The 57,671-nt window shown below is 41.0% G+C and carries 39 protein-coding genes (2 of these 39 only partly in view); 23 read left to right on the forward strand and 16 right to left on the reverse strand.

Features of this window, described 5'->3' with window-relative positions; genetic code table 11:
- A protein-coding gene (locus tag V7K44_RS06950; protein ID WP_334929906.1) for an alpha/beta fold hydrolase crosses the window boundary here: on the forward strand, positions 1 to 426 show its final stretch. 435 nt of this gene lie to the left of the window's left edge; the window shows 426 of its 861 coding nt (coding positions 436-861); its start codon lies off the left edge, out of view; the stop codon is at positions 424 to 426.
- 500 nt (positions 427 to 926) lie between these two features.
- Here the strand turns inward: V7K44_RS06950 and V7K44_RS06955 are convergent, their stop codons facing one another.
- The 5 genes from V7K44_RS06955 to V7K44_RS06975 form a co-directional block, all read right to left on the reverse strand.
- Complete coding sequence (locus V7K44_RS06955; protein ID WP_334929908.1) at positions 927 to 2,255, reverse strand: ATP-grasp enzyme; 1,329 nt, start codon at positions 2,253 to 2,255, stop codon at positions 927 to 929.
- Between the two features lie 155 nt (positions 2,256 to 2,410).
- Positions 2,411 to 3,790, reverse strand: a complete 1,380-nt coding sequence (locus tag V7K44_RS06960) for an ATP-grasp enzyme (RefSeq protein ID WP_334929910.1) — start codon at positions 3,788 to 3,790, stop codon at positions 2,411 to 2,413.
- Positions 3,791 to 3,921: 131 nt separating this feature from the next.
- Positions 3,922 to 4,950, reverse strand: coding sequence for a D-alanine--D-alanine ligase family protein (locus V7K44_RS06965; RefSeq protein WP_334929912.1), 1,029 nt, complete (start codon positions 4,948 to 4,950; stop codon positions 3,922 to 3,924).
- 325 nt (positions 4,951 to 5,275) lie between these two features.
- Entirely contained in the window at positions 5,276 to 6,109 is an 834-nt protein-coding gene (locus V7K44_RS06970; protein ID WP_334929914.1) for an O-methyltransferase, read from the reverse strand.
- Between the two features lie 4 nt (positions 6,110 to 6,113).
- On the reverse strand, positions 6,114 to 7,343 hold the full coding sequence (locus V7K44_RS06975) for a sedoheptulose 7-phosphate cyclase (RefSeq protein WP_334929916.1): 1,230 nt from the start codon (positions 7,341 to 7,343) through the stop codon (positions 6,114 to 6,116).
- Between the two features lie 1,383 nt (positions 7,344 to 8,726).
- Here V7K44_RS06975 and V7K44_RS06980 point away from each other — a divergent pair.
- From V7K44_RS06980 to V7K44_RS06990, 3 genes are all read left to right on the forward strand, one after another.
- Positions 8,727 to 8,855, forward strand: coding sequence for a hypothetical protein (locus tag V7K44_RS06980; RefSeq protein ID WP_334929918.1), 129 nt, complete (start codon positions 8,727 to 8,729; stop codon positions 8,853 to 8,855).
- 894 nt (positions 8,856 to 9,749) lie between these two features.
- The gene (locus V7K44_RS06985) at positions 9,750 to 10,241 is read left to right on the forward strand and encodes a hypothetical protein (RefSeq protein WP_334929920.1); all 492 of its coding nucleotides are present in this window, start codon (positions 9,750 to 9,752) and stop codon (positions 10,239 to 10,241) included.
- A 1,405-nt stretch (positions 10,242 to 11,646) separates the two neighbouring features.
- Positions 11,647 to 12,753, forward strand: a complete 1,107-nt coding sequence (locus V7K44_RS06990; protein WP_334929922.1) for a response regulator — start codon at positions 11,647 to 11,649, stop codon at positions 12,751 to 12,753.
- Between the two features lie 453 nt (positions 12,754 to 13,206).
- Here V7K44_RS06990 and V7K44_RS06995 read toward each other — a convergent pair whose 3' ends face one another.
- Positions 13,207 to 15,792, reverse strand: coding sequence for a GAF domain-containing protein (locus V7K44_RS06995; RefSeq protein ID WP_334929924.1), 2,586 nt, complete (start codon positions 15,790 to 15,792; stop codon positions 13,207 to 13,209).
- Between the two features lie 1,132 nt (positions 15,793 to 16,924).
- Here V7K44_RS06995 and V7K44_RS07000 point away from each other — a divergent pair.
- Together V7K44_RS07000 and V7K44_RS07005 are read left to right on the forward strand one after the other, a co-directional pair.
- The gene (locus tag V7K44_RS07000; RefSeq protein ID WP_334929927.1) at positions 16,925 to 17,818 is read left to right on the forward strand and encodes a hypothetical protein; all 894 of its coding nucleotides are present in this window, start codon (positions 16,925 to 16,927) and stop codon (positions 17,816 to 17,818) included.
- Between the two features lie 12 nt (positions 17,819 to 17,830).
- Positions 17,831 to 18,808: an SDR family NAD(P)-dependent oxidoreductase gene (locus tag V7K44_RS07005; protein WP_334929929.1), complete on the forward strand. Its 978-nt coding sequence runs from the start codon at positions 17,831 to 17,833 to the stop codon at positions 18,806 to 18,808.
- A 24-nt stretch (positions 18,809 to 18,832) separates the two neighbouring features.
- On the opposite strand, the gene V7K44_RS07010 is transcribed toward V7K44_RS07005, so the two are convergent.
- Entirely contained in the window at positions 18,833 to 19,141 is a 309-nt protein-coding gene (locus V7K44_RS07010; RefSeq protein ID WP_334929930.1) for a hypothetical protein, read from the reverse strand.
- Positions 19,142 to 19,327: 186 nt separating this feature from the next.
- Here V7K44_RS07010 and V7K44_RS07015 point away from each other — a divergent pair, with 186 nt between their 5' ends.
- Positions 19,328 to 21,667: a cation:proton antiporter domain-containing protein gene (locus V7K44_RS07015; RefSeq protein ID WP_334929932.1), complete on the forward strand. Its 2,340-nt coding sequence runs from the start codon at positions 19,328 to 19,330 to the stop codon at positions 21,665 to 21,667.
- Positions 21,668 to 22,173: 506 nt separating this feature from the next.
- On the forward strand, positions 22,174 to 23,955 hold the full coding sequence (locus V7K44_RS07020; protein WP_334929934.1) for a diguanylate cyclase domain-containing protein: 1,782 nt from the start codon (positions 22,174 to 22,176) through the stop codon (positions 23,953 to 23,955).
- A gap of 183 nt (positions 23,956 to 24,138) precedes the next feature.
- Here V7K44_RS07020 and V7K44_RS07025 read toward each other — a convergent pair whose 3' ends face one another.
- Entirely contained in the window at positions 24,139 to 24,357 is a 219-nt protein-coding gene (locus tag V7K44_RS07025; protein WP_334929936.1) for an Hfq-related RNA-binding protein, read from the reverse strand.
- Positions 24,358 to 24,426: 69 nt separating this feature from the next.
- On the opposite strand from V7K44_RS07025, the gene dapF reads away from it, so the two are divergent.
- The 7 genes from dapF to glk all read left to right on the forward strand — a co-directional run bounded on the left by dapF (position 24,427) and on the right by glk (position 36,559).
- Positions 24,427 to 25,266 (forward strand): diaminopimelate epimerase, encoded by an 840-nt coding sequence (dapF, locus tag V7K44_RS07030; RefSeq protein WP_334929939.1) that lies wholly within the window; start codon positions 24,427 to 24,429, stop codon positions 25,264 to 25,266.
- 801 nt (positions 25,267 to 26,067) lie between these two features.
- Entirely contained in the window at positions 26,068 to 27,747 is a 1,680-nt protein-coding gene (locus V7K44_RS07035) for a carbamoyltransferase family protein (protein WP_334929941.1), read from the forward strand.
- Between the two features lie 2 nt (positions 27,748 to 27,749).
- Positions 27,750 to 30,227, forward strand: coding sequence for a 3-dehydroquinate synthase family protein (locus V7K44_RS07040; RefSeq protein WP_334929943.1), 2,478 nt, complete (start codon positions 27,750 to 27,752; stop codon positions 30,225 to 30,227).
- Positions 30,224 to 32,545, forward strand: coding sequence for an ROK family protein (locus V7K44_RS07045; RefSeq protein ID WP_334929945.1), 2,322 nt, complete (start codon positions 30,224 to 30,226; stop codon positions 32,543 to 32,545). Before V7K44_RS07040 ends, V7K44_RS07045 begins: the two co-directional genes overlap by 4 nt.
- 57 nt (positions 32,546 to 32,602) lie before the next feature.
- Positions 32,603 to 33,493, forward strand: coding sequence for a phytanoyl-CoA dioxygenase family protein (locus V7K44_RS07050; protein WP_334929947.1), 891 nt, complete (start codon positions 32,603 to 32,605; stop codon positions 33,491 to 33,493).
- A 501-nt stretch (positions 33,494 to 33,994) separates the two neighbouring features.
- Complete coding sequence (locus V7K44_RS07055) at positions 33,995 to 35,470, forward strand: hypothetical protein (protein ID WP_334929950.1); 1,476 nt, start codon at positions 33,995 to 33,997, stop codon at positions 35,468 to 35,470.
- A gap of 15 nt (positions 35,471 to 35,485) precedes the next feature.
- Positions 35,486 to 36,559 carry a glucokinase gene (glk, locus tag V7K44_RS07060; RefSeq protein ID WP_334929952.1) on the forward strand — a complete coding sequence of 358 codons (1,074 nt, stop codon included), beginning with the start codon at positions 35,486 to 35,488 and terminating at the stop codon, positions 36,557 to 36,559.
- 196 nt (positions 36,560 to 36,755) lie between these two features.
- On the opposite strand, the gene V7K44_RS07065 is transcribed toward glk, so the two are convergent.
- The 4 genes from V7K44_RS07065 to V7K44_RS07080 all read right to left on the reverse strand — a co-directional run bounded on the left by V7K44_RS07065 (position 36,756) and on the right by V7K44_RS07080 (position 40,853).
- A complete protein-coding gene (locus tag V7K44_RS07065; RefSeq protein ID WP_334929954.1) occupies positions 36,756 to 37,754 on the reverse strand; it encodes a DMT family transporter in 999 nt (332 codons plus the stop codon).
- A gap of 119 nt (positions 37,755 to 37,873) precedes the next feature.
- Entirely contained in the window at positions 37,874 to 38,530 is a 657-nt protein-coding gene (locus tag V7K44_RS07070) for a DNA-3-methyladenine glycosylase family protein (RefSeq protein ID WP_334929956.1), read from the reverse strand.
- The gene (gene ada / locus V7K44_RS07075) at positions 38,514 to 39,593 is read right to left on the reverse strand and encodes a bifunctional DNA-binding transcriptional regulator/O6-methylguanine-DNA methyltransferase Ada (RefSeq protein WP_334929958.1); all 1,080 of its coding nucleotides are present in this window, start codon (positions 39,591 to 39,593) and stop codon (positions 38,514 to 38,516) included. The genes V7K44_RS07070 and ada overlap by 17 nt, the downstream gene beginning before the upstream one ends.
- Positions 39,594 to 40,265: 672 nt before the next feature.
- Positions 40,266 to 40,853, reverse strand: coding sequence for a Uma2 family endonuclease (locus V7K44_RS07080; RefSeq protein ID WP_334929960.1), 588 nt, complete (start codon positions 40,851 to 40,853; stop codon positions 40,266 to 40,268).
- A 477-nt stretch (positions 40,854 to 41,330) separates the two neighbouring features.
- Between V7K44_RS07080 and V7K44_RS07085 the strand changes: the two genes are divergently transcribed.
- The 3 genes from V7K44_RS07085 to V7K44_RS07095 all read left to right on the forward strand — a co-directional run bounded on the left by V7K44_RS07085 (position 41,331) and on the right by V7K44_RS07095 (position 46,187).
- Positions 41,331 to 43,922, forward strand: coding sequence for a sensor histidine kinase (locus V7K44_RS07085; RefSeq protein WP_334929962.1), 2,592 nt, complete (start codon positions 41,331 to 41,333; stop codon positions 43,920 to 43,922).
- Between the two features lie 63 nt (positions 43,923 to 43,985).
- Positions 43,986 to 45,749 carry a PAS domain-containing sensor histidine kinase gene (locus tag V7K44_RS07090; protein ID WP_334929964.1) on the forward strand — a complete coding sequence of 588 codons (1,764 nt, stop codon included), beginning with the start codon at positions 43,986 to 43,988 and terminating at the stop codon, positions 45,747 to 45,749.
- A gap of 126 nt (positions 45,750 to 45,875) precedes the next feature.
- Positions 45,876 to 46,187 carry a hypothetical protein gene (locus V7K44_RS07095; RefSeq protein WP_334929966.1) on the forward strand — a complete coding sequence of 104 codons (312 nt, stop codon included), beginning with the start codon at positions 45,876 to 45,878 and terminating at the stop codon, positions 46,185 to 46,187.
- 153 nt (positions 46,188 to 46,340) lie between these two features.
- On the opposite strand, the gene V7K44_RS07100 is transcribed toward V7K44_RS07095, so the two are convergent.
- Entirely contained in the window at positions 46,341 to 46,481 is a 141-nt protein-coding gene (locus V7K44_RS07100; protein ID WP_334929968.1) for a hypothetical protein, read from the reverse strand.
- A gap of 119 nt (positions 46,482 to 46,600) precedes the next feature.
- Between V7K44_RS07100 and ureE the strand changes: the two genes are divergently transcribed.
- Genes ureE through ureG form a run of 3 tightly spaced genes read left to right on the forward strand, consistent with a single transcriptional unit; the run spans position 46,601 to position 48,330 of the window.
- Positions 46,601 to 47,047: an urease accessory protein UreE gene (ureE, locus tag V7K44_RS07105; protein ID WP_334929970.1), complete on the forward strand. Its 447-nt coding sequence runs from the start codon at positions 46,601 to 46,603 to the stop codon at positions 47,045 to 47,047.
- Positions 47,022 to 47,714 (forward strand): urease accessory protein UreF, encoded by a 693-nt coding sequence (locus V7K44_RS07110; RefSeq protein ID WP_334929972.1) that lies wholly within the window; start codon positions 47,022 to 47,024, stop codon positions 47,712 to 47,714. Before ureE ends, V7K44_RS07110 begins: the two co-directional genes overlap by 26 nt.
- A gap of 19 nt (positions 47,715 to 47,733) precedes the next feature.
- Positions 47,734 to 48,330, forward strand: a complete 597-nt coding sequence (ureG, locus tag V7K44_RS07115) for an urease accessory protein UreG (protein ID WP_334929974.1) — start codon at positions 47,734 to 47,736, stop codon at positions 48,328 to 48,330.
- Positions 48,331 to 48,617: 287 nt separating this feature from the next.
- On the opposite strand, the gene V7K44_RS07120 is transcribed toward ureG, so the two are convergent.
- Positions 48,618 to 50,483, reverse strand: coding sequence for an ABC transporter ATP-binding protein (locus V7K44_RS07120; RefSeq protein WP_334929976.1), 1,866 nt, complete (start codon positions 50,481 to 50,483; stop codon positions 48,618 to 48,620).
- Between the two features lie 293 nt (positions 50,484 to 50,776).
- Between V7K44_RS07120 and V7K44_RS07125 the strand changes: the two genes are divergently transcribed.
- Complete coding sequence (locus V7K44_RS07125; RefSeq protein WP_334929978.1) at positions 50,777 to 54,958, forward strand: DUF3883 domain-containing protein; 4,182 nt, start codon at positions 50,777 to 50,779, stop codon at positions 54,956 to 54,958.
- A 164-nt stretch (positions 54,959 to 55,122) separates the two neighbouring features.
- Here V7K44_RS07125 and V7K44_RS07130 read toward each other — a convergent pair whose 3' ends face one another.
- Entirely contained in the window at positions 55,123 to 55,671 is a 549-nt protein-coding gene (locus tag V7K44_RS07130; RefSeq protein WP_292843506.1) for a single-stranded DNA-binding protein, read from the reverse strand.
- Between the two features lie 271 nt (positions 55,672 to 55,942).
- Positions 55,943 to 57,199 carry an FAD-dependent oxidoreductase gene (locus V7K44_RS07135; protein WP_334929979.1) on the reverse strand — a complete coding sequence of 419 codons (1,257 nt, stop codon included), beginning with the start codon at positions 57,197 to 57,199 and terminating at the stop codon, positions 55,943 to 55,945.
- Positions 57,200 to 57,368: 169 nt separating this feature from the next.
- Between V7K44_RS07135 and V7K44_RS07140 the strand changes: the two genes are divergently transcribed.
- A protein-coding gene (locus V7K44_RS07140) for an ABC transporter ATP-binding protein (RefSeq protein WP_334929981.1) crosses the window boundary here: on the forward strand, positions 57,369 to 57,671 show its 5' end (the start). The gene runs 1,011 nt beyond the window's last position; only the first 303 of its 1,314 coding nucleotides appear in the window; its start codon is at positions 57,369 to 57,371; the stop codon falls past the right edge of the window.

The raw sequence follows: 57,671 nt of genomic DNA on the forward strand, positions 1-57,671 counted from the left end.
TCAAAGGGAACTGAAGAACAAAAAACAAGCGCTCAAAGGCTTTGGGATGGAAACTTTGAAAATGAAGAACAGCTAAGACAGTATTTTCAAGTGTTGGGATCAATGTATTCGCTAAGATATAATCCCACCACAGCAGGCATTGCTTGGCAGCGAAATATTCTCTCAGTTGATGCGATTAATGTTGCTTTTGGCGGTTTCCTCCGCAACTACAATATTCTTGACCAGTTACACAAAATTACCGCACCTACTTTAGTGATTGCAGGTCGGCATGACTGGATTTGCGCCCCAGAATTTTCTGAAGAAATTGCTCAGGCAATTCCTAATGCAGATTTGAGAATTTTTGAGAATAGCAGTCATTTGATCCGCGCAGATGAGCCAGAAGCACTTTTGGATGCGATCGCGGGTTTCTTGGTTTACAAACGTTAGATTAAATAGTTAAGCGTAGGCGTAGCCCGTCGTAGACATCGCTTGGAGTCTTGGAAACTAAACCACTGTTTTTTAATCTCTACTTGTTAGATACTCTAAACTTGGATGTGAGTTGGGTAACTTTCTATAACAATTACGATTAGCATCACTTGTCCCACTCATTCTTAAAAAAGATTTGGGTAGTTAGGTTGAAGGAGGCAGAAGGTTTTACCTCCGTTGGGGATTCAAACCCCTCCTGAAAAAGAGCCACCAAATTGAAAATTTGGAGTTCTTGTCTTAAACCCAAGACCCTCTGGTCGCGGCAGTTCAAGAGTGAGGGCAGTTTTCCTCCAGCAAGAACTGCCTTCTCCCTTGGCGCTAGCCTCTCCCTTTGGGAGAAGGGAAGACGCTAAAAGCGATCTGCCTCCTGCCTGCCTTGGTAAAATTTTTAGAAATCTGTTATTACATATCCAATATGCAATTTGAATGTCAAATATTACGTTTTAGAATGTGGATTGGTATCACTCTATAAGCTCGCCCATATTAAAATCTATTCTTATCCAACCTTTGAGTTTTCTTAAGTTGTCGAGAATGAGTAAGGGAATCTGCCAGTGATGTACTATCAGGAAGGGTAAGGGATCGCTCACCTCAAAAATTGCTTCTTTCCCCCGTCTGATGTTTCTTACCCAGGTTTGCAGTTGCTTAAACGATCTAATCTCATTTAGCCGCCAAACTTCGTGGTACAGCCAATAGGTTGGCTTACTATCAGGAAGAGGTTGCAAAGATTCAGCCAGAGGTTCTTTACCAAGATAGGCATCCGCTACTCCTGGATGATTGTAAAACATAGTAATGGCGGAGTGAGTCCGGGGGTTACACTCAATCGCGTAAACAGTTCCGTCTTCTGCCTCGATGAAGTCAAAGGAAAGTTGCCCGGTTTTTCCCAGTTTTTTGGTAAAATGACTCGCCCATTGCATAATTTCTAGCCGATCAACGTTTTCGTAGTTGACTTGAAAGGCGGATGACTCGCAGCAGCAGTACATTCTTGACTCTCCATCTCGCGCGGTAGTGTGAGTGCAGTATTCTTTTCCAGGGATAAATTCCTGCATAATCCAGGGGTTTTTCTCACTAATGGGCAGACTGTTGACAAATGCCGCTGTTTCTGATGGGGTATCGCAAGGTAGCTTGGTGAGATTCAAGCGACGTATTTGATCGTAGGGGATGCTTTTAAGAATGTATTTGCGCTTCTCCTGAGAAAAGTCAAAGTTGAGGACTTGTGCGGGATCGGTAATTTTGAAAGATTTGGGGACAGATAAACCAAACGATCGCGCTGTTTCGGAAAAGGCAAACTTATCATCCAGGAGCTTTGTGACATCAGCATCGAAGTGGAAAAATTCACAAAAGTCTGGTAATGGTGGCTGGCCTCGATCGTAGTGAATGACGGAAAAAATGGCTACCGGGATAAAAAAGTCGATCTTTTCTGTTTTAGCGATCGCGTGCAGGCTTTCAACGTAGCCTTCTAAGTCTTTGCTTGGATCGGGAACGGTATAAAAGCCTGCAACAGAGTTGGAATATTTATTACCACTTGACCAGAATTTCTCAATGTCAATTATAATAACCCGATGCCCAGCAGCATGAAATGAACGCGCTAGCTGAAGGGTTTTAGTCATTCTTGCGCCAGCAATCAAGATATTTTTGGAATTGGGGTTGACAACAATTGACTTACCGAATGGTTGCTTAACAAAGTTCCATAGTAGCGATGTTAAGACAACAATGCAGTTTAAGGGAAATGCCAGTGCCAGTAATACAAGAGTGCCCAAATTTTGGAACACTACAAAAATATGCTTTCTCATAGTTAGAATTTTGACATGATAGTGGAATCAATGGCTGGTGCATAGGAAGAATTTAAAGAGACAAGGAGATGCAATCCTGCCCTTGCTTCCTTTTTAAGGATTTAATTCATTAATATCTCCAAAGTTCGTGAGCAAGCCAATAAATAGGCTTATTATCACTCAGGGGTTGCAGAGATAGAGGTTTTATATTTTACGTCTTCTCCAAACTGTATGAGTTTGCCGATGCAAAAATCAATCCTCACCCAAGTTTTTAAGGAGCGCAAACTATCGAGTAATAGTAAAGGAATGTACCAGTGATGTACCATTAAGAACGGTAGCGGGTCGTTTACTTCAAAGATTGCATCCTTTCCTTGCCAAATATTTTTAAACCATTTTTGCAACTGCTTTAACGATCTAATTTCATTAAGTCGCCAAAGTTCGTGATAAAGCCAATAAATAGGCTTACTATCACTCAGAGGTTGCAGAGGTTCAGCTAGAGGCTCTTTACTAAGATAGGCAGCCGCTAAACCTGGATGGTTGTAATACATTGTAATTGCAGAGTGAGTACGGGCGTTGCACTCGATCGCATAAACCGTTCCATCTTCCGCCTGAATGAAGTCAAAAGAAATTTGTCCAGTCAGTTGTAGTTCTTTGACAAAATGACTCACCCACTCTTTAATTTCTGGGCGATCGACGTTTTCGTAATTGACTTGAAAAGCAGATGATTTGCAGCAGCAGTGTACCGTTAATTCACCATTTCTCACTGTGCTGTGAGTACAGTATTCTGTTCCAGGAATAAATTCTTGCAATACCCAAGGCTTATCTTTACTAATTGGCTTGCTTTTGACATGAAGCGCCATTTTCCCTTGAGAATCCATTGGTAGCTTAGTTAGATCCAAGCGTAAAACAGAGTCATAGACAATACTTTTGAGAATGTACTTGCGCTTTTCGTTGGTAAAGTCGAATTTAAGAACTTGTTCGGGATCTGTAATTAAGAAAGTTTTCGCAACAGATAGCGACAGTGAGCGGGCAATTTCTGCAAAGCTAAACTTGTTATCGAGCATACTCATTGTATCAGCATCGAAGTGGAAATTCTCACAATAGCCTGATAACACTGGCTTGCGCTCCGAGTCAAAGTAGCTGGCAGCAAAAATGCCTACCGGCACAAAAAAGTCTATGTTTTCCTTTTTAGCAATCGCACGCACGGCTTGAGTATAGCCGTCTTTGTCTTCGTGTGAGTCAGGAACCGTGTAAAAGCCAGCCACAGAGTTAGAAAATCGATAACCACTGAACCAGTATTTTTCGAGATCGAATAAAATAACTCGATGCCCAGCCGCGTGAAACGATCGCGCCAGCTGAAGGGTTTTGGTCATTTTACCGCCACCGATCAAGATATTTTTAGGATTCTCGTTTAAAACCACAAGATTAGCATTCGATCGGCTGAAAAAATTCCACAGTAGCAATGCTAGTACGACGGTGCAGTTAAAGGGAAATGCGATCGCCAGTAATGCAAGAGTACCCAAGTTTTGGAATATTGCAAAAATCTTCTCCCTCATAGTTGTAATTGTGACATGATATATGCTTGGTTGACTCAAATAATCTACATTCGAGTTCTATTACTTGTCGCTAGTGAAAACCTTGTGCTATTCCAAGTCAGAAAAAAGCTAAAAAGGTGATTTGCCGGACATTAGATCGCGCTCAACGCTTCATTCACTGCCGTCATAAATAACTCATTTAAAGGAATTCCCGCTGCGTTCGCCGTACAGGCAATCACCGCGTTGTGGTCAAAAATACAAAATAATCCAGCTTCTAAGAACCAAGGTTGTCCCTGTGGGTCGATCCTGAAGTCAAATAAACTATAATGGCGACAGCCCAAAGCCAAATGACACTTCTTTACTTCTTGCTGAACCTTTTGGGTAATTGGGTCATTAATATCTACAATCCAACCTGGAACATAATCTTTAGCAGTTGAAGCCAAGTCGCCCTCGATTGGTATTTTGAATTTGTCAGTATAGCTGCGGATGGGTCTAGTTTGCGGGTCTATTTGATACTCTTCAAGAGGTAAACCAATTAGCTCCCCATCTTTGACAATGGCGCCACATCTGACTTCTCGACCGGCTTCAATGAATGTTTCTACAATTACCTCCGAAGCAAATTCAAATGCTTTCTTCAAGGCAGCGTCATACTCACTCTTTTCTTTGACTAAGGACACTCCTAAAGAGTTGTCGGCATTTGCGGGTTTGATGACTACTGGAGGTGTAATTGTCGGAACGTCTCCTTGACGGAGCAATTCTCCAGAAGGCACTTTCACCCCTGCTGCTGCGACAATTGCTTTAGTTTTGGCTTTGTGGGCCGTGATTGCCATCACATCTGGAGTATTGCCTATATAAGGGATCTTTAGCAAGTCGAATAGTGCCCGATAGTCAGTCATTCCAGGGAGACAAAACATTTGTGGCAACATCAGGTCAATGTTTTGCGCTGTTATAAACTGTATGGCATCTGATAGAGGCATCGGTTTAGCGGCAGCAATATCTTCTGGACTGAGAGAAGAAGGAAATCGCCATTGGCCATCAAGTGTGATGTATGCAATCAGAAAGTCATAGAGCGATGGATTTGCCGTAGCTATCAGACAGCTTTGGGCGTAATTGCGTGACAACTCACAATAAAAATGATTGTATGCAGATCCAACTAAATGAAGGATGCGAAGTACTGGCATGATTCATCTTCCTAAGTACCGTTGTATTTTATATAACAACTACGATTGCAAAAAATTGCTTGAGAAGAGATGAGGAAGCAAGCGGAAATTATTCCTTCTTATCTTGTTCATCCCTTTGAAGTCTAAGCCAAGGCTTAAAGGATGTTTGAAAAGTATTTGACTGTGATTTTAGGCACTTGTTGATCCCCCCTAACCCCCCTTATAAAGGGGGGAACCGGAATTAAAGTCCCCCTTTTGAAGGGGGATTTAGGAGGATCTAGAACGTTTTGATACCTACAATAGGACTTTTCAAACAACTTCTCAGACTTCTCTGCTCATCTGTCGATTACACAACGCGTCTAATCAGGGTTATACCATCTCGGATGGGTAACAGAACTTGCTCTACACGAGGATCGGCAGCGACAATACGATTGAACTGAGCGATCGCTTCACCATTGGCGGTGCGTCGTTCTGATGGTAGGTAAACTTGTCCCTGCAACAAAGTGTTATCCACACAAATGAACCCGTCGGGAGTCAGTAAGTTACTATCCAAAATGGTCTGGAAGTAATCTACATACTCTTTTTTATCCGCATCAATGAAAATCAGATCGAATACTTCATTTCTGGCAGCTAGCTTGTGGAGTGTCTCTAAGGCAGGTGCTACTTCCACAACGATTTTATCGCCGTGGGGAGACTCACTAAAGCAAGCTTGAGCAAATTCAGCCACGTAGGGATCTACTTCGCAACCGATAAGTTGCCCATCACTTGGTAATGCTTCTGCCATTGCTAAAGCTGAATACCCTGTGAACATTCCTACTTCTAGAATGCGCTTTGCTTTGGTGATATGAACAAACATTTTCAATGTCTGTCCTTCCAGATGTCCTGAGAGCATTTCCTGCTCTAGTTGACGCACTGTTTCACCATCACTGAAGCGTTTGCTCCAGTCTTCAATGCTAGTTTTTTGCGCCAATGCTGTCAATGCGCTCGATTCTGGCGTGGTGTAATCATCCAAGTAGGGATCTAAACCCGCCGCTAATTGAACACCCTGCCGTAAAGAATCTAATATCTCTACGGGAATGTTATTCTCTTCTGCTAATTTGAGGGTTTGCTGTAGCTGGGCTACTAAGATGCTATGTGGCGTTATCGGTCTAGCTGTTTCTCGTCCTAAAACACTCGTCATATCTTCACACCCCTACTAGCTTGCCTTTTTGACTTTCAATGTATGCGTCAACACCTTCTCCGCCACGAGGGTATTTAGCACAAAGACGTTTGTGTTCAGCTAGGGCCGCATCAAGTTCTTCACGAGTCAGATCGTTGGCAAAGAAGCACTCACCAATCGGAGAAGGCATAGCTGCACGTTGTTTGCCATCTCGTGTCAAGCTTATAGACTGGGTAGCATCCCAGAGCAAATCTCCATCTAGTAGAGGATGATCGAGTGATAAACCGATACGACTCATCAAGTCTAAAATGCGATCGCGCTCTCCTGTTGGGATATAGCCGCGTTGTGCTGCAATGGTTGCAGACAAAGCCATATCTATATTGACCGCATGACCATGATATAGGGGTATCTGAGGTGCTAATTCTAAGGTAGGACTCCAAGTGTGACCGTAGGCAATAACGCGATCGAGGTCTATTTCATGCAAGTTAGGAGTCTCTAACTCCAACATGGTTTTGATTGCCTCGTAGTTGACTTTATGGGCAATCTCTTTAATTTCCGGCGTTGCATTCACGTGTCCAAAATGAGTGGAAAGCAGTTCTTCGCCATATTCGTATAGGAGTTCAAAAACTTCAGAGTTAGAAACTACCGCAATTTTCACCAACTCTGCCATCCCATTACGAACTTGAGCCGTTGGCAAGGTTTTCAAGAATGAGAAATCCAGGATCACTTTCAACGGTGCATGATATGCTCCCAAGCGATTTTTTTCCTTACGATGATTAACTGCAACCTTAATTGCTACACCTGCATCGATTAAACCAATCAACGTGGTAGGAATGCGAATGTAGTTACTCTTGCGACGGTAAGAAGCGCAAGCATACCCAGCCACATCAGTAATTAGACCACCACCGACAACTAAGACTGGTTCTTTACGAACTAAGCCGAAGTCCGAAAAAGCGTCAATGATTTTTTCAAAGCTTGCCAGGGTTTTAGCTGTCTCTGTAATGATGATCGGAAATACTGTCAGTTCAATGTCATAGTGTCTAAAATATGACTTGATCTGATCCCCATAAAGTTCATGAACATTGGCATCAATTACAGTCAGACAGCGCCCAAATTTTGCGTAACTATCTGCAATTTCTCTGTTTTCAATATCAAATGCACCGTTCACATAGACAAGACTAAAATCGATTTTTTCGTAACCTTGCACGTGAAACGCAGTTTCGGTAGCTTCAAATGATGCTTGAACCTTATTCATTTTGTTGCCCTTATTCCAATTAAAAAGTTGTGAGATTTCGGTAATAATTGCGATTCACCCTAATGTATGCCAGCAAGCAACCATGCTTTTTATCCTTTCAGATAAAAGACAGGACAAAATTAGCTTTTAATAAAAAGCTAATGTTTATTACTGACTGGCAATGTTTTTAAACAACACCATTCATTTGAGTAAATTCTGTAGATGGGTTAGCCTTTAATTCGGCATAACCTCAAACAAGTCAACTAGACCCACTAGCAATATATTGGAATAATATTTGCCTGCTTCTTCTGTGGATTACTGACTTTAATTTTGGGAAACTCATCTGAATTCAGATTGATTCCACTATATCTAAGTATAGTGGCTTTCCAACTGTACGATTCCGCAAAAATTCTAACCGAGATAACTTATTGTATCGTTTATCTCCCAGCTTCAATTTTAGATTAGAACCCTGATTAATCGTTAGTTCGCTGTTTATGAGCATTAATCTCAAACCTTATATTACTAAACTCGCTACACTATCTTTGCTTCAGAATAACGGTGGACTTTTAAGAAGTTTATCTTAATTCTTATTAACTCCACTATATTTACCTCTAGCAACTTTCCGATCGTTAGACCTTGCAAAACTCATATCTAAGTAAACTACTGATATTGTTTATCATTGTCTATCTCCAGGCTGACATTTGATATTTACAGGCATGATTAGTCCTCATCTTGCTGTTTTTTGAATTAGTCTCAAACCATAAAATGGCTTAAAACAAAGATGACTAACTGCATTCTCTTCATAGGGTCAGTACATACCTCCTTTTTCAGTCAATTTACTGCTCGGTATTTAATATAGATACTTCAGCAACCCCTGAAAATTCAGAATTTAAATATCTGATCTACTGGTAACAAAAAATTAACTTTTTTAAGGAACAGTTGTCTGTGTTAGAGGTTTTTAAGTTTGCTTAAATTGCTTTGTTAGTCCTAAATTAAGGCTTTTCAGGTTAAACCAGCAAATACTTTACTAGTAGGTTACTGAAAAGTCCAACACAAATCATAACATTACAATAATATAAATCATAACATTTGTAAATATATTTAAGTCAATCCACCATGCGAGGTGTACTGAATAACCAAGTATTTGCAAAAAAGTATGTCTAAAGATAGATACTTTATACAACAAGATGTTTTATGCAGTAGCTATATCTAAGAGATATCTGGTGAGTTTAATTATGCGTTGCGTTGCCCGAAATCCGTCGCTTTGTCGGTTATAGAGGCACGTACATACAATAAACATCTTGCAAAAGTTACTTTTACAAGGTGTTGGGGAAAGGGTAAGGGAAAATTCCATACCTTTACCCTTTACTCCTTATCCTTTTCCCCACTTCTGCAAAAAGTCTAATGTTTCACTTTTGCGTGCATGGTTCACGGGTAAAAGATCGCGATTTACCGGATGAACTCAACAGTACACTAATTCACATAAATAGCAAAATATTACCACTAGATGCGATCGCAAGTAGCGTAGTCTAAGAGGTTGTTTGAAAAGTCTTTGGCTGTGATTTTAGGCACTTATTGATCCCCCCTAACCCCCCTTAAAAAGCAGGGCTGTTTCATTCCCTAAAAGGCGCTGATTTACAAGCGTTTCAAGCAAAAAAATCAAGTGATTAAAAAATTTGATTGGGCAAGAAAATGGCGTTAACACTTAAATTTACTGGTTGAGGTGGTAGTTTTTATTTCTCCCACTCAAGCAAATTTCTGACTCATACTCTTGACAAAATCCTTAAGAGATCGAATGAAACGGCCCTGCCTTAAAAAGGGGGAACCGGAATCAAAGTCCCCCTTTTTAGGGGGGATTTAGGGGGATCTAAAACTTTTGATACCGATAAGACGACTTTTCAAACATCCTCTAAGACATCATGGAAGACACGCTGTTTTTATATTATATCTGCGTTAAAAAATTACAACGTTACTGTAAAGGGTCTTACCTTAGTGATTTCGGTTACATTAACAATGCCTTGTTCCAAAATACTATTGTTGGTGATGGTAGGATTATCGTCGGGCTAGAGATAATTCATGGATGAATATTCTGGGTTACTCTATCAGCCAATATGAAGCTAATCAAATAAGAATTTTCATACAGCAGTTTTCAAGTATATGAGGTACAAAATAATTGAAGTGTCTGCTTCAACATCGGATATTGCTTGACAAGTCAATTTCGATAGAAAAAAATTGAGTATTTCTAAGCAGACAAAATCTATTGAAATTACTTTTTATAAAAACTTAAGATTTCTTAACTTAGTTTAAAAAATCTTGGTATTGACTTCAGAATATAAGAGCGATCGCTTTGTAAAGGTTAGTTGATATTAGTTGTCAAACTGCTGGTGAAGTTAGAAACTAAAGAAATACAACACACGCAATTATTTTATGACTGCTATTTCTAACCTAGAATTCAAACGACCAATTTGGCAAACCGCGATCGTATTGACCTTGGGCTTTTGGCTCAGTGCTAGTCTAGTTTTAGACTGGGTAATTATGCCTAGCCTTTATCTTTCTGGGATGATGAGTCAAGCTGGTTTTACGACAGCAGGCTATACGATTTTTTGGAACTTCAATCGGATGGAATTATTATCAGCTGCTGTAGTCTTGACTGGGGCACTAGCTTTAAGCAAAACCCGATATCACTGGAGTATTGGCAGTATTGTTTTATCTGTGCTGCTGCTAACTATAGCTGTCCTTGATACCTATTTCTTAACTCCGCAGATGTGCGCTATAGGAGTTCAACTCAACTTATTTGAAGCTGCTGCTGCTATTCCATCGACAATGAATTTACTACACGCTAGTTATTGGCTACTGGAAGTAGTGAAGCTAGTAGCTGGTGGTACACTTTTAAGCTGGTGCTGGCGGGAGCAATTTTAAGTAGATGGAGAAGTATAACGGTGAGAATTTCCACTTATAAATCTCACGCCAAAGACGCAAAGAATTTATTTGCGTCTTTTCGCTACATATATCTTATGGGTTAATGAATGCGATATTTACAACAGGCTATGCCTACGCGTACAATTTTGTATTTATATTGGTGACTTTTCAAACTTAGGATTTTTTGGGTGAATTGCTACCATAAAATGATTCAGTTTTTTATAAGTGTGATTCAATCAGCAGACATATAATTATCTTTTACTATACATTTTCAGCTTTCCCGGACATCTAAACAAATAAATATTTATAACAATTTTCTGGAAGATGATATTAATTAGTTTTCATGTTTACTTTACTTATTTATCATGAAGTTTATATATTCCTGCTAATTTTTTTTGAAAATTATAGTAACCTAAGTTTTAGTGAGTATGTTACTTGTTATCTACCATCTAGCTGAAAACAGCTATATTGCAAGGTATTTACTACTAATCAAGAATTTCCCTGTAAGTTCTTGAATTTGTCACTCCAATTTGTGCAGGATGACTATTTAGCCCCACACAACATTAGAACCCGTTTTCAGTACTTATGAAGAGATTCCCTTCTGCTGATTTGGTCGCCTGTGCATCTCACCACACACCATCATGGCGGCAATTATCAGCAAACTCATTCTTGGTCGGAGGTTTGCCATTCTCTTGTGCAAGTGATAATTTTGCCGAATCCCGACACTAAGAGTTGCTCTACAATCACAAACTTAAGTAAGATATTGAACTTTTGGAATGCTTAGTTTTTAATAATACTTTTTCTTTGGTGAAGTTACCCTTAAGAATAAACCTCTTGAAAAAGTACCCGATGACTTTCGTCACGGATATAAAAACATACTTCCTCAGCGCGGACTTAATGCCTATAATCCTTGATGGAGAAACATTTACATTTACATTAAAGTAGATTTTGGTCGCTCCCGACTTCAAGATTAGGGACAAAAAACTTTTGCAAGAGGACTAAAGTATCTATAATTTTAGGCTGCAAAATACGGATAACAATGATACTTTTGTGACTGATGGGCGAGAGCCAATGGTCTTTGTGTGGCACTTGAGTTACTGTTAGATTGGCTAGATTAGCTAAAGATACAGAAAACCAATCTAATTTTTGAAATACTATATCCTGACAACTAGTCGGGCAATTTTGCTATTGGTCAGTAGCATTAATTGGTTTAGCTGTAAGTTGTGGATTATAGCTTAACAGAGATTGGTGAATTAAGAGTTGGGGGGTGTGGAATCTCTGTACTAACTCAAATATGACCGCTATATTTATCTGAAAAGTCCTTCCAACAAAGTCACGGTGAATTCCGAAAAGGTAATTCACTAATTTTGCCTGCAAATGTTAATTTTATTCTAAAGCGATCGCAATGAAGACACTTCCGATTAGTAGATACAGATTTTTCCAAAAGCTCCAGCCCCTACCTTTGTTGAAAAAAATCACTGGTAAGTCGGTTACTGGTTGTTTACAAGTGTTTAGCACATCAGGCTCTTGGTCAATATATGTAGATGAGGGGAAACTAATTTATGCCAGCTACTCAGAGAAAATGTTTGAGCCGCTTTACAGAAATTTGCAACGCTTGAGCGAGCAAATTTCTACTGTCCCTGACGGAATCAAAGATCAGTTGCGGGCGATATTTGAAACTGGTATTGAAAATCAGGCAATACCGAACCCAGATTATCTGGCTATTTGTTGGTTAGTCAATCAGAAATATATCAGTTCTTCTCAAGCAGCAATGCTAATAGAGCAATTGGCGCTAGAAGTTCTAGAGTCATTTCTGAATTTAGAGGAGGGAAGTTATGAATTTATTCCTGAGAGTTTTCTGGATGATATGCCAAAGTTTTGTCATCTAAATGTTCGTTTATTAGTTGAACAATGTTTAACGCCCCAAAATGTTCGCGTTAGCGTCTCTGAAAGAGAAGCGGCTTATCGTCAAACATCATCAAGTTATCAATCGCATACCTCACAATTTTTCCAAATAAATGAGCTACAATCTAAAGCCAAAACTACGCCAAAGTTGCCTAAAATACACGGCTCTAAACCAGCAGCCTACTCGATTAATACTAATGAACATAGAGGTCAGCAAATCATCCAACCACCTGCTGACAGAAAAATCTACACAATCTTGTGTATTGATGACAGTCCTACGGTATCGAATGCTATTAAAAGTTATTTAGATGAGCAAACCTTTTCCGTTATCGGAGTCACTGATTCTTTAAAAGCTTTAATGGAGATTATCCGTATAAAACCCAACATAATTTTGTTGGATATATCAATGCCTAATCTCGATGGATATGAACTCTGCTCTTTGCTGCGTAAACACTCATATTTTAAAAATACACCTGTTATTATGGTGTCAGAAAAAGTAGGATTCCTAGATAGAGCTAAAGCTAAGATGGTGAGAGCATCAGGCTATTTAACTAAGCCTTTTAAACAAGGAGATTTACTAAAAGTCATTTTTCAACATATTGTTTAATTTCCTAATATAGCAAGCTAATCTATTTAAACAGCCTATTATTTTAGATATTTAAGGTTAAATATTATCTGCTTCACCATCATTATAGTTATAGAATATTGTCTGAGGGAGTGAAAATTAATGAGTCATTCTCTTATAGAGACAGATTAATACAGCAGAATTCAGAATTCAGAATTCAGAATGGGCTACGCCCCGCTGCGCTAACAGGAGTAAAACACACTTTATACCTCAATACAGTTCAGTTAAGCATTTCCTCCTTCTCTCTGCGCCTCTGCGGTACCCCTGCGGGAAGCCGTTCGCGTAGCGTCTCGTAGAGAAGCGTCTACGTTAAAAAAAAATTAACCTTCCCAAAAAGTTTTAGCCTTAACTGAACCGTATTGCTTTATACCTGGGTAACAGACTGTAGCGTGCGCCTTAGCGCAGGGGCGATCTGCCAAAACGGGATGCTCCCGATTATTTTTCCTGAAATGTCCAGACTCCTTCATCCCAATCTGATTCTGTTGGGGGTGATTGTAACCAATGCTGACAACGCAACAGATGCAACATGGCAGCTTTGTCCTGGCTGTCTGCTGCCAAAACATTAGCAAATTCAGCCCTGGCACGAGAAAACTGCCGCTGGAGGTAATACTCACGCCCTTTATGATAGTGCTCAATCACTTGCAATTTTTCGCTTTCAATCGGATTTGAACGCAAACCCAGTAATTCGTATATGGCTACTGGTTCGTTTCTACCCTTGACACGAATGTAATCTAGTTCCCTAGCCCAAATGTTTTCTTGGCAAGGTTTAAAAGTGTTATGGCTAATAATAATATCGCAACCATACTGTTTACTGACACTTTCTAATCGGGAGCCAAGATTAACGCCATCGCCAATGGCAGTAAATTCCATCCGCTTACTAGAGCCAATATTCCCACTAATCACGGTATCTGAGTTGATGCCAATGCCGATTTTAATTCTGGGCTTATCATCTGCATAGCGACGTTGATTAAATTCGTGCAGGCGAACGCGCATTTCTAAGGATGTTTGTACTGCCATCCAAGCGTGTTCTTCTAATGGTAGAGGAGAACCAAACACAGCCATAATAGCGTCGCCGATGTATTTGTCAAGAGTGCCTTTATGTTTAAATACTGCCTCCACCATTGATTCAAAATATTCATTGAGCATACTCACCACTTCTTCTGCTTCTAAGTTTTCTGTTAATGTGGTGTAGCCGCGAATATCGGAAAATAAAATCGAAACTTCTTTGCGATCGCCTCCTAGTTTAGCATCATCTAATTTCAGCAATTCTTCGGCTAATTCCTGGGTCATGTAGCGGTACATTGTACTCTTGAGCCGCTTTTCATCACTGATGTCTTCCATCACCACCAGCGCCCCACGGACTTGCTCTTGGTCGCTAGCATCGGCAATTGTGTTAATCGATAAATTAATACTATGCTGTTGTGTACCAGTGCTTAAAAGTGTGCGATCGGGGTAATATTGCTGGCGGCCTTTTAAGTCAACTGCATGTAAAGCATCCTGATACCACTTGCTAAAGTCGCCTTCTTTGATACCAATGACATCAGTAACTAATTTACCTTCTAAACGGTGATCAACTCCCAGTCCTAGTAAACGTTGGGCGCTTTCATTGGCGGCGATAATTAACCCAGTTTTATCAGTGGAAACCACTCCATTGGAAAGGCTACGCAAAATATCCCGTTGCATTTGTTCTTGTTGCTTGACTGTGGCAAACAACTGGGCATTTTGCAGCGCTACTCCCGCTTGAATATTAAAAGCTTCCATGAACTCTTCATCGTTGCGGTCAAAGCTAGCTTGGAAGCAGTCGGGAGCTTTGGGCCAATCAGCTGGATTATAAGGTGGAAAATCACCAGATTTCTTTTTATTTAATAGTTGGGTAACGCCAATTAGTTGTTCATCGCCGTTAAATACTGGCATACAAAGTAAGCTACAGGTGCGATAGCCATTTTCCTCGTCGAATTCTTTGGATGTCTTCGAGTCAGGATGGTCGTGCAAGTCAAAGCCAATATTCAGTTTCTTGCCAGAAGCCGCTACTATCCCAACAAAACCTTTACCTACGGGGACTCGTAACTCTTTGGTTGAACCATCATCCTGAGTAATTTTCGTCCACAATTCATGACGATCGCGGTCTATTAACCATAGTGTACTGCGATCGGCATTCATCAGTTCTTTGGCTTCATCCATCACCCGTTTAAGGGTGTCTTCTAAGTCGAGACTGCTTTGAGAAAGTGACTTGATTGCCTTCATCAGCGCCGCCACTGCTCTTTGTTTTTGGGTAGCTACATAAAAAGAGCGCGAGGACTCTAAAATCAGGCGAATCGAAGGGGCAAATTCTTGAAATAATTGTTCGTCAGCACTGGTGAAACCTTTAGTATCAATGCGCTCTGCAAGTGGAGCATTGTGATTATTCTTAGATTTTAATTTATTCAGTAATTGCACTACTGCAACTAATTGCCCGTGTTCATTTAAGAGTGGCAAAGCTAACATAGTGTAGGTGCGATAGCCAGTTCTCTTTTCTTGTTCTTGGGCAAAATGCGATCGCGGATCGTTATAAAAATCAAAGGGAATATTAATAACTTCTTTAAAAGTGGCGACTTCACCACCAATGCCTTTATTAGCGGGGATGCGAATTTCTAAAGAGCGACCGCCCTCACCCTCAGCTAAAATTGACCAAAGTTCTTGTTTTTCTTCATCCAATAAAAATATCGTCGTCCGGTCTGCCCCCAGTAATTCCCCGGTTTTCAAGGTAATCGAATGCAACATTTCTTGCAGAATTGTTTCAAACCCATGAGAATCAAGCATTGATAGGGTTTGATGAACAATCTGTAATTTTTGCTCGACATCCTGAACCACCTGTTTAAAAGTATCCTGAGTCAAGGGAGCAAGAAACTTAGAAAAAGTTCCTTGTCTTGTGGCAAGAGCACCCACAGGAGCAGAATTTGCTGTTAATTCGAGGTTTTCTTGGTTGTGAACACTAATAATCACATCAGTGGTCTCCCCACAACTTCCTTGATACGCTGACATAACTGGTATTTTATATAACAGGATGAGGTTTTAGATTTAACAATGAGATTAAATTTATGTAAGTGGTGTTAAAAGCAACAATTGCTCGACATTATCCATAGTTTAATCGCTTGTTTAGCCAGCGTCATCCTGTGAATAAACGCTCAAGCTGATTACCAACAAGCATGGCTTGACCAAAACCCCTTCCCACTGTGATAAGTGGAGGGTTAGACCCCTCATATAAACGAGAAAACAATGTTTTCCGCAGGCGAAAGATTGTTAGTGTTGCCTCGTAATATTTTCCAGGGACAGACTAATGAGCATTGCTGTATCCGTAAGATATAGTCGATTTATCTGAAAATGGCTGTAATTTTTAAGTAATTATACTTAATTTTTTCCTGTTAACTGCGATCGCTTCCTGTCGCAGATATGTCAGCCGGAAAAAGAAAATGCTGAGTAAACAATAGACTCGTTGCATGAATCCCTTGCCCTCACCCTAAATCCCTCTCCCAAGCTTGGGAGAAGGACTTTTAAATTCGCTCCCCTTCTCCCAAAATTGGGAGAAGGGGTTGGGGGATGAGGGCGAATTTTGTCTAAGGGAACTCCAAGAAATAAATTATCCAATCTTGTGGGGTGGGCATCTTGCCCGCCATATAAACTGGGCGGGCAAGATGCCCACCCCACAATCAATAATTGAATATTTTTTTATTTGGAAGTCCCTAATATTAGCCCCTGCTGATTATGAGTTCTATTAATCTGTTGTGATGCCTGTGACAGACTACTAGTACAGTACGGCGTAAATAAACCACCCATTCAAAACCAATGAAATGCTTACGCTGTATTAATTTTGAATTTTGTTAGCGCAGCGTAAAGCCTGCGGCATGGCTTCTCTACGAGAGGCTGCGCCAACGCTTAGAGCGAGTCCGCGTTCGCTTTTAGCGTCTCGTAGAGAGCGTCATTTTGAATTTTGAATTCCGCCTTGCGGTACTAGCTCTATTCATTTTTCTACAGATAGAGTTAATTAAAAATATTAAGCATAATATTCTCTCAGCCAAACATAAATATAAAATCAGATTTAATCTTTGAGTTGAACCCATATATTACATGGGCTAGAACATTCACCCGCTTGTTGTAAATCAACAGGATTATTTTAATGAGAAAATTAAAGACTCAAGTATTTTTAGGCTTGACAAGTGCATTTTTGGCAGTTGGATATTCCAGTTTACTGGCTACAGAAATTCCCATACAGAGGACATCAAACCTCAGAAAGGATTTATTAGCGCAATTAGAAACTAATCCAAATGTCAATGAGTATTTGGAGAAAAATAAACCAGAAAGTTATAAAGCTTTGAAAAAGCAGTTAGATGCAGCGATTGAGGATGCAAAAAGACCGAGTGAAGAGAAAGTAGTAAAAAATCTTTGGTTATTATCAAAAACTAATCCTCAAACAAAGTGGAGAGAAAATAATGGCAAAATTGAATATCTAATGGCGAGTTGGAAATATGTCAAAAACCCAACTGAGGATTGGAAAGTAGGTACAAAACAAAGTATAAAAGCACGGACTTGGTTAACAGCTGTTCCTCAAGTTAAAGAATTTTGTCAAAATTGTAAGGGGATCGGTATAAATATTCCCGGTAATATTATGCTTTCTCTGAGGTTACAGCAGTATTTAGGCTTAATTTTAAATAGGTACTCAAATAAAACGCATTTTGTCGAAATGTGGGTGAAAGCTGAAGATTTAAGTAGACCATGTGTCGATCCAGAAATTAATGATTCTAGTTGTAATGTTTTTAATATACCGATTCCTGCTAGTTATCCGATTTTGCAAGAGATATACACAACTTCTTATGCAGTTGGTAGTCAAGAAAATTATCCTTGGACAGGTTTAGGTTACACCTATGATTGGGGAAATCCAAAAAAACCTCGTGAAGGAGCTAGTGAGTTTCTGCTCGATGGAACTAAAGAAAAACCGATCGAAGTAGAAGTTGTTTCAGTCACTGCTACGAAAGAATATTGTAATAATCAATATTTAACGGTAAAAGATTAGAAATGAGCGCTCATGAAACATCTTGAAGGTAAAGTGGCTTTAGTAACAGGTGCTACGCGGGGAATTGGTAGAGGAATTGCCATTGGTCTTTGTGAGGCAGGTGCAACTGTATACATCACGGGTCGCAGCCTCAACAATTCTTCTAGTGACGGGGTTTCAGGAAGTCTTAGTGAAACGAAATCAGCCGTTGAGGAAGTCGGTGGTGTATGTATTCCCGTCCAAGTAGACCATAGTGACGATGAGCAGGTGCGTTTGCTTTTCGATCGCATTCAAGATGAGCAGAATGGCCAACTCGACCTACTGGTAAATAATGCTTACTCAGGAGTTCAGGCAATAAAAGACGCTCATGGGCAGCCTTTTTGGGATTCTGAACCAAGTCTTTGGGATGCTAGCAATAACGTTGGTCTCCGCAGCCACTATGTTGCGAGTGTTTTTGCGGCTCGGATGATGACTAAGCGTAACTCTGGACTAATTTGCACCATTTCCTCATGGGGCGGGATGTCTTATATCTTTGATACAGCTTATGGTGTTGGTAAAGCAGCTTGCGATCGCCTAGCTGCTAATATGGCTGTTGAGTTAAAGCCTCATAATGTCACTTCTGTTTCAATTTGGCCAGGTATTGTTGGTACTGAGCTTTTTTCCAGTTTTGCTTCTGAAATGAATCAAACCAATGCTACTGAAAATAATTTCTCATTTTTAAGCGATCGCTACAACTGGGAAACTCCCTTATTCACTGGACGAGCGATCGCTGCACTGGCTTGCGATCCAAATGTTATACAGCATACAGGACGCGTGCAGATTGTTGCCGAACTGGCTAAGAAATATAATCTTGTAGATGAAAATGGCGATCGCCCCGCGTCGTTACGCTCTCTGCGTTTTGTACTACCTGCTGCATTACCCGTACTGAGAAAGTATTCATGGCTTATACCTGATATTAAACTGCCGTGGTCGCTACTATTATTGAATGCCCTCGGTTCGCCGAAAATTTAATGGGCATTGGGCATTGGGCTGAAGTTAAAAAACTCGGTTCATCCACCCTTGATACTCCATTAATGAGCCTTTGAACTCCATTAATGAGCCTTTGAACTCCATTAATGAGCCTTTGAACTCCATTAATGAGCCTTTGAACTCCATTAATGAGTCTTTGAACTCCATTAATGAGCCTTTGAACTCCATTAATGAGCCTTTGAACTCCATTAATGAGCCTCTGAACTCCATTAATGAGCCTTTGAACTCCATTAATGAGTCTTTGATACTCGTGAACAACCTAAAAACTCCCCATGCCCAATTCCCAATTCCCAATTCCCAATCCCTATTAGACATCTGGTGAAATTAAATATGCGTTATCCAAAACCCTTGTAGAGACGTAGCAGTGCTACGTCTCTACATTCTTTTTCGGACGAGTCTAATATAGAAATTTTGTCGTCCCTTCACCAAACAAGCAGTTTGAGATCGTAAAACTTTGTATGCTGAATTAATAGGTCTTAATTAATAGTTCTTTTAAAACTGGTGCAAGAAGATTTTAGGCTAATTGTTGATTTAGTTTTAGTTCTAGGCGTTGCAGCCTGCGGTGGACTATTGGCGGCACTTTTGCGACAACCCGTGTTGCTGGGGTATCTCATTGGCGGGATAGTCATTGGGCCAACAGGACTGGGATTGATTAAAGAACTTATTCAAGTGGAGACTCTGGCACAGTTTGGAGTCGCCTTTTTGTTATTCGCCTTGGGTGTGGAATTTTCCTTTGCGGAACTCAAGAAAGTAAAAGCGATCGCTCTTGGTGGAGGTGGACTCCAGATTGCTTTGACGATTTTGATAACAGTTTTAGTATGCGGGTTAAGCGGAGCCTGGGGAGCCTTACCTGCTAAGGGGATGTTTTTAGGGTGTATTCTCTCTTTATCTTCCACAGCAGTTGTCCTCAAGTGCTTGATGGAGCGCAATGAAACAGAAACGCCTCACGGGCAAGTAATGCTAGGGATTTTGGTAGTTCAGGACTTGGCACTGGGACTGATGTTAGCAGTCTTACCAGCCCTCAACCAACCAGCAGAAACTATTGGCATCGCCGTCCTAACAGCGTTAGCTTCGATTGCTTTATTTGCTGCTGGGGCAGTAGCTGCGGGGATTTGGGTGATACCGCCTTTGTTGCAACTGCTAGCCCGTACCGAAAGCAAAGAACTATTTTTATTAGGAGTCGTAGCCCTATGTTTGGGCATTGCTCTATTGACAGAGCATTTAGGACTGTCCATTGAGATGGGCGCATTTGTCGCGGGTTTGATGATTTCTGAGGTGGAGTACGCCGATCAAACCCTGACTTATGTCGAACCACTGCGAGATATCTTTGCCAGTTTATTTTTTGCCGCCATTGGGATGTTAATTGACCCAGTGTTTTTGTGGAACAACCTAGAATTAATTTTGGGGTTGGTAGCAATAGTTTTTGTCGGGAAATTTTTGATTATCACGCCCCTAGTAAAACTATTCCGCTATCCTTTGAAAACAGCCATCATCGCTGGTTTGGGACTGGCGCAAATTGGGGAATTTTCCTTTGTTCTCGCTAGTGAAGGGCAGTCTTTGGGGCTGGTATCTCGACAAATATACTTGTTAATTTTGGGAACTACCGCAGTCACTCTCATGCTGACTCCTTTTGTACTGCGGTTAGTGCCATTTTTATTTAACTTTGCCGAATCAATGCCTTGGTTGAAACCGTACTTAGAAGAAGATGAAGCGCGGGATGTATCGGAAGATTTGCCCTTCAAAGACCATGTGGTAGTTTGTGGTTATGGGCGAGTCGGCAAGAATTTGGTGAAGTTGTTGTTGCAACACGACCTACCTGTGGTGGTAATCGACCAATCAGAGAGTAGAATTCAGCAGTTACGTGAGGCTGGGGTGTCTTATGTCTATGGTAATTGCGTAAGTTTACACGTTTTGGAAACTGCCGGAGTGAATCATGCCAAAGGAATGGCGATCGCACTCCCCGATCCCATAAGTACTCGTCTTTGCTTGAAACGCGCTTTGGAATTGCGCCCAGAATTAGATTTGGTTGTCCGTGCTACCCAGGATAAAAATATTGAGGTGCTGTATCAATTGGGAGCTAGGGAAGTTGTACAACCAGAGTTTGAAGCCAGCTTAGAAATGGCAACCTATTTATTAACTGGCTTAGGCTTGTTCTCGCCACCTGTGGTACAACGAGAAATGCAGCAAATCCGCAACGATCATTACTTAGATTTGCGGCCAGAGCGTTCTGCAACAGAAGTAGCTCATGATTTACGCCAAGCAACCCGCGATTTAAATCAGCGCTGGTATCCTTTACCAGCTAATTCGCCCTTAATTGGCATGAGCATAGAAGAGGCGGATATGCGCTATTTAACAGGAGCAAGTTTGATGGCAATTCGCCGCGCTAACGGCGAAGAAATCGATTATCCCAATAATCAAACCATATTGGAACAAGGCGATCGCTTGCTAGTGGTGGGAGCAGATGAAGAACTAGCGGCTTTAGCAGAATTAGCTAAAGGACAAGCTGTTGTTCCTGGAGAAAATAGTGCTTGTCAGTGGGTTACAGTCAATGCAGATGCGCCAACACTGGGTAAAACCCTGAAAGATTTAGAGATCGGTAAGCAGTATGGAGTACAGGTACAAGCGATCCGGCGCGATGGGAAATTTATTCGCTATCCTGATGGCGGTATGGACTTGCGAATCGGCGACCAAGTATTGCTATGTGGTGGCTTGACAGGTCTGAGTCAACTAGAACAGTTATTTGCGATCGCCAGTTCATTACCCCTTTCTCTTCCAGTGGTGAAAGCTGGTGAGACAGAAACGCTCAAAGAGTTTCTACCTACGGATAGTATGATTGATTAAGCTTTAAGACTCTCCTTGTTGATAATGCTCAATAAGGCGCGATCGCACCTTTGGGATGGTAGTGATATCAAGTCCGGCTAATTAATTTTAATTCCCGAATCTATGCAGAAAGCCCAAAAGCCCCGCTTCTCTGCATCCCTACTGCCTATCTAAAGTGCTTTTTCATATTCTTCTAGCATAATGCCCTTTTAAAATACCAAGCTCCAAGATGTTGTCTCTGATTCCGTGAGAGCTGAAGGGAATTACATTATTTCTTGTCAACTGGATGCGGGAAAAGGTAACAAATAGATATCTTGGCTTTGACAACTCTAAATCTTGATTGTCTTTAACAGCAAAGTAATTAATAGGGTCATCTGCTTGACCTTTCTTAATCGTAGAATTTTTAGGTCTACTAACGTTGTTTGATAATTGAGGCGATAATGGTTATAAACTACGAAACATTACATTGTTAAAGCATTGTAGTTGTCAATTTTAATCTTTAAAATATTACTGAAATTATACTTATAATGTTGAACACAACTTTGCGTATAATTACGAAGGTATCTGCTAATCTACTCTGTAAGCTTTTAGGACAACCTAGTGTTAGTAATTTAGAAACTCAACTGTATGATAAACAAGTTCAAATTCAGCAGCTAGAAGAGCAAGAAAGGGCGCTTTACCGAGTTATTAGCAAAATTCGAGCTTCTCTTGAGTTAGAAACAATTTTTCGTACAACCACTAAAGAAACTTGCAAGTTACTTCGCGTCGAGCGAATTGCCGTTTATCGTTTCTATGAAAACTGGGGTGGAGAATTTGTCAGCGACTTTGAGTTTGCAGAGACTGGATGGGACGATCTAGAAACATTAGGAAAAAATACAGTTTGGAATGATTCTTATCTACAAGAAAATCAAGGTGGACGGTATTGTAATAATGAAACTTTAGTTGTTTCAGATGTCTACGCAGCAAGCTTGTCTCAATGTCATTTAGAAATTTTAGAACAATTTCATATTCGAGCTTATGCAACTGCACCAATTTTTGTTGGAAAAAAACTCTGGGGAGTGCTTGCTGCTTATCAGCACTCACAGCCACATGAATGGAAAAAATTAGAAATTCAGTTTCTGTCTCAAATTGCAACGCAGTTAGGATTTGCAGTTAAACAAGCAGAATTTTTAGCTCAAGCAGAACAAAAAGCAGCAGAACTGTATAAAGCAAATCAGCAGCAAGATATTCTGTTTAATTTAGTTGCTGAAATTCGTGAATCTCTAAATCTAGACATCTTGTTTAAGACTACTGTACGAGAAATTCGTAAAGCTCTCCGTAGCGATCGCGTCAGTATCTTTCGATTTGACCCGGAATCTAACTATACCTCTGGGGAATTTGTCTCTGAGAATGTATTGCCTGACTACGATTCTACGATCGGCATCAAGGTAAAAGATGATTGTTTTGGTAAAAAATATGCACTTGCTTGTCACCAAGGGCGTATACAGATATTATCAGATATTTATCAAGATGGGCTAAAGGATTGCCACATTCAAATGTTAGAGCAATTTCAAATCAAGGCGCAAATTGTTGCACCTCTAATGAAAGGAAAAAATTTATGGGGATTATTATGTGTTCATCAGTGCCATTGTTCGCGCCAGTGGAAAACGTCGGAAATTCAATTTATCCACCAGTTAGCTGCTCAGTTTAATGTCGCTTTAGAACATTCTGAATTATTAGAGCAATTTCGCTCTCAAGCTAATCAACTTGTTCAAGCAAACAATGCTTTAGAACTAGCAAATTCTCAGCTAGAAAAACTTAGTAAGCTAGATGCTCTAACCCAAATCGCCAACCGTCATTGTTTCGATCAGTTTTTAGAGCAGGAATGGAATCGACTAAAACTAAGCCAAAATTATTTATCTTTAATTATATTTGATATTGACTATTTCAAGAATTATAACGATTCTTATGGACACCTAGCTGGGGATAAATGCTTAATAAAAGTTGCTCATGCAGCACAATCTGTATTAAAGCGTCCTACCGATCTACTAGCTCGTTATGGTGGTGAAGAATTTATTGTCATTTTGCCAAATACGAACGAATCAGGTGCGATAAAAATAACTAAGTTGATTCAAAAGTCTATTGAGGAATTAAAGATTCCCCATAAGAAGAATAACTTTCAACATTTTGTGACCGTCAGTTTAGGTGTTGCGATTCAAAAACCGACAGATAAAAGTTCAGCTCAAGACTTGATTAATGCAGCCGACAAAGCTTTGTATAAAGCTAAAGACCAAGGACGCAATCGGTGGGTTTGTGCTGCAAAATTCTAAGTCGCATGAGAAGGAATAAAGGTTCATATCACGTCCGCTTAATCACTTATGATATGCGATCGCGATTGAAACACAGTGAAGTAATCGCAATCACAGAATCATTGCGATTACTTCACTCCGCTATCGCTGCGTACCCTGCGGGTTCTCCGAAGGAGTACGTAATGACAAGTATCTACCTCGCTCCTAACTCACTTTTGGCTTGATGTAAGCGATCGCTTGTTTCCAAACGGTGGTTTGCTGACTGTTTTCATCTGCAATAGAGATACACTGTGGGTCTTGCCATAAAACCCTTCCTGTGAGTACATCACCAGTCAGCAGCTTTAACTCTACTGGCGTTGTTTGTTTAATCAGGTTTTGGACTTGTCTAATACTGGGTAAAGTGGTGTCAAATTCGGTAAGCATTTTTAGTAAAGATGAACCTACAAGGCAAAATAAAGAGTAACTAATCCTTGATAATTCATCCTTGAAGAAATGGCAATCGAATTTACTAAGTATCATGGTCTAGGCAACGACTTTATTCTCATTGACAATCGCTCGTCATCTGTGCCTGTAGTGACTCCAGAGCAAGCGATCGAGTTGTGCGATCGCCATTTTGGTATCGGTGCTGATGGTGTCATTTTTGCCCTCCCCGGAGAAAACGGCACGGACTACACCATGCGGATTTTTAATTCTGATGGTTCAGAACCAGAAATGTGTGGCAATGGCATTCGCTGTTTAGCTGGTTTTTTGGCAGATTTAGAAGGGGAATCCCGGAATAAAGATTCATATCGCATTCATACTTTGGGTGGTGTAATAACTCCCCAACTCTTATCTGATGGTCAAGTTAAAGTAGATATGGGTTTACCCAGCTTACTCGCTAGCGAAATTCCGACTAATCTTGTACCCGCCCAAGAAAAAGTAATTTCTGTGCCGTTAGAGGTGGCGGAGCAAACCTGGGAAGTCACCTGTGTAAATATGGGAAATCCCCACTGCATTACTTTTGTGGAAGATGTCGCAGCAATTGAGTTAGAAACCATCGGCCCTAAATTTGAGCATCACCCAGTTTTCCCCCAACGCATAAATACTGAATTTATTCAAGTGGTACGCCGTGATTATTTGAAAATGCGGGTGTGGGAACGGGGTGCTGGGATTACCTTAGCTTGTGGTACTGGTGCTTGTGCTTCGTTGGTAGCTGGTGTGTTAACTGGAAAATGCGATCGCACCGCCACTGTAGAATTACCAGGTGGCCCCTTACAAATTGAATGGTCAGAAGTAGACCAACGGATTTACATGACAGGCCCAGCTGAGAGGGTGTTCACTGGGAAACTGTAACCGACTTACCATTGACATTAAGTAAGTAGAGGGGCAGAGGGAAAAGAACTTGGTATTTGAACTCTCCCCTGCTCCCCTGCACAAGGCTTTGAGAGATGTGGTGAGAAATCCGGGCTAGAGAGGGCTGTGCTTCAAATAAATGAACAAGGCTGTAAATATATTAAATGTCTTTAAGTTAAGTGCAAATCGATATAGCTATTTTTTTTAACGATAAGTAAAAATATCTGAAACCCTTACCAAGCATAAATTACAAAGGAAAACTAATGTCTTTAGCTAGTTATCTTTATTTGTCTCAACTCACTTATAATCGCCCAATTATTTCTTAAATGTCTTATCTGTCCTTGCATTTTTGTTAAAAAATTGAGAATATACATAAATGAGAAAAAAAGCACAATGAAAAGCTAAAAAAGCTACATTGTATATTTAATGGACAAAATCTTAATCAAGTTCAGTCACAAAGAGCATAAGAGTTCTCTAAATAGCAAGCAGCAAGAAGCTAAAATATGTAGCCTTCAAAGCAAAGACGGCTCGAAATTGGAATATTTGGCTGCAAGCTAAAACTTGGGTTAGGCTCTTTAGTTTCTTCCCTTGGCTCAAATGAATTTTTGAGTGGTTTAGTAACATTCCACCTAGATTTTTTTGACTTCAGATATAGGCGGCTTTTTTAAGCTTAGTAAGGGCTTTAAACCTGTTTACGTTTGGTAATATACTTGGGTTTTTTCGTGCCAACTTACTTAACTTCTGAATCATTAATTGCGCGATCGCAATACCAATTTAAAAATAAAACCACTTGATTCAATAATGATGACTAACGATAAATACATATTGGGTGTCGGTATTGGCGGACACGACACAGCCGCAGCGCTGTTAAAAAATGGTGCGCTAGTAGCGATGGGTGAGCAAGAACGCTTTAGTCGCAACAAACGCGCACCGCAAGAACCACCAGTTGATGCCATCCGCTATTGCTTGGATCGAGCGGGAATTACCTTGGATGAAGTTGAAGCGATCGCTTTTGGTACAGACTACCAAATCAAGAATATTTGGAAAGGTGTAACAGAAGAAGAACTAAAGCGTTTTCCGGCTCATGACGATCCCGATCATCTGTTTCCTCAAGAAGTATTCAAGTATGAAAAGTTACCCCCAATTACAGCAATTCGCCATCACCTCTCCCATGCAGCTAGCACCTTCCGAGTGAGCGGGTTTGAACGAGCCGCGATTTTGATTGTTGATAACCAAGGAGAAGATAATTCCACCAGTTTGGCAATGGGTAAGGATGGGGAAATCCACATTCTAGAGAACTTTGGCGTACCGGTTTCTTTAGGCCTGTATTACCGAACCGCAGCACAATTTACAGGAGTAGTCGGAAAACTCAAAGAAGTCGGGAAATTTATGGGACTCGCTTCTTATGGGCAACCTATCCAGAAAGTTCCACTGGCTTTTCAAGACAATGCACCCGTACTTGCAGGATTGTCAGATGTGCCGCCGATGCGGAACGCAGATATGCCTCGCTTCCGCGCCAAGCAGATGTTAGATTACTTTTCGGAGAATTGTTTTCCTTACACCAGCGGTCTGAAAGCTGAACCGATGGCTTATGCTAACTTTGCAGCATCAGTACAAAAATCTCTCGAAGATACCCTAATCGGAATGTGTCTTCGGTTGAAAGAATTAACAGGGTGTGAATATCTTTGTTTGGCTGGAGGTGTGGCACTGAACTGCTCGGCAAATGGAATTATTGCTAACTCTGGATTGTTCAAAGATATTTTCGTGCAACCAGCCGCCCATGATTCTGGAGTCGCATTGGGAGCCGCTCTCGAACTCGATTGGATGCTGCACGGACGCAAGCCAGAGTTTAAAATGGAACACGCTTACTGGGGGCCTAGTTGGTCACAGGAAGACATTAATGCCGCTCTCGATCGCCACGGCTTGAAATACCAACTATTAGATGAAGATACTTTAGCAGCAGAGGTAGCCACCCTGTTGGAGGCACACAAACTAGTTGGTTGGTTTCAGGGAAGATCGGAAATAGGCCCCCGCGCTTTAGGCGCACGTTCCTTGTTAGGCAATCCCACCTCCAGAGAAACTTTAGTTCGGCTAAATACAATTAAATCCCGCGAGATGTGGCGACCCCTTGCGCCCAGTGTTCTCGAAGAACGGTTTGATGAATATTTCGATAGTAGCCATGCTTCACCTTTCATGATTGTCGCTGCGACTGTCAAAGAAGAAAAACGTCGCTCTGTGCCTGCGATCGTTCATATTGATGGCAGCGCCCGTCCCCAAGCAGTTAGCCGCAAAACCAACCCGCGCTACTGGAAGCTAATTCATGCTTTTGAGCAACGAACAGGTATCCCGATTGTCGTGAACACATCATTTAACGTCGAAGCTGAACCGATTGTTAACACTCCAGACAATGCCATTCGCGATTTCTTAGCTACTGATTTGGAGGTTCTAGCAATTGGTAATGCCTTGGTGGTGAAGCAATGAATATGTCATGTTCGTTAGAGGCACAGATCCCGAATCGTTCTCGGTTTTGCTTTGAGTCTGACGTTCTCAATCCATCTCAACCAACTTTGGCAGAAGCATTTGCCTCTAATTCTGCTGTGTTGATAGTGACAGATAATCAAGCAGACCTCCACCAATACTTCGCTAGCCAGCAAAAGCGGGGATGGATTCGTGATTTCCGCATTCTGCATTTTTCCCAGGATGACCTGCAAGATCCTTGGCAAACCTGTTTAAGGATTATTCAGGCTGGTATCGATTTACAACTGCGTCGTTCTGATGCTTATGTTGCTTATGCTGGCACTGAACTGACGACTTTAACTGCTTTAGCAGCCGCAATGTATCGCCGAACAATCCGCTTCGTGCAGATTCAGGATGATATTGACGGTGTATTATATTGCTTGCGGAATCAGGGATTATCACAGGTGCGTTGGCATGGATACCACTCGCAGTTGAAAGCGATGTGTACTATTGGGCTAACTCATCTCAATACCTTAAACTTGGTTGATGAAGTCTCTTTGAGCCGCTCATTACAGTTAGCATCAGCCGTTAACAATATCGAACTGCTCAAGTTGGCGCTGGTAAGTGATGCCAATCTGTTTCGAGAGCTTCAGTTATCTAATTCGACAGTTGCAAATTCTGATTTGTCTGAGGCGATTATCCAAAGTTTAAAGGCTTTTAGTCAGAAGGTTTTTCCGGGAAATACTTCGCCACTAGAATTTGGGGAACCCTTTGGAGATTTGCTGGCATCTGGTTTAACTCCAGCCGAAGCTCAAGCTTGTGGAATCATGTTGGCAACATTGTTTTCTCAAGCGATCGCTCTACTCTCGTCGGAAGTAGTTCAACAAGTATGGGTGTTACTAAATCATGCTGGGTTTGAGGATTGCCTGACTCAATTAATAAGTCATGAAAATGAACTAGCAGTAAAATTTAAGGTTTTGTCAACGCGATCCGAGGATACCTCATTTGTATTAATCGATCGGATTGGCAGCATTCAATTGGTGCAAAGTCAAGAGGTTTTTTCTGATATTAATATCCAGCGAGTGATTGATTCTCTGAAAGCTTGCCAAGGTTGGCAATGGGAGGTTGTTGACTTGGTGGAAGTTCCACAAAATAATCATCAGACGAACCGCAATCGCGCAGCGTCTCGCAGAGAAGGGCGCAAAGGACGCATAGACGCGGCAGCGGCTTCCCGCAGGGTAGGAAGAAGAGTTTTAGAGAGTTGTTGGATAAGTAATATTTCGAGTTCCGAATTGGTGCAGTATTCGGTGACACTTGTACCATCAGTTCTCGATCCGGCTAACTCGTCTTTGAGTGCCTGTTTTCGTAAAGGACAAAGAATCCTGGCTGTGGTTGATGCTTACGATGGTCATCAAGCAAAAGCTTTACAAGCTTACCTCGATCGCCAATTGGAACTGGGAGAAATTGCAGGCTATAAATTACACATCGCTCATTTCACATCATCTCAGAAAAATATGGACGCTGTACTCGAAATTATTGAGCAAGCGTCACTGTTGCAATTAGCATCTGATGATTTGATGGTGGTTATGGGGGGCGGGACATTAACAGATATTGTGGGTTTTGCCGCAGCCCTCTATGAAGGAGGGATTACTTATATTCGGATTCCTACTACTTTTGTCGGCCTCATTGATGCGGGTGTTGGCTTGAAGGTAGGTGTTAACTTCAAGGGTAAGAAAAATTTCCTGGGAACATACTACCCTTCTACTCAATGTTTGTGTGACAAATCGTTTTTGCAAACCCTTCCCATTGAAGAAATTCGTTGCGGTTTATCGGAAGCAATTAAAATTGCTTTAGTTAAAGATGCTTCGCTCTTTGCATTGATTGAAGAACATTACCCTCTTGTGCTGGCGCGTTCTCAAGAACCAGTGATTGACAAGATTTTGATGCGAGCGATCGCACTAATGTTGGAGGAGTTAGAATCTAATCCTTACGAACTCAGCGCCCGCCGATTACCCGACTTCGGGCATGAATTCGGGCATAGTCTAGAGTCACTTACTCATCATCAACTCCGACATGGTGAAGCAGTAGCGATTGGTATGGCACTTTCTTGTCATATCGCCTGGAGTGCTGGACTTTTGAAACGCTCAGTTTTAGAGCGAATTCTGAAGCTTTTGCTAGAAGTTGGACTTCCTATTTATCATCTTGCTTGTCAATCAGAAGTACTTTGGCAACGGCTGTTTGAGGATGTCATAACGCACAAAATGGGACGGTTGCATCTAGTTGTGCCTACAGATATTGGCAAAGGAGCTTTCATCGATGACATTACAGATATTAATCTGACAATGCTCCAGCAAGCTTGTACTGAGCTTAAATCCTTCAGTCTCCAGTCAAAAAATCATTTGTTGGCTCTAGAGGTGACTCCATCACAAGGGATTAAGACGCTGAACAAATCTAAACAACCCTTGATTATGCAGTCCTTAAAGTGCCAGGAAGAGCGACGATGAACGATAGAATACCTTATATTATTGTCGTTGATGTTGGCGGAACATCAACTCGTCTAGGAATCCTGTCTCCGAAAGGTGAACTTTTGGATGATGTCAATCAATTTCCCACACCAGGCGCATTCTTACTGCCTCAAGAGTCTTTGTCTGTGCTGCAACAGCTGCTCATAGATCGACTGATTGGTGAAATCCATGCTTTGCGTCAACGTCATCCCCAGCTTAATCTCAATTTTGTTGGGGTTTCCTTCGGTGCTGTAATAACTCATCAAGGAATCGTCGAAAATGCTAGTATTCTTTGGCATCAACCCGCCAGTGGATTTGACTTAATAGGGAAGTTGCGATCGCATTTACCTAACACCGAGATTTGGGTTGTAAATGATGTCTCCGCAATGGCTTGGCGATACCAAGAATATTCTCGCTTTGTTTTATTTACAGTTAGCACTGGCGTTGCTAGCAAAGTCTTTAACAAAGCCTTGAATACTGGCGAAAAACTCGAACTAGACGATCGCGGTTTAGGTGGCGAAATCGGACACGTGGTGGTAGCTCCCGAACGAGTCCAAGCTGCTCTTAATTATGCCCGCGATCGCGCCAAGCAGGAACCAGCCCGCTATCAAAACTCAATAGTCGCTCAACTAGCTGGTGAGCAGATAGCCGCGATACACTTGGGGAAAGCCGCACTGCAAGGCGACAGCTTTGCTTTAGAAGTTCTGGAAGCAGTTAATGTACCATTCTGCGAGTGTGGTAATATTGCAGACTTGTGTGCTTATACATCTGGCCCGGCTGTGGCTCGGATGGCTCGGCGAGTTAGTCGATATGAGATTGAGCGGTTTCAAAAATCGCGTTTAGCAGAACTGTGTGCTGGACAACCTGAAGCAATTGATACACGAGCAATTGCGATCGCCGCCCAAGACAACGATCCTCTCACTCTGGAAATCCTCGATCAAAGTACATTTTATCTGGGATTAAGCATCCTCCAAATCTGCGCCAGCCTGGGACTCGAGCGGGTATTTATTTCTGGTGGATTCGCCAACGGTGTAGGTACACCCTACTTTCAATCGCTACACCGCAACTTATGCCAGTTAATGCACCCATCAGGATTCTTTACAGGTTGGACTCAAGAGCAGTTGGAAACACTGATTCAACCCTGTCCAGATTATTATCATGATGCCTTAATTGGCGTGGGATTGATGGTGCAATCCCGTTTAGATCGCAATCGGGTAGTCGTCAAACCCATTGGAGAAGCTCGTAGTGAAATGCAATGGCGTGAGCCTCCTAAATGTGGTGCGGCTCAAGCGATCGCTCGTGTTCGCTATGCGGGTGTTTGCTCCACCGATCTGCAAATCTATCGAGGCGATCGACCCCTTGAACCAACTATTTTAGGACATGAATGTGTCGCTCAAATAGTTGCAGTTGGTAACAAATTACAAGGGTTATCTGTCGGAGATTGGATTGCCATCAACCCCAATAATCCTTTCGATGAACATGATAAAGTCGGACATAATCGAGAAGGAATCTTTCAAGATTTATTTAGTTTTCATCACGACTTAGTAGAGAAACAACAAGTAGTCAAGCTACCAGAAACCGTTTATCCAGAATGGGTATTAATGGAATTGCTAGCTTGTATTCTCCACGCTCAAAATTATCTCTCAAGACCTTATAACGAGTGCAATCTACTCATTGTCGGAGCAGGTATTTCTGGATTATTACACACGAAAGTAGCCCAGCTTCGCCAAGCAAAGCGTATTTTGTTGGCGAATCGCTCCATGCCCAAATTAGATTTTGCCGTCAAAGCAGGTTTTGTACCTCCTGAAGATGCTCTACCTCTTGGCGATCGCACGGTAGACGAAATTTTGAGTAAAACAGAAGGACGAGGTGCAGATATCGTAATAGTGGCATTAGCTGGAGATGGCGGCGTATCAGCCATTCAACAAATTTTACCTTGCCTTGCCGATGGAGCCACAATTTGCTTATTTGGTGGCTTTACAGGCAATACAATGTTGGAATTAAACGGTAGCAGCATAGATTGCCAACAGATTCGTAGTCAGCGTTTGTCAGTAGAGACTTGTACTAGCGATCGCCGCCACCTAACCTTCATCGGTTCGCGAGGTTCGCACCATGAAGACTATACATCAGGCAGAGATTTAGTAACATCAGGTCAGCTCGATCTTAGTCAATTAGTTACTCAACTTATTTCTTTTCCCGCTCTCCCACGCGTACTTAGTGAAATGGCAGAACGCGGAACAGTCGAAGGGAAATTCGCCATGCGGGTAGTAGTTGACATGACCCTACCCGGTGATATGATACATCATCTTCCAATATGAAACTCAAGCGATCGTCTCTGCATTTTTTGCCAATTTTATGAAGGAGAATTAAATAAAATGAAGCATCTTACATTAGATACAATCAAACATTGCGAGTTAGATGCAGAACAAATTTCTAGCTTTCAAAATTCCGGTTATTTAATATTACCGGACAAATTCACCAAAAAAGAAGTTGATGAAATGCAACTCGAAGCAAATCGATTGCTAGAATTTCTGATTAATTCCTCACTAGCAAATCATCGTCGGAGTGGGCGATTAGATATTAAGCAACTAGCGTCAGGAAAGCATATTATCCGTAAAATTCAGCCGATTGTTGATATTTCCCCCAAATTTTCGGCACTAGCAAAAGATGAACGCCTGTTAACTCCCCTCCGTCAACTCCAAGGAGAAGAACCAGCACTGATGGAGGAGAAATTTAGCTACAAGCAACCCCTTCCTGAACCAATCGAAGGAATTGAAGTTCATCTAGCAGACGATCGCTTCCTCTTGCATCAAGATTATAACTATCATGTGCAACACGGCTACAGACCAGACATTCTTACCTATGGTATTGTTCTTGATGACTGTACATTGGAAAATGGGCCATTACGAGTGTGGCCTGGTACGCATCGCGAGCTAATCCCCCATGAAACCGTGATGATTGGTAACTATCGCAGCTATCAAGTACCTGAAAACCGGATTAATACCCAAGATTCAGTTGACATCACCGTTCCTCGTGGCACTCTCTTATTATTTCACGACTTACTAGTTCATAGTTCCAGCGTGAATCGCACCCAGCAACCAAGGCGCATCCTTTTCTTTAGCTACTGCCCCACCTCAACCCCAATTTCCTTTGACACGAGAAATTCTCCTACCCGTATCGCAGAATTACCTTATGAATTCCAATATCAAATGCTCAAAGAACAAGGGGTATTCACAGATAAATTCCGCGTTCCTACTTTGACATAACCATAGCACCGGGGAGAGGGGCAAAAAAGTCAAGTTCTGAGACTCGTTCACGAGTATAAAAGACTCGTTAACGGAGCTAAAAGACTCGTTCACGAGTATAAAAGACTCGTTCACGGAGCTAAAAGACTCGTTCACGAGTATAAAAGACTCATTAACGGAGCTAAAAGACTCGTTCACGAGTATAAAAGACTCATTAACGGAGCTAAAAGACTCGTTCACGAGTATAAAAGACTCGTTAACGGAGCTAAAAGACTCGTTCACGAGTATAAAAGACTCGTTAACGGAGCTAAAAGACTCGTTCACGAGTATCAAAGACTCATTAACGGAGCTAAAAGACTCGTTCACGAGTATCAAAGACTCATTAACGGAGCTAAAAGACTCATTGTCGCATTATAAAATATATATCCCTTGCTCCCCTGCTCCTCTGTTCACTTCACCGCGATCGCAGTTTTACCCATAGCAGCCGTTCTAAAGCATTCTGTAAATGTTAGGAGCAAAAAAGTGTACCCTCAAGCGATTTCTGCCCTTTTTGAAGCAGCCGACAACTTTACCCACGCCAATTTAACAGGAAATGACTTTGCTAAACTTGGGCTTGAGGATGGACAACCAATGCTGGGGTGGGTTCAGCTACCAACTTGGGAGAATATCCAAATAGCATTACACAAAATTCTCTCTACTCGATTCATCTCAGGGCGAACCCGTTTCTTATTTTATGGAACCGGGGGATGGATTCATGCTGTTAATGTTGCGCGAGAATTAGGATTTTCATCAAATCAGAAACAAGTTATTGGCTTACACAGCCTTAACCCTTCAGAATTGGCAGTATTGTTTAAACACCAACTTGATTTAAAGCAAACAACTTGCATTGGAATTTCCTTAACCCGCACGACATTAGAAACCTGTTTGCTGATGGAGACTTTGCAGGAGTATTTTACATTAGCTGGGCTAAATCCTGAAGAACATTTCATTTGGCTCACCTCTATGAATGAAGCAAATAAATCTTCAGCAATCGAGCATCATTTCAGCTTAACCATTTCTAGTGACACTAATGTTGGAGCATTATTTTCTGCACCCTCTACCCTAGCAATGCTATTACCAATGGCGCTGTTGTTAGAGGAAGAAATCTTTGCTTGTTGCTATCAGCAATTATTGGCTAATCAAGAAGCACTACTAGATAAAATGGCGAAACGTGCTTACGAAATCAGTCGATATCCAGGTTCTGCACTTTGGTTCAAGATTGAGGGAAAACGTCACAGTTCCCTTGAGCGTTGGATACTTCAACTTACACGACAAGCATTAGGAAGCAAAACTCACTATAGTCCAGCAAATATTTTGGTAGAACAAGATATAGCTCCTCCAGAATTTGAAATTATTGAATTAGATAAATTTAGTGGCGATACTCCTCTAGCTAGAGGAATGCAAGCTATGTATGCTTGCCAAATTTTTGTTGCTTGCCTAGCATACTGGTGGAAAATTCCCTTCGTCACCCACCCAGAGGTACAACAATATAAAAAGTTGGTTCCGCAACTATTGAATAGTGTAAGAAATACACCACCTTTTAAAATTCATTTGATTGAGGATGCAGATGTCGCGTCTTTGGAAGCAGTGCTAATTGAACAGCTAGATTCGCAAACTGATTATCAATTCGTGGAAATTGTTCTTTACCCTGGATTAACATTGGATATTCGGCAAAGATTAGAGGAATGTTTATCTTCTCAGACGAAACATCACTGTCGCGTGTATGAAGGAAGCGATTGGAATCATCACTCATTTCAGTTTGCGATCGCAAATCAACAAACCCTAGTTATAATTGTCGAGATTATAACATCCATTAACCCACTATCTGGTTTTTCGTCTAATACAATCGAACGTCATACTCAGATGCTTCAAGCCATAGCTAGAGCTACACACATCGCTTTAGGAAAAACCTCATTGTTTATCCAATGGCGACCATTAAGCTATATCAATTCCATCTAATTAGTAGGTATCTTTATGAATAGCGAAATTTTTGATATTCACTTTGCTTTAGAGAAATCTGTAATAGATAAATTAGATAATCAAAAACTTCAAGAATCGATTATTCTAGCAGGTGATGTCGGTCATACTAAAACACTACTAGGACTGTTTAAGCTTCAATCAGATGGTTGGTATACAATTCATGCCCGAATCTATGAAACTGAAACAATCACATCTTTTGAAGATACTCTTCAGGACTTTATCGCTGAACAGCAGTGGGAAGTTTCGGCTGCGTGTTTTGGCGTTGCTGGCCCAGTGATTGAGGAGCGTTGTAAGCCAACAGAATTAAATTGGGAAGTCAGTGTAGCATCGCTGCGTTCATTACTGAAAACACCCTATGTTACTCTCGCAAACGATTTAGTTGCTTTAGGATATAGCCTCAATTGGCTTCGCCCTCAAGACTTATTAACTGTTCAAAAAGGTAAAGAACGTTCTGGTAATCGGGTTATATTAGCAGCAGGAACGGGATTAGGAGAATGTACACTTTTTTGGGATGGTGCTATTCATCATCCTAGCCCTACTGAAGGAGGACATTCAGATTTTGCACCTCAGAGTGAATGGGAAGTTGGGCTTTGGCGGTTCTTATCTCAGCGCTACAAGGGACACGTTAGCGTCATGCGTGTAGTTTCAGGGCATGGAATTAATAATATGTTTAAATACGTTGTTTCTACGGGAATTACCCCTGCTCCAGAGGTTCTAGCGGCGCGTGAGCAAGCCGCAGATATAGCTCCTATTATTGCTCAAGCTGGAATAGAAGGTTCATGTCCAGCAAGTGTTGAGGTAATGAATCATTTTCCTAGACTTTATGGTGCTGAAGCTGGTAATTTAACTCTCAAAAACCTTGCTATCGGCGGTGTGTATTTAGGTGGTGGGGTTGCACCAAAAATTATTGATTCTTTAACAGATGGACGTTTTTTAAATAGTTTTTTAAGTAAAGGAAGATTTCGTTGGCTACTTGAGGAAATACCAATAAACATTATCTTGGAACCAAAAGCCCATCTTTTGGGTGCGCTTTGGCGTGCAACGTCTTTATTAACAGTTTCAAGCTAGCTATAAGGGTTCATAGTTAGGAATTTAGTGCTGATTTTCTAAGCAATAAATTCCTAACTAAGTAGATAGGCATAATTAAATATAAGATGTCATTGCGAGCGAAGCGAAGCAATCGCAAAGTCTCTGGGATTGCTTCGCAATGCTCGCAATGACGGAACATATTATATTTATTCACGCCCATCTACTTACGAACTTGTTAAGATTTGCTTTCCTCTGGAGATTGTATAGGGTTATTAACTTTAGATTGCACAGATTCTTTATTAGAAATTGCTAAATATATACCACCTAAGATTAGAGCTAATCCTAGCAAGTTAAAAACACTCAGGTTTTCCGAGAAAAGTATCCAAGCAAGAATAGCAACAATCACTGGATTGAGTAGTAATAGTAAAGAGATAAATCCTGATGAAAAATTTTTGAGGCTGTATACAATTAGCCCATGACCCAAGGCTTCGCAAATAGCAGCTAGAGCAAATACTACCAACCACCCCGACAAAGTAACTGGGAAAACTTGTTTTTCAAAGATGAGTACTATCGGTATCATCAATGAAGTTCCAATTACACAACGCCACACAAGTATGGTGAGAACTGAAAACTTATTGCGAATCTGCTCGATAAGTAAAAAATTTGCTGCATAAAAAACCGATGATATAACGGCAACAGCATCACCTGTAATGTTATTATTAGAGCGCAATAAATCTTCAAATCCTACAGAGATCGCGCCGATTATGGCTAAGATCAGACCGATGATAAATTTGCGCCCAAAAATTTGATTAAAAAATAACCATCCTCCTAATGTAGTAAATAAGGGATTCAGACTACCTAAAGCATTAGCATTAGCAGCACCAGTCTGAGTTAGCGACCAAGTCCAACATAATCGACCTAATAAATGAACTAGACCCACTGCTATTAAAAATGCTATCTCTTTGATTGGATAACGCTCTTGTGGTAAAATCGGCTCATCATTTTTAATTTGAGTCCGTGCTTGGTTAATTCCATTCCATAAGCCAAAGATAATAGTCGCTATCCATAAACGATTAAATAATGTAGCAACAGCGCTCATTTGGCTAACAGCAATTTTAATAAATATTGCTGTTGTAGATAAAGCTAATAATGCTGTTATTACCGTTATTATCGGCAGGATTTTTGAAGCTTTATCAGGTTTTTCTTGCGTTAGGTCTAATTGATTTTCTACCATTTAGTTTATATTTATTAAACGAACTGCCAAATACACCTTCTTTACGACACACTACGTGTAGCTTGCTTCCCCATAGGGGTACACGCAGCGTCTCGTAGAGAAGGGAGAAGGAGCAATTATTAAGTGGAAGTTTGGGGAGAATTTGCATTACTCAGGTAGTAGTGCCATAGAAGTCTAGCAGCTACAGCACGCCACGGTCGCCAGTGCTGTGTCATTGCTTCTAGCTGCACTGGTGTTGGACGTGTTGCCAAGTTTTTGAGCTTTTGAAAAGCGATCGCGATCGCTAAATCGCCTTTAGGAAAAACATCAGGGCGTTGCAGCGCCATCAGCAAATAAATATCAACTGTCCAGTCTCCTATGCCTTTAAGACGCTTTAACTCAGTTCTGATAGTCGTTTCGTCCATTTTTTCCAGCTTGCTTAACTCAAGCTGACCAGTTGCGATGGCATTCGCCAAGCCACGACAGTATAGAACTTTTTGCCGACTGAATCCAATTCCTCTCAATTGAACATCATCCAACATCAGAAAATTTTCTGGCGTCAGAGTTGCAACAACCCCACATAGCCGATTAAATACAGCCTTTGCAGCCGCTACGGAAACTTGCTGTTCCAGAATTATGCACAGAAGCGTTGCAAAACCCGGTTCTCTTTTCCACATCGGTGGAGTCCCCAGTGTTTCTAAAATCCGAGCCAAATCGCTGTCAAGATTAGCAAGCACCATTAAACCACGGGTCAAACTTTCTTCAGTCAGCGATTCTAATTCAGGTGTTTGAGTCATCTTCGATCGATTTCGATTCTTGTATAAGCAGTTTTTGTTTGCGTTCAATTCCCCAGCGATAACCACCAAGACTGCCATCACTCCGCAGCACTCGATGACATGGTACAATCAGCGCGACCGGATTAGCTCCACAAGCATTTCCCACCGCACGGACTGCGTGCGGTTTAGCAATATCGCCGGCTATATCAGTGTATGTACGCGTTTGGCTATAGGGAATTTTTTGTAATGCTTGCCAAACCTGTTTCTGAAATGCTGTCCCGCGGACATCAAGTGGTAAATCAAGATGTATTTCATCTCCTGCAATCAAGTTGAGAATTGCTTGTATCCATTCCTTGTGTGTGTGGTCATCACGCCTGATGTGCGCTTGGTGAAATTCTTGGTTCAAAATGTGTTCAAGCTTGTCTGCTTCATCACCTAGTTTAACGGCACAGATACCTTTCTGTGTTGTTGCCACAAGTAAATATCCTAGTGGTGATGGAGCGATCGCATAAACAATATTGATTGTCTTTCCAGCTTGTTGATAAGTCTTTGGTGTCATTCCCAGTTGCTTAGGTGCTTTCTCATAAAGTTGACTACTTGAACCATACCCCGTGTCATAAACTGCATGGGCAATTTCCTCTCCTGACTGTAAACGCTGTTTTAATCGTTGGCTACGCAGCGCATCTGCATATTGAAAAGGCGATACACCAATTATTTGCTTAAATATTCTTTGCAGATAACTGGGACTCATTTCCACCTGAGAGCATAATTCCGAGAGGGTTGGGACGCGATCGACTTGTGCTTCAATATATCGACATACTGCTAAGATTTTGGCTGTAATTGGAACTGTTTCAGCTTGTGGCTGACAACGCTTACAAGGTCGAAAACCTGCAATTTCAGCCTCTTCTACCGACTGGAAGAAACAAACTTGATTTCGATTCGGTCTGCGACTAGGGCAAATAGGTCGGCAATAAATGCCTGTAGAGTGAACACCATAGAAAAACTTACCTTCAAAAGCGGAGTCTCGATTGAGAACTGCTTCCCATAGTGTTTCTTCTAAAAGTTGTATTTGTTGTAATTGCATTCATGTCTCCTTGAATTTATTGCAAAGTATCCCTACTTTGGAGTGTCCATTATTAGTTTTTTCCTTTAGGTAAAACTAGATTAAATGTATCAATAAACTATTTTCTATCTGATTGTTGCGATCAAAGTTGATTATCTCAGTTTTTGAATGTACCAACTCGCTGAACGAGTGTTCGCTACTCGATGAAACCGGGAACCTTAAATTAGGTCAACACAACGGAGTTTTTATGAGTGGTGGTATTTACCTGATTCAGGATAATTCTCAATTAGTTGAAATGAAGGAAGAACCCTATGAATCAGAGGATGGGTTACAAAAGCTACTAGCTGGCTATCCGAGTTTGGAGTAATGCCACTGTAGAAATTTGTGCCTACGAGCCACCATTCAATTCAGAAGAAAAGAAAACAGAACTTCTGACTCGATTTAAGTCTGTTGTAGGAACATCAATTTCTATTAATCCTTATTGCTGGTATATTCCCTTTTCTGCTCTGAATGATGAAATACTCAAACAGTTTTTGGAAGTACTTGGCTGGGCTATTAGTGAAATTAAATTATCATAATCTTGTAGTATAGCCATCCTATTTGATTTGTGAGAATTACAACCCACATATCCCCGACTTCATAAAATTTTTTGGGGATCTTGTTGATTACGAATGATTCAGGGTAGGCAATTACTTACCAAATTTCTGCTAAATCTAAAACAAATCCTGGCAAAACATCTTCTCCAGATAGAGTTTTAGGACTTTGTAAAATCTCAACTTCTCTATTGAGACGATAAATTTCTACCTCTTGCTGTCCTCTATTAATTAACCAGCCCAATCTTGCGCCATTCTCCATATATTCCCTCATTTTGGCTCGCGTTTTTTCTAAGGAATCACTTGGAGACATTAACTCAACTACAAAATCGGGACACAAAGGAGCAAATCTTTCTTTTTCTGCTTCGCTTAAAGCATTCCACCGTTCCATTTTCACCCAGGAAGCATCTGGAGAACGCTCTGCACCGTTGGGAAGTTTGAAACCACCAGAAGAGTCAAAGGATTTCCCTAGCTTATTTTGACGACTCCAAGCTCTTAATTGATAAGTTAAATCGGCATTACGGTCACTAGTACTACTCCCCGTAGGTGGCATAATAATTAATTCTCCTGAAGCTGTCCGCTCAAACTTTAAGTCTCGATTATTTTGACAAAGCTGAAAAAATTGCTCGTCAGTCAAGTCGATATTTAATTCGAGGGTAGGAGGTAAACTGACGGTGGTACTATTCATATTATCAGTTTGGGTGGAAGCAATATATCTATTCTAGTAGTCTGTCAAAGTCATTCGTAGTTGCAAGACGCTCGCAGACTCGCTTGCCGCCGACACTATCAGTGCTTGCTCTGTACCCTCCACTGCCTCGTTAACGAGTCTGCGTACTCCGCGAAGAAGCAATCAATCTACGCGCAGCTTTTGTCTGCAACACGCTGCACTAATATAATTTGTCGAGCGATGTCTGCGGCAAGCCGCTCCGCGTCTACGCTAATCCTAATCCCTTTGCCTCAAAGTGACTCAGTACTCCTGAAATGATTCGCTCTTTGACAAATGGTTCACCCGATTGGGTGAATGCGATCGCAGCATCCAGAACTACTCTGAAAGTAGAGCCACTTTTTTGCTGTTAGCGATCTCGCCGACAGCTAAAAAACTTTTACAATGGCTATGATTACCTTGAATATTATGCCAATTGCTTATATATCAAAGGGTCTAAGAGTGGATGAAATTATAAAATCACCGCATAAACCAGATTTTCTACCAGAGAAGATCCCTCTGTTGGAAACAGTTGCTGCCAATTTACCGGGGATGATTTTCCAAATTCTGCAACGGCAGGATGGTTCTGTATTTATCCCTTATATTAGTTCTGGTTGTAAATATTTGTATGAATTAGAACCAGAAGCTGTACAGGCAGACTTTCGGGTGTTATGTAAACTGATTCATCCACAGGATATAAAAGCTTTTACAGAATCTATTGCTGTTTGTCGCAATACTCTTACACCTTGGCATTGGGAAGGTCGGATTGTTACGCCTAGTGGCAAACTAAAATGGATTCAAGGTACTGCGCAACCCGAATTACAAGAAGATGGCGATTTTGTTTGGCATGGCTTGGTTATGGATATTACAGACCGAAAACAAGCCCAAGAAAAATTGCAAGAGAGTGAAGCACGGTATAAAGCAATTTTGGATGCTATCCCCGATTTGATGTTTCGCATCAGCCGCGATGGCGAGTATCTAGATTTGAAAAGTGAAGGCGCAAATATCACTCTTTCGAGAGAAGAAATCGTTGGAAAAAATTTGCAAGAGTTATTGCCGAGTGATGTTGCAGCCATTAGCCAAGTAGCGATCGCTAAAACTTTAGATTCGGGAATTTTGCAAACTTGTGAATATCAACTACCAACATCTTTGGGAGTCAGAGATTATGAGGCGCGGTTGGTAGTAAGCGGCGCAGATGAGGTATTAGCAATTGTCCGAGATATCACAGATCGCAAACAAGGGGAAGTCGCCTTACAAAATCTTGCCCAAAAATTTGCTAAAGCTTTTAGTTGCAGCCCCGATTCAATCACCATTAGCACGCTGCAAGAAGGACGCTTTATCGAAGTTAACGACAGTTTTGTGAATCTTTCCGGTTATGGGCGAGATGAGGCAATTGGTAAAACTTCTTTTGAGTTAAATCTTTGGGTAAACGATCGCGATCGCCTAAACTTAGTGCAAGAGTTGCAAAGCACGGGAGTTGCTCGTAACTTAGAAATTGATTTTCGGCAAAAATCTGGCGAGATAATTACAACGCTGCTGTCAGCCGAAGTCATTGATTTAAATGGTATTCCTGCCATTTTAGCAGTGCATCACGACATTACAGAACGCAAACAAGTAGAAGCACAATTACGCTTTTGTGCCCAACGCGATCGCTTGTTGGCAGAAACCCTAGTGCGAATTCGATCTTCGCTGAACTTAGAGCAAATTCTCCAAACCACCGTGACGGAAGTTAGGCAATTTCTGCAAACAGATCGAGTTTTCATTGGTTTAAATAATGCCAATTTAGGAGTCAAAACTCTTGCCGAATCAGTAGATCCTAAGTATCCATCAGTCTCAGGTTGGTCTACTAATGATGAAGCTTATCTACAAGAATTAAGAAACTTATTAAAAGATAATCGTGTGCGTGTCGTTGAAGACGTAACGCAAATATCAGTATCTCCCAAAGTAAAAGCACACTGTCAAAAATTCCAAACGAAGGCTAGCTTGGCTGTACCAATTATGCTAAATAACGAATTATTTGGCGCATTAATTGCCAATCAATGCTCAGGGGCGCGTCATTGGCAGCCAATAGAAATCGATTTGTTACAGCAGATGTCAGAACAGCTAGCGATCGCGATTCAACAAAGTCAGATATGCCAAAAGCTAGCAGAACTCAACACTAATTTAGAATACCAAGTTCAAGAACGAACAGCACAGTTGCAGCAGAAAATGCAAGAAGTTGAAAAATTGCATCGCGTCAAAGATGTTGTTTTGCATACAGTTGCCCACGATTTACGGACTTCGGTGATGGGTAACTTGATGGTGTTAAAGAATTTGTTAAATCAGGGAGTGGGGAGCAGGGGAGCAGGGGAGCAGGGGAGCAGGGGAGCAATTACAGCAAGTCTTTCCCCTCTGCCCCCCATCCCCAATGCCCCTCTGCCTCTTTCCCCTCTGCCCCCCATCCCCAATGCCCAATCTTCAATTCCAATATCTCGCTCAATCATCGAGCGGATGATTCAGGGCAACGATCGCCAACTGACGATGATTAACTCATTGCTAGAAATTAATTCCTGTGAAAAACAGGGTCTTGAGATCAAACTCGAACCTGTGCAATTTAGCACCCTACTGGCAGGCACATTCGCCCAGTTGGAACCCATGCTGACACAAAGTCAAGCGACTCTGAAGAACTTGGTTCCCGCAGATTTGCCCTTAGTAATGGCAGACGGTACTCGATTGCAGAAAGTTTTGGGAAATTTAATCGCACATGGCTTGCAAAATAATCCACCAGGATTAAATTTTACCTTGAGTGCCACCGTTGAAGGGGGAATGATTCGCACTCAGATTCAAGATGGCGGTGTGGGAATGAGTAAAGTAGAGTGCGATCGCCTCTTCGATCTCCATGTCCGCGATCCTCAAGACTGTTGCTCTACAAGCATTGGCTTAAAAATGTATCTTTGTCGGAAAGTTATTAAGGCGCATGGCGGCGAAATCGGTGTTATGAGTAACCGCAAGCGTGGGTTAACTTTCTGGTTTACATTACCTTTGGCAACTTCATCCGCAACAAATCGCCCATAAATCACCAAAAAATGAGAGGGTGTTATTTATGGCAATGTTGAGTAAAGGAAACACCCTCAAGGTATGGGCAAAGTTGCTCGGATGCTAATGGCTACTCCATTTACAACAGTGCAAAGCTGGTGGACAAAAACCTTTTCTGCACCAACAACAGATGAAATCAGTACTTTTTACAGAGCTTGGCGTAACCGTTTTTTGTGGCAGAGATTACGTTTATGGTTATGGCTGGCGCTGATTTGTCTGTTGTCTTTTACTTTGCGAGATATTTACGGCCTGTTTTTTCCTTTTGCAGAGTTGCAGCAATTACCAGAAGTACTGAGAACTCAGCGCTTGGTAATTAATGTTGCAATGCTTGCGAGTATAATTATTTGCTTTACCTTACATAAAACTAAATTAGGTCGTCATCGTCCAGATTTATTATTTTTGGGATCTTCTTGGGCAATTAGTTTAGCGTCGCAGTTGTTTGCAACCATCAGAGGTTTCGCACTACCCGATACCATCGGCTGGTCGCTGCTGTTCTTGAGCCAAGCTGTGTTGATGCCCGTCTGCTGGATTCTTCACTTGCTGACTCAAGTGAGTGTGCTGATTTACTATTTTGGTGTGAATACCGCACTTGGACTAAAAACACCAATCCCCGACCATCCAGAAATATATAATGTAACGTTCATTTTATACATTTTTTGGTTTTGTACTATATGTGATATTGGTGTTTATCTGTACGATCGCCTGCAACGTTCTGAATTTTTCGCCCGCCAAGAACTAGAATCTGCCTACCAAAAACTCAAGGTTGCCGAAGCTAAATATCGCAGCATTTTTGAAAACGCTGTTGAAGGGATTTTTCAAAGCAGTCCCGATGGACGTTATATTACGGCAAATCCTGCTTTAGCACGCATTTATGGCTACTCCTTAGCAGAGGAGGTGACAGCAAATTTCACTGATATTCAACAATTGTACGTCGATCCCAACCGCCGCGCAGAATTTGTGCGCCTGATGGAAAAGTATGGCAGCGTTTCCGAGTTCGAGTCCCAAATTTATCGCCAAGACGGCAGTATTGTCTGGATTTCCGAAAAAGCCTACGCAGTCCGTGACGAACATCTTAAACTGCTTTATTACGAAGGTTTGATTGAAGACATTACCCAGCGCAAGCAAACTGAAGAAGAACTACGAGTATTTTTCCATGCAGTTTCCCACGACTTACGCAACCCAGTACTGGGAACTTTAATGGTGCTGAAGAATTTGCTGGCACGTCCAGAGGAAAATATTGCGATTTCCCGCTCAATTTTAGAGAGGATGATTCAAAGTAGCGATCGCCAACTGAACTTAATTAATTCGTTGATGGAAACTCATATCAGCGAGGTGCAAGGTGTAGTTTTACAACGCCAACCCGTACAATTACTGACAGTTGTCGAAGCTGCGATCGCAGATTTAGAGCCATTATTAGCACAAAATCAAGCCAAGCTCACAAATTTAGTATCCGCAGATTTGCCATTAGTGAATGCAGATCCCACGCAACTATGGCGAGTTTTTTCTAACTTAATCGTCAACGCTCTAAAACATAATCCACCGGAATTGCTTTTGACAATCAATGCTACCTGTCAAGATGACATGATTTATTGTACTGTTACTGATAATGGCGTAGGAATTAGTCAACAACAAAGCGATCGGCTTTTTGACCTTTACTTTCGGGGTGCAAGTATCGGCAATTCTGTGAGTTTGGGATTAGGTTTGTATCTGTGTAAGCAAATCATCCATGCTCACGGTGGCGAAATTGGTATTAATAGTGCATTGAATGCAGGGGCAACTTTCTGGTTTACATTGCCTATTAGCTGAATAAATCTTAGTAATAGTGACTAAAGTAACTATTTAAAGGTGACGTTAGATACAGGCGTGTGCCTGCTTATTCCGATTAGATTAAGAATATACAAATCAAGCAATGCAACAGAGATTAAAGGATATATGAACCGCTTTAAATCTATTCTTCTTGGAGGCTTATTAGCAGCTGCTTCAATTGCTGCTCTTTCTCAAAATGCTAATGCTGCTGAATTTAAACCCGATCGCGATCATTTTAATGGTAATAGTGTAGCTTTTAATAACAATAAAGTCCAACACGAACGTCAAGTCCGCGAACAACGCGCTCGTGAATTGCGTGAACGTCAAGCCCGTGAACGACGCGCTCGTGAATTGCGTGAACGTCAAGCTCGTGAACAACGCGCTCGTGAATTGCGTGAACGTCAAGCCCGTGAACGACATACTCATTTTAATCGCTAAATTAAAAGTTTTCCCTCATATTATGTTAAGAGAGTAGCAATACTCTCTTTTTTTGTTTGCATAAATCTGTTCAAATTAATGCCCAAATAATGTTACTCAAGGGGCTGCTAATAAAATTAGGCGTTTTTTGCCCAAATTATAAGTATTGCTTCCTTAAAATTGTTGATGACGGCGGTGAGGAGTGCGAGTCACCAAGAGTTCTCCATTAATAATTTCATAGCGCGTCCACTCATTTTCGAGTAGAACCTCTAAATCGTGAATTGTCCAGCGTACTCCCTCAATGGCTTGGTTCATAATTGTCCCCGTTTGGGTTGCTGCCTTCTTTGCTTAATTTTATCTTTCCTTTGGGCAAGGCAGATATGGTATTTAAATTAGAACCATAATGAAAAGCAAAAGTTCAAGCGAAACTCTGTATGCTGACATTTACCCAACTTAAACCACCTAATCACGATGCCGCAGTTACTTTTACTCTGGCGCTGACAGCAGAAGAACGCACCCGCAGTCGTCATCGCTTTGAAACGGAAGATGGTAAAGTTGTAGTTTTACATTTACCCAGAGGAACTGTTTTACACGATGGCGATATTCTGCAAGAAGAAAACCATAGCAGTTTAATCAGAATTACTGCTAAACCAGAATTAGTTCTGACTGCCTTTGCCCAAACACCACTTTTATTATTACGGGCAGCATACCATCTGGGAAATCGCCATGTACCTGTAGAAATTACTCCGACTTATTTACGCTTGTCTTCCGATTCGGTTTTACGCACTATGTTGGAACAACTGGGGTTAGAAGTTAAAGAAGAAATTTTACCGTTTCAGCCAGAATTAGGAGCTTATGGACAACACCATCATGCTCACTGATGGCCATCTTTTGAGTATTTTGCAGTTGGCTAGCCCCGCTTTACCTGTGGGAGCATATAGTTATTCTGAAGGTTTGGAAATGCTGGTGGAAAATGGTACGATCGCTAACCACACACATCTTAAAGATTGGTTAAAAGCAGAGTTGCTCTACGGGGCAATTCGGTTAGAGGTGGCGGTGATGGTACGATCGCAGCAAGCCGCAAAAATTGCTGATGTTGAGTCCTTATGCCGTTGGAATCTGTGGTTATCCGCCGCTAGAGAAACAGAAGAATTACGCGCCTCTAGTTGGCAGATGGGGCGATCGCTGATCCAATTACTTGGTAAACTAGAACCGCAGATTGTACCTATTGCCAATACTGTCGGTAATCCTTGCAATTATGCGATCGCTTTTGGCATTGCCGTTGCCCATTGGCAAATTAATATCAAAGCCGCATTACTGGGATATCTGCATAGTTGGGCAAGTAATTTAATTACTGCTGGTGTGAAACTGATCCCCCTTGGACAAACAGCAGGACAACGGTTATTGCTAGATTTGCAACCATTACTCAGTGCTGCGGCATTAGAAATTCTCACGTTAGAAGACGATCAACTCGCCTGTTGTAGTTGGGGTTTGTCGCTAGCGAGTATGCAGCATGAAACGCAGTATACAAGGTTGTTTAGGAGTTAGGAGTTAGGAGTTTGGAATAATGAATGCATTTCGAGTGGGAGTTGCTGGCCCGGTGGGTTCGGGGAAGACGGCTTTAGTTGATGCTTTGTGTAAGGGGTTGCGCGAGCAGTATCAGATTGCGGTGGTGACGAATGATATTTATACTCAAGAGGATGCTCAGTTTTTAGTGCGTTCTCAGGCGTTGGCTAGCGATCGCATTTTGGGTGTAGAGACTGGCGGTTGTCCCCATACTGCTATCCGCGAAGATGCGTCGATGAATTTGGCGGCAATTGAACAGTTAGAGGAACGTTTTATCGATTTAGATTTAGTCTTTTTGGAAAGTGGCGGCGATAATTTGGCTGCTACTTTTAGTCCCGAATTAGTGGATTTAACGATTTACGTCATCGATGTTGCAGCAGGTGATAAGATTCCCCGCAAAGGTGGCCCCGGTATTACTAAATCTGATTTGTTGGTGATTAACAAAACTGATTTAGCACCCTATGTTGGTGCAGATTTAAGTGTGATGGAACGAGATGCTAAAAAAATGCGCGGCGAAAAACCTTTTATTTTTACTAATTTAAAAACTCACTCTGGACTTGCAGATGTAATTAACTTTGTTTGCACAAATATCTGTTGAAAAAGAATTCACAAGTCAGAATCAAGACAACTAAACTTGCATATTTAGTGCTGGTGCAAAAACGCCGTTTATTAAGACATTCGCTGACTCGCTATCCACCCCTTTTACAAAATTCGGCGTTGCTGAATTAAGGGATGATTCTTGTAAGGTGCGCATCCTGCCCGCCCGGAAATACAAGGGACGCTCATGTTGCCCATCCCACAAAAATAGTAAAATCATCCCGCAAATATGCAACCCCCAAAATTCATGCTGTTAGCGGATAGCTAAGGTTTAGCCCATTCTGACTCCTATAAAGCCCTCAGATGACGACTTTGCACCCGTTCAGCACTACCAGTAGGAATTGCAGCAATTAATTTTTGCGTGTATTCCTCTTTGGGTTCTTGGTAAATGCTTTCGGCTGTGCCTTCTTCAACAATTTGACCGCGATTCATCACTAAAATGCGATCGCTCATAAATTTCACTACACTTAAATCGTGAGAAATAAAAATATAAGTAAGCTGAAAGTCTGACTGTAACTCTTTGAGAAGATTTAATACCTGCGCCTGTACAGAAACATCCAGTGCTGAAACTGATTCATCGCAGATGATAAACTTAGGATTTAATGCCAAAGAACGGGCTATGCAAATCCGTTGGCGTTGACCGCCAGAAAACTGATGCGGATAGCGATTAACTGCATCTGCACTCAACCCCACCCGTTCTAAGAGTTCGACTACGCGCTGGCGTCGTTGTTGCTTGGTCTTCCCAACGGCGTGAATTACCAAAGGTTCCATCACCGCATCGCCAACCCGCATCCGAGGATCGAGGGAACTAAAAGGATTTTGGAAGACTATTTGCATTTCCCGCCGCAATTTTTGCAACCGTTCACCTTTGAGGCTAGTAATATCTTGTTTCTCAAAGATAATCTGACCACTCATCGGTTCAATTAATCGCAGCAAGGTTCTGCCAAGGGTGGTTTTGCCGCAACCAGATTCTCCCACCAAACCTAGTGTTTCCCCTGGTTTGACATCAAAAGAAACGCCATTAACTGCCATATTGTAGCGTTTTGTCCCACCAAACACCCCGCGCACTGGAAAACCAACTTTCAGGTTGCGGATTTGCAGCAGGGCTTCCTTCTGATTGAAGTTTGACAATCTTGCAGCAATCTCTTCGGTGGTGACATCTATAGGTTGTGCGGGTTCTTTCGCCTGAATTACTACTTGTCCCGTTGCTGTCTCTTCTGCACTCATGTAGTCAGAAACGGTGAGTAATTTTTGGGGACGGCGATTAAGCGTGGGGCGACAAGCGATCAAACCTTTAGTATATGGATGCTGGGGACTGCTGAAAATTTGCCGAGAAGTACCAGATTCGACAACTTTACCTCTATACATCACAGCTACTTCGTCAGCAATTTCTGAAATTAGTCCCAAGTCGTGGGTGATGAAAATCATTGCCATGTCACGGCTTTGCTGTAATTCTCGCAACAAGTCCAAAATTGTGGCTTGCACCGTCACATCCAAGGCTGTGGTTGGTTCATCAGCAATTAAGATTAATGGGTTGCAAGAAATTGCCATTGCAATCATTACCCGTTGCAACTGACCCCCAGAAAGTTCATGAGGGTAGCGTTCCAGCATGGCTTCTTTGTGTTCTTTAACCATCTGTGCCAACTTTGATGGTTCTAGTTTCGATGAAGTTTCGGTATACTGCTGTTGGATCTCCTCATCGCTAGGTAGGAGTTTTACCTCTTGCAGACCTGCGATCGCAATTTGTCTTGCTTGGGCTGATGACACATTTTGATGTCGCACAATCGCTTCTGTTAGCTGAAACCCAATGTCATAAACCGGATTAAGCGAACTCATCGGTTCTTGAAAAATCATGGCGATGTCGCCACCCCGGTGTAACTGCATTTGCTCAGGAGGCAATTTTACCAAATCGATTGCTTTGCCATTCTCCTGCGGACGAAACCAGATTTCACCGCCAGTAACTATACCGGGAGTTTGCAACAAGCCCATCACAGCTAGGGCTGTCACCGATTTACCGCTTCCCGATTCTCCTACTATTCCTAGAGTTTCACCTCGATGTAGGCTAAAGGAAATACCATCTAAAGCTCTGTTAATGTTGCCATCACCGGGAAATTCAACTTGGAGATTGCGAACCTCTAGGACAGTTTCTCTCATAGGAGTTGGGTAAAAATATTAACTTAAAATTATTTGGATTTTAACAATAGTTTTGATGTATGTGTAAGTAAATTCGGTTTTTACACTTTTTGGCAGTTTTTCACATACTTCCACAATATACACGCATTTGCGATGTAGAACTGCTTGCGATCTCTGCAAATTGCGATCGGTTTATGGTATCCTTTCTTTTCAAAGTTACAGTTAGTATTTAAGTTGAGAGATTACACGAGTTTATCTCCACCCCAAGGTAAATTTTGAATTTTGTATCAGAAATTAGATAAAAGAGTCAATAAATGGTTAAGCCCAAACAGATTATTGAAGATATCCGTAAAAACACTTATGGCATTGGTTTACAGACTGACCGAGCCGCTCAAGGAGTTATTGACAGCTTCAGAAGAAGTTTGAACAGCGCACTTGAACGACTTTCAGTAGACCTTTATTCTAAAGAAACTCATTTTGTTTTAGAACTTATTCAAAATGCAGATGATAACCAGTATCAAGGTGGAGTAATTCCTACACTAAACTTGACAATAGAACCGCAAAAAATTATTGTTCAAAACAATGAGCTTGGATTTAGTGAGGATAATGTTAGAGCAATCTGTAATGTAGGACGTAGTACAAAAACTAAGGTAGAAGGATACATTGGTGAAAAAGGAATAGGATTTAAATCGGTATTCCGTATCAGTGATGAACCTCAAATCTTTTCCAATGGATTTCAGTTCCATTTTAAGCGCCAAGATAATGAGAATCAACTAGGATTTGTTACTCCTTACTGGATTGAAGCAATTCCTAAATATGTTGATTCAACTTTAACCAATATTATTTTACCACTTCGAGAATCAGCTAAAGATGAGTTAGGTAAGTTAGGTGAAGTTGAACATACATTAATTCTCTTTCTCCGCCAACTTAAAACTGTCACAATCGAGAATAAAGTTAATAATAAATCTCACCAAATCACACGCTTAGATAAAAATATAAATATAGAGATAGAAGAAACTAGAGAAGGAATAAAGAAAAATTATTCTTATAAATTGCTTAAAAATAATTTAATTCTACCCAAACATATTCAGGAATCAAAAAGAGAAAACGTTAAATCTACTGAGCTAATTTTGGCATTTAGCTTGCAAAAGGATGGTTCAGCAGATACAAGATTAGAACAAAAAGTTTTTGCTTTTCTTCCTACTCGCAGTTACGGATTTAAGTTTCTGATTCAAGCTGATTTTCTAGTTCCAGCTAACCGGGAAGATATTCATAAAGATACACAATGGAATAAATGGATCAGAGATAACATTGCAACTACATTTTTCCTAGCTGTAGAGGAATTTAAACAAGATAGTAATCTGCAAAAAACCTATTATAACTATATTCCAATAAATAGCGAAGTTAAGGAAATTAAGGATGAGTTTTTTATTCCTGTAGTTAGCGAGATTCACAATAAACTAAAAACTAGTGAGTGTATTTTAACTGAATCAGAAAAATGGCAGATTCCCTCTCATGTTGTGCAGGTAGATGAGCAAATTAGGAAGTTAATTTCTAATGCTGACTTACAACAACTACTGAAGAAAGAGTATATCCATCCTGAAATTAAAGCTAAAACCTCTATCCTCGAATCCCTTGGAGTTAAAAAATTTAGCTTTGATGATTTATTACAGTGTTTAGAAAACAATCAATGGTTACAAAAACAGAGTGATGATTGGTTTATAAAGCTCTACACTTACCTAAACAGTCGTAATTTAACTGATTACTCGGAGTTACCCAAAATTAAGAAATTAAAGATTATTCCCTTAGAGAATAACCAATTAGCTTCAACTGCTGAGGTATCAATATTTTTCCCATTGAATAATACGGGAGAAGATAAATTTGAACTTAATTTTATTAAAAGAACACTAATAGAATCAACTTCTATATCTGCTGTAACAGAATTTCTCAAAAAATTGGGTGTTCAGAATGCTTCGTGTTATGAAATTATCGAAAATCATATTTTACCCCTTTATAAAGGAGATAGTTGGAAAAGCAAAGTTAATCAGCTTTTAGGATATATTTGTTACATTAAAGACAACTTGTCAGAATACCAAAAAGAGTTTAACAAAATAAAAAATCCTTATTCTTCTTCGTATTTCAAAGAAGATCCTCTAAAAAGCTTGAAAGAATCGCTTTTGATAAAAACAGATGAAAATGCCTATTATCGCCCAAGAAATGTTTACCTTCCTGCTAGTTATGGGAATCCAAAGGAATTGGAAACATTATTATCAGGAATACAAGATGTCTGGTTTGTATCCCCAGAGTATATTCAAGATTTAATGCAAATTAAAAATCCTAGCGAAAAAGCAGAAAAAATTAGAGAGTGGAGAGAGTTTCTTGTTAAGCTAGGAGTAAATACTTTACCAAAAATAGATATCAAAATAGAAACTGCATACGGCAAGTCTAATAATCGCCATCATTATTCCAAGAAATACCCTATTTATAGTTCGCTGCACATATTAAAAATTTTGGAAGCCAGGGATGAAGAAAAAAATCAGAAATTGGCTAAATTTTTAGATAGCAATTGGGACTATTACAAGCAGTATAAATCTTGCCAAAGTTATGCTTATGCTAATGGTGGTTTTTATTCCTACAGTCCTAATGATGCAGACTGGTTTACTAAAATTAAAACAGTAGCTTGGCTGCCTACTACGAAAGGCAAGTTAGCTAATCCTTCTGAAATTTTTCTGGATAAAACAGAAACAAGCGCAATACTAGGAGATAGCGTTCCATACTTAGCTATTACTCTCAATAATCCAGATTTTATTAAAGACTTGGGAATAAAAGATAAAATAACTGATCCCAAAGATTATGCTGATTGGTTGCTGGCATTATCCCGTAAAAAAGAGCTTGATGAAAAACATGAAGAAATAGTTCTCAAAATTTATCAAGAATTAAATAAACCAGATATAAAATTAAAAGATTGGTGGAAAACTTTTATCATTGAAAAAATATTTTGGACAAATAAAAGAACATTCTCTACAGCTAGTAAAGTTTTGATAAATGATAATGATAAGGTTTATGAGTTATTTAAAGATAATCCTCAAATAGCTTTTCTCAAACTCCCCCCAAACTACTATCCTAAACTTCAACACTTTATTGACGGGACTGATATTCGCTATCTTTCTCAGATTATTAAGACTGAATTAGCAATTGGAGAAGTACCAAAAGTCGAGGAAGAAAGCCTAACCGAGCAAATTAAAGCTTTGATTCCTTACGTCTTACGTTATCTTTACCAAGTAGAACACCAAATTTACCAACAGCTTAAAACCAATCACACTCTAATACAACTCAAAGATTTAGTGTGTTACAGGGTGGAAAATCTGCAAATTAAATATATTCTTGATCGGCAATCAGCTTATACTCAGAGAAGTGCTTTCTTATATAATGGAAATCTCTACATCCAATCCGATAGCTTGTCAGATATGGATTATTTAGCCTTGGAAATTTCTCACTTATTTGGTAATCCAAAGGGATTAGATGATTTCTTGATTTCGCTGTTTGAGAAAAGAACATTAGACAAAATTGACAGCTTAATGAAAGCAAAAAGTATTCAAGAACTACCTAATGAAGAAAACCAGTGGTTTGAAAGCTCAAATATTTATCTAGGAGAGACTAACTTTATAGAAATAGCAGCAGAAAATGATAAAAACATTGAGTTTAAAGCTAACAAACATCAAAAACTAGAATCAGATAACCGTTTAGTTGAATCAGAATTAACAAATATATCCTCAAAAGATGAAGTATTTGATGATGCTCAATGGCTACCTGAGTGTGAACCTAGAGAAATTCTAGAACTTGAGGCTATTCAATTGACAATGGCAAAAATTACATCTCAAGGATATCCTAGCACTGGAAGAGTTACTGAATCTATCATCACTCCATCTTTTGCTGAGTTAATCGAAGAGGAAAGTATTTTAGATCGGACTACTTTTAGTAATAGCCAATCTGAATCAGCGCCACAAAAAATTATTCAATTAATTACAGAACTACGAATAATAGATAGAGATGAGCCAAGTGAAAAGCCTAAACTAAGCGGGATCTGGGGTGAGAAATTTGCTGTTGAATATTTAAGGCGAAAGTTTGCTGCTAAGTATCCCGAAGGAAATTTAGAGGAAAATAAATACGGATTTTCTCTCAAAATTAATAGTCAAGTAGTAGTTGAAGTTCAGTGGCTAAATGAAGTTCAAGAGACAAAAGGATATGATATAAAATTAGTTGAAAATGGGCAGGAAGATTATATAGAGGTTAAGTCTAGTCAACCTGGAGCAAAGAAATTGATAAAGCTATCAGGGAGTCAATGGAAATTGGCTCTTGACCTGGGAGAAAACTTTCATATATATCGGGTTTATGATGCTGGAACTCAACAAGCTACACTTATTGATATTTCAAATCCTAACCAACTTTTCTCTGAAGGTAGTCTCCGTATAGATTCTGTTTATCTTCGGATATAGAGCATATCTACCAGCGAGGATATGTCAAGGATAACTATATAAAAGGTAGATTTAGCGTCAATGCAAACAAAAAAAATAGCACATCCTCAAGGATGGCTATTTGTGAAGATTGTCTAATCGTAATGTTTAGTTAGCAAATTGAATACACGCTCAACTAGCAACTTTTAGAACGGAATATCATCTGGATCTGGTTCTTGCTCTTTCACTGCTGGATAAGTGGTTCGCTCATAATTTGTGGGTTGGGGTACGGGTTCGTAACTTGGCGCTGGGGTAGGTGCTGGACGTGCTGCTGACTCGTAAGTGGGAACATCCTTCTGTGGAGGACGAGATGCTGGAGGTGTTTGTCGTGGAGCAGTTTCAGTGAATGATGGAGTTACAGTTGCAGAGGGTAATGGATCGGTATCAAAACTACCTCCAACAGATTGAATTTGTTGCACTGTCAATTCAGCACGTTTTTCTTTAAAACCTTCTTGACGCTCAACAGTATTCATCGTTAAACGTCCTACCAAGATGACGCGATCGCCTTGGTGGTAGTTTTGCTGAATTTCTGTCGCTAAATTCCCCCAACCGACAACTTTCAGAGTGGCTGGCGGATCTTCTGGTTTCTGAGAATTGGGAAACTGCACCAGCATTTCCGTGACTCCCAGATTATCCGCAGTATAGCGGAGTTGCGGCTCGTTAATAATTTCCGCCATCAAAACGCAGCTGTTCATTAAAATTACTCCTGACTGCAAAAAGTACTGATTGAAAAAGAGAGGGTTTTTCTATGTAGTGCCAATTAATATCTAGATATGTTTAATTGTTCGCATTTTTTAATAATGCCTGAGTTTTTAGTCCTTTCTAGCATAAAAGCCAAGCGATCGCTTTGAACAGCATTGAGTATACCGTTCGCCACCTTCGCTTGACTAAATTGAGCATTCAATTCTGCATGAGTAGTATAATTGTACCATCCATTTCAGAAATAGAAAAAATTATTGGCAAAAATTAAGTCTTGACGTGAACCGGAAAAACACCCAAGGCGATCAACCTGGCGGGAAGGTCGCGCAAGATGGGTAAGCGCAAAAACGCAGGTGGTACAAAGGTACGATTTGAGTTGAGAACTGGGGCAAATACCCGCTTTTGGATAAAAGTTTGAAACGCCTGAATGATGCGTGTAGGTAACTCGCGTTGATGCTGTACTTTTGCTAGGTCGCTAAGTTGTACTTGTTGCTTCTTGAGCGGTTTGCTAAGTGCATTCGCTGCAACGACAGCATCTTGAATGGCGTAGTTAATCCCAACTCCCCCAACGGGGGACATTATATGAGCGGCATCACCGATGAGTAGCAGCCCTGGACGATACCAGCGTTTGACGCGGCTGGACTCCACTGAGAGAAAAGCTACTTGTGACCAATCATGTAAATTTTGAATGCGTTGCTGGAATTCTGGCACTACTTCCACAAAAGATTTTTTTAATTCCTCCAAACCCGCAGCCCGCAGTTGTTGATAGCCTCCTTTAGGGATGACATAAGCAAGTTGCCACTCATCACCACGGTCAAGCATGGCAATGATATTACCTTGACCAAAGCGCCCCATTCCCCCCTCTGGGTCTTCTGACTGACGCGGTAGGCGAAACCAGAGGATATCCATTGGCGGCGAGGTTTCGATTGACTCAAACTCACCCAGGTGGCGTAAACGTGAGTGGCGACCATCTGCACCCACTGTCAGTATTGCCCGAATTTCATGCCAACCACCACCACCCCGATAGCGGACACCTTGAATCACGCCATTTTCGGAAATTAATTCCTGCACATTCGCACCCATCACCAGATGGAAACTAGGATATTTTTGTGCTTCTTGGGTGATGAACTCCAGAAATTTTACCTGGGGAAGCATTGTAATGTATGGGTAGTGGGTTTTCAGATGACTAAAATCTGCAAATGTGACAGTGTCTTGAGGAGTTTGAATACTAATTTGGCGCATTTTGGTATGAGGGAGTTGTAGCAAGCGATCGCTAAGTCCCAATTCCTCCATAATTTCCATCACCGATGGATGAATCGTATCGCCGCGAAAGTCGCGATCGAAGTCTTTATGTGCTTCCAGCAGCATCACAGAAATGCCTTGACGCGCTAACAACATCCCCAATACTGCTCCTGCTGGCCCCCCACCCACAATGCAACAATCTGTGGTTTGTACGTCTACAATGTCATGAATAGGGTTAACGCTTGGATCTTGGTAAAGATTTTTAGGTACATCGGTAGTCATAACAACACCTCTTAATAGCCCTAAGATTCAGGGTAGTTTGCTTTTGATGGTGCAAGCTGTTTTTTTAACTTTTCGTATTTACATGGAACGTGTATTATGGGCGCTAAACTGTCATTAGTCATTAGTAAGCTAATGCCCCATGCCCAATGACAATCAATAATTAACAGTTGTGTCCCAAGTTGTTTTAGAAAACGTTTATAAAAGTTTTTCCCCGCGTAAAGGGGAAGGTGTGACCTCACAAACCCAATCTCCCCTCACGTCTGGGGAGAAAACTGATGCAGCGCAAGAGCGTGCGGGAAGTGTCAATGTTTTGCGACGGATTAACCTGACGATCGCAGATGGCGAATTTATGGTGTTGGTGGGCCCTTCTGGTTGTGGTAAAAGCACCCTGCTGCGGCTAATCGCTGGGTTAGAAGTGATGACTGGCGGTAATATCTGGATAGGCGATCGCTTAATCAATGATTTACCACCC

This window comes from Nostoc sp., assembly GCF_036917235.1.
Classification (GTDB): Bacteria; Cyanobacteriota; Cyanobacteriia; order Cyanobacteriales; family Nostocaceae; genus Nostoc.

Excerpts from the sequence above, each read along its gene's own strand:
- V7K44_RS06975 (WP_334929916.1), bottom strand. The coding sequence starts at position 7,343 with ATGAATAAGGTTCAAGCATCATTTGAAGCTACCGAAACTGCGTTTCAC.
- V7K44_RS07100 (WP_334929968.1), bottom strand. The coding sequence starts at position 46,481 with ATGAACCAAGCCATTGAGGGAGTACGCTGGACAATTCACGATTTAGAG.
- V7K44_RS07130 (WP_292843506.1), bottom strand. The coding sequence starts at position 55,671 with ATGAACAGCTGCGTTTTGATGGCGGAAATTATTAACGAGCCGCAACTC.
- V7K44_RS07080 (WP_334929960.1), bottom strand. The coding sequence starts at position 40,853 with ATGAATAGTACCACCGTCAGTTTACCTCCTACCCTCGAATTAAATATC.
- V7K44_RS07125 (WP_334929978.1), top strand. The coding sequence starts at position 50,777 with ATGGTTAAGCCCAAACAGATTATTGAAGATATCCGTAAAAACACTTAT.
- V7K44_RS06995 (WP_334929924.1), bottom strand. The coding sequence starts at position 15,792 with ATGTCAGCGTATCAAGGAAGTTGTGGGGAGACCACTGATGTGATTATT.
- V7K44_RS07040 (WP_334929943.1), top strand. The coding sequence starts at position 27,750 with ATGTCATGTTCGTTAGAGGCACAGATCCCGAATCGTTCTCGGTTTTGC.
- V7K44_RS07010 (WP_334929930.1), bottom strand. The coding sequence starts at position 19,141 with ATGTCTAATAGGGATTGGGAATTGGGAATTGGGAATTGGGCATGGGGA.
- V7K44_RS07120 (WP_334929976.1), bottom strand. The coding sequence starts at position 50,483 with ATGAGAGAAACTGTCCTAGAGGTTCGCAATCTCCAAGTTGAATTTCCC.
- V7K44_RS07065 (WP_334929954.1), bottom strand. The coding sequence starts at position 37,754 with ATGGTAGAAAATCAATTAGACCTAACGCAAGAAAAACCTGATAAAGCT.
- V7K44_RS07020 (WP_334929934.1), top strand. The coding sequence starts at position 22,174 with ATGTTGAACACAACTTTGCGTATAATTACGAAGGTATCTGCTAATCTA.
- V7K44_RS07005 (WP_334929929.1), top strand. The coding sequence starts at position 17,831 with ATGAAACATCTTGAAGGTAAAGTGGCTTTAGTAACAGGTGCTACGCGG.
- V7K44_RS07000 (WP_334929927.1), top strand. The coding sequence starts at position 16,925 with ATGAGAAAATTAAAGACTCAAGTATTTTTAGGCTTGACAAGTGCATTT.
- V7K44_RS07095 (WP_334929966.1), top strand. The coding sequence starts at position 45,876 with ATGAACCGCTTTAAATCTATTCTTCTTGGAGGCTTATTAGCAGCTGCT.
- V7K44_RS07090 (WP_334929964.1), top strand. The coding sequence starts at position 43,986 with ATGGGCAAAGTTGCTCGGATGCTAATGGCTACTCCATTTACAACAGTG.
- V7K44_RS06965 (WP_334929912.1), bottom strand. The coding sequence starts at position 4,950 with ATGCCAGTACTTCGCATCCTTCATTTAGTTGGATCTGCATACAATCAT.
- V7K44_RS06990 (WP_334929922.1), top strand. The coding sequence starts at position 11,647 with ATGAAGACACTTCCGATTAGTAGATACAGATTTTTCCAAAAGCTCCAG.
- V7K44_RS07035 (WP_334929941.1), top strand. The coding sequence starts at position 26,068 with ATGATGACTAACGATAAATACATATTGGGTGTCGGTATTGGCGGACAC.
- V7K44_RS06955 (WP_334929908.1), bottom strand. The coding sequence starts at position 2,255 with ATGAGAAAGCATATTTTTGTAGTGTTCCAAAATTTGGGCACTCTTGTA.
- dapF (WP_334929939.1), top strand. The coding sequence starts at position 24,427 with ATGGCAATCGAATTTACTAAGTATCATGGTCTAGGCAACGACTTTATT.
- ureE (WP_334929970.1), top strand. The coding sequence starts at position 46,601 with ATGCTGACATTTACCCAACTTAAACCACCTAATCACGATGCCGCAGTT.
- V7K44_RS06980 (WP_334929918.1), top strand. The coding sequence starts at position 8,727 with ATGTTTCACTTTTGCGTGCATGGTTCACGGGTAAAAGATCGCGATTTA.
- V7K44_RS06960 (WP_334929910.1), bottom strand. The coding sequence starts at position 3,790 with ATGAGGGAGAAGATTTTTGCAATATTCCAAAACTTGGGTACTCTTGCA.
- ureG (WP_334929974.1), top strand. The coding sequence starts at position 47,734 with ATGAATGCATTTCGAGTGGGAGTTGCTGGCCCGGTGGGTTCGGGGAAG.
- V7K44_RS06970 (WP_334929914.1), bottom strand. The coding sequence starts at position 6,109 with ATGACGAGTGTTTTAGGACGAGAAACAGCTAGACCGATAACGCCACAT.
- V7K44_RS07070 (WP_334929956.1), bottom strand. The coding sequence starts at position 38,530 with ATGACTCAAACACCTGAATTAGAATCGCTGACTGAAGAAAGTTTGACC.
- V7K44_RS07025 (WP_334929936.1), bottom strand. The coding sequence starts at position 24,357 with ATGCTTACCGAATTTGACACCACTTTACCCAGTATTAGACAAGTCCAA.
- ada (WP_334929958.1), bottom strand. The coding sequence starts at position 39,593 with ATGCAATTACAACAAATACAACTTTTAGAAGAAACACTATGGGAAGCA.
- glk (WP_334929952.1), top strand. The coding sequence starts at position 35,486 with ATGAATAGCGAAATTTTTGATATTCACTTTGCTTTAGAGAAATCTGTA.
- V7K44_RS06985 (WP_334929920.1), top strand. The coding sequence starts at position 9,750 with ATGACTGCTATTTCTAACCTAGAATTCAAACGACCAATTTGGCAAACC.
- V7K44_RS07045 (WP_334929945.1), top strand. The coding sequence starts at position 30,224 with ATGAACGATAGAATACCTTATATTATTGTCGTTGATGTTGGCGGAACA.
- V7K44_RS07110 (WP_334929972.1), top strand. The coding sequence starts at position 47,022 with ATGGACAACACCATCATGCTCACTGATGGCCATCTTTTGAGTATTTTG.
- V7K44_RS07050 (WP_334929947.1), top strand. The coding sequence starts at position 32,603 with ATGAAGCATCTTACATTAGATACAATCAAACATTGCGAGTTAGATGCA.
- V7K44_RS07135 (WP_334929979.1), bottom strand. The coding sequence starts at position 57,199 with ATGACTACCGATGTACCTAAAAATCTTTACCAAGATCCAAGCGTTAAC.